50 protein-coding genes (1 of these 50 running past the window's edge) are annotated in these 57,671 nt (G+C 50.9%); 24 read left to right on the top strand and 26 right to left on the bottom strand.

Annotation, left to right across the window (positions count from 1 at the left end):
• The 3 genes from ACJHX7_RS13280 to ACJHX7_RS13270 all read right to left on the bottom strand — a co-directional run.
• Positions 1-3,862 carry the 5' portion of a YadA-like family protein gene (locus ACJHX7_RS13280; protein WP_410231629.1) on the bottom strand. The gene continues 926 nt to the left of window position 1, outside the view, so only the first 3,862 of its 4,788 coding nucleotides appear in the window; its start codon is at positions 3,860-3,862; its stop codon lies beyond the left edge, outside the window.
• A gap of 43 nt (positions 3,863-3,905) precedes the next feature.
• The gene (locus ACJHX7_RS13275; protein ID WP_410231628.1) at positions 3,906-4,589 is read right to left on the bottom strand and encodes a hypothetical protein; all 684 of its coding nucleotides are present in this window, start codon (positions 4,587-4,589) and stop codon (positions 3,906-3,908) included.
• 558 nt (positions 4,590-5,147) lie between these two features.
• Complete coding sequence (locus ACJHX7_RS13270) at positions 5,148-5,510, bottom strand: YibL family ribosome-associated protein (protein ID WP_000665680.1); 363 nt, start codon at positions 5,508-5,510, stop codon at positions 5,148-5,150.
• Positions 5,511-5,793: 283 nt separating this feature from the next.
• Between ACJHX7_RS13270 and yibT the strand changes: the two genes are divergently transcribed.
• Positions 5,794-6,003 carry a protein YibT gene (gene yibT / locus ACJHX7_RS13265; RefSeq protein WP_000517099.1) on the top strand — a complete coding sequence of 70 codons (210 nt, stop codon included), beginning with the start codon at positions 5,794-5,796 and terminating at the stop codon, positions 6,001-6,003.
• Positions 6,004-6,013: 10 nt separating this feature from the next.
• Here the strand turns inward: yibT and mtlR are convergent, their stop codons facing one another.
• The 3 genes from mtlR to mtlA form a co-directional block, all read right to left on the bottom strand.
• Complete coding sequence (mtlR, locus tag ACJHX7_RS13260; protein ID WP_000228269.1) at positions 6,014-6,601, bottom strand: mannitol operon repressor MtlR; 588 nt, start codon at positions 6,599-6,601, stop codon at positions 6,014-6,016.
• Positions 6,601-7,749 (bottom strand): mannitol-1-phosphate 5-dehydrogenase, encoded by a 1,149-nt coding sequence (gene mtlD / locus ACJHX7_RS13255; RefSeq protein ID WP_000645420.1) that lies wholly within the window; start codon positions 7,747-7,749, stop codon positions 6,601-6,603. Before mtlD ends, mtlR begins: the two co-directional genes overlap by 1 nt.
• A 94-nt stretch (positions 7,750-7,843) precedes the next feature.
• A complete protein-coding gene (gene mtlA, locus ACJHX7_RS13250) occupies positions 7,844-9,757 on the bottom strand; it encodes a PTS mannitol transporter subunit IICBA (protein WP_089583376.1) in 1,914 nt (637 codons plus the stop codon).
• 535 nt (positions 9,758-10,292) lie between these two features.
• On the opposite strand from mtlA, the gene ACJHX7_RS13245 reads away from it, so the two are divergent.
• The 8 genes from ACJHX7_RS13245 to aldB all read left to right on the top strand — a co-directional run bounded on the left by ACJHX7_RS13245 (position 10,293) and on the right by aldB (position 20,216).
• Positions 10,293-10,655 (top strand): DUF3302 domain-containing protein, encoded by a 363-nt coding sequence (locus tag ACJHX7_RS13245; protein WP_075861652.1) that lies wholly within the window; start codon positions 10,293-10,295, stop codon positions 10,653-10,655.
• 2 nt (positions 10,656-10,657) lie between these two features.
• Complete coding sequence (locus tag ACJHX7_RS13240) at positions 10,658-11,794, top strand: HlyD family secretion protein (protein WP_000364939.1); 1,137 nt, start codon at positions 10,658-10,660, stop codon at positions 11,792-11,794.
• A 70-nt stretch (positions 11,795-11,864) separates the two neighbouring features.
• Positions 11,865-12,473, top strand: coding sequence for a glutathione S-transferase (locus ACJHX7_RS13235; protein ID WP_000779792.1), 609 nt, complete (start codon positions 11,865-11,867; stop codon positions 12,471-12,473).
• 97 nt (positions 12,474-12,570) lie between these two features.
• Positions 12,571-13,962, top strand: coding sequence for an L-seryl-tRNA(Sec) selenium transferase (gene selA / locus ACJHX7_RS13230; protein ID WP_000206241.1), 1,392 nt, complete (start codon positions 12,571-12,573; stop codon positions 13,960-13,962).
• On the top strand, positions 13,959-15,803 hold the full coding sequence (gene selB, locus ACJHX7_RS13225) for a selenocysteine-specific translation elongation factor (RefSeq protein ID WP_032172505.1): 1,845 nt from the start codon (positions 13,959-13,961) through the stop codon (positions 15,801-15,803). Before selA ends, selB begins: the two co-directional genes overlap by 4 nt.
• A 190-nt stretch (positions 15,804-15,993) precedes the next feature.
• Entirely contained in the window at positions 15,994-17,145 is a 1,152-nt protein-coding gene (gene yiaY / locus ACJHX7_RS13220) for an L-threonine dehydrogenase (protein WP_000741501.1), read from the top strand.
• A gap of 129 nt (positions 17,146-17,274) precedes the next feature.
• Positions 17,275-18,570, top strand: a complete 1,296-nt coding sequence (locus tag ACJHX7_RS13215; RefSeq protein WP_094030396.1) for a Fic family protein — start codon at positions 17,275-17,277, stop codon at positions 18,568-18,570.
• Positions 18,571-18,677: 107 nt separating this feature from the next.
• A complete protein-coding gene (gene aldB, locus ACJHX7_RS13210; RefSeq protein WP_094030397.1) occupies positions 18,678-20,216 on the top strand; it encodes an aldehyde dehydrogenase AldB in 1,539 nt (512 codons plus the stop codon).
• A gap of 218 nt (positions 20,217-20,434) precedes the next feature.
• Here aldB and ACJHX7_RS13205 read toward each other — a convergent pair whose 3' ends face one another.
• Positions 20,435-20,578 carry a hypothetical protein gene (locus ACJHX7_RS13205; protein ID WP_001039208.1) on the bottom strand — a complete coding sequence of 48 codons (144 nt, stop codon included), beginning with the start codon at positions 20,576-20,578 and terminating at the stop codon, positions 20,435-20,437.
• A 181-nt stretch (positions 20,579-20,759) separates the two neighbouring features.
• Here ACJHX7_RS13205 and ACJHX7_RS13200 point away from each other — a divergent pair, with 181 nt between their 5' ends.
• Entirely contained in the window at positions 20,760-21,083 is a 324-nt protein-coding gene (locus ACJHX7_RS13200) for a DUF3302 domain-containing protein (protein ID WP_000478193.1), read from the top strand.
• Between the two features lie 5 nt (positions 21,084-21,088).
• A complete protein-coding gene (locus ACJHX7_RS13195; RefSeq protein ID WP_000364881.1) occupies positions 21,089-22,225 on the top strand; it encodes an HlyD family secretion protein in 1,137 nt (378 codons plus the stop codon).
• Here ACJHX7_RS13195 and ACJHX7_RS13190 read toward each other — a convergent pair.
• Entirely contained in the window at positions 22,222-23,196 is a 975-nt protein-coding gene (locus ACJHX7_RS13190) for a LysR family transcriptional regulator (protein WP_000164038.1), read from the bottom strand. The two genes, ACJHX7_RS13195 and ACJHX7_RS13190, sit on opposite strands and share 4 nt — an antisense overlap.
• A 123-nt stretch (positions 23,197-23,319) precedes the next feature.
• Between ACJHX7_RS13190 and ACJHX7_RS13185 the strand changes: the two genes are divergently transcribed.
• Positions 23,320-24,060, top strand: coding sequence for a MipA/OmpV family protein (locus ACJHX7_RS13185; protein ID WP_000906816.1), 741 nt, complete (start codon positions 23,320-23,322; stop codon positions 24,058-24,060).
• A gap of 120 nt (positions 24,061-24,180) precedes the next feature.
• Here ACJHX7_RS13185 and ACJHX7_RS13180 read toward each other — a convergent pair whose 3' ends face one another.
• Positions 24,181-26,160, bottom strand: a complete 1,980-nt coding sequence (locus tag ACJHX7_RS13180) for a glycoside hydrolase family 127 protein (RefSeq protein ID WP_094030398.1) — start codon at positions 26,158-26,160, stop codon at positions 24,181-24,183.
• 10 nt (positions 26,161-26,170) lie between these two features.
• Positions 26,171-27,571, bottom strand: coding sequence for an MFS transporter (locus tag ACJHX7_RS13175; RefSeq protein ID WP_000204819.1), 1,401 nt, complete (start codon positions 27,569-27,571; stop codon positions 26,171-26,173).
• A 225-nt stretch (positions 27,572-27,796) separates the two neighbouring features.
• Here ACJHX7_RS13175 and ACJHX7_RS13170 point away from each other — a divergent pair, with 225 nt between their 5' ends.
• On the top strand, positions 27,797-28,612 hold the full coding sequence (locus ACJHX7_RS13170) for an AraC family transcriptional regulator (RefSeq protein WP_000891820.1): 816 nt from the start codon (positions 27,797-27,799) through the stop codon (positions 28,610-28,612).
• 31 nt (positions 28,613-28,643) lie between these two features.
• Here the strand turns inward: ACJHX7_RS13170 and araD are convergent, their stop codons facing one another.
• The 9 genes from araD to yiaK form a co-directional block, all read right to left on the bottom strand.
• Positions 28,644-29,339: an L-ribulose-5-phosphate 4-epimerase gene (araD, locus tag ACJHX7_RS13165; protein WP_094030399.1), complete on the bottom strand. Its 696-nt coding sequence runs from the start codon at positions 29,337-29,339 to the stop codon at positions 28,644-28,646.
• Positions 29,333-30,193 carry an L-ribulose-5-phosphate 3-epimerase gene (locus ACJHX7_RS13160; RefSeq protein WP_094030400.1) on the bottom strand — a complete coding sequence of 287 codons (861 nt, stop codon included), beginning with the start codon at positions 30,191-30,193 and terminating at the stop codon, positions 29,333-29,335. Before ACJHX7_RS13160 ends, araD begins: the two co-directional genes overlap by 7 nt.
• Positions 30,186-30,848 carry a 3-keto-L-gulonate-6-phosphate decarboxylase UlaD gene (gene ulaD / locus ACJHX7_RS13155; protein WP_094030401.1) on the bottom strand — a complete coding sequence of 221 codons (663 nt, stop codon included), beginning with the start codon at positions 30,846-30,848 and terminating at the stop codon, positions 30,186-30,188. Before ulaD ends, ACJHX7_RS13160 begins: the two co-directional genes overlap by 8 nt.
• Complete coding sequence (lyxK, locus tag ACJHX7_RS13150) at positions 30,845-32,341, bottom strand: L-xylulokinase (protein WP_094030402.1); 1,497 nt, start codon at positions 32,339-32,341, stop codon at positions 30,845-30,847. Before lyxK ends, ulaD begins: the two co-directional genes overlap by 4 nt.
• A 3-nt stretch (positions 32,342-32,344) precedes the next feature.
• Positions 32,345-33,331 (bottom strand): 2,3-diketo-L-gulonate TRAP transporter substrate-binding protein YiaO, encoded by a 987-nt coding sequence (yiaO, locus tag ACJHX7_RS13145; RefSeq protein ID WP_094030403.1) that lies wholly within the window; start codon positions 33,329-33,331, stop codon positions 32,345-32,347.
• A gap of 12 nt (positions 33,332-33,343) precedes the next feature.
• A complete protein-coding gene (gene yiaN / locus ACJHX7_RS13140) occupies positions 33,344-34,621 on the bottom strand; it encodes a 2,3-diketo-L-gulonate TRAP transporter large permease YiaN (RefSeq protein WP_032172499.1) in 1,278 nt (425 codons plus the stop codon).
• Between the two features lie 2 nt (positions 34,622-34,623).
• Positions 34,624-35,097: a 2,3-diketo-L-gulonate TRAP transporter small permease YiaM gene (gene yiaM, locus ACJHX7_RS13135; RefSeq protein ID WP_000721664.1), complete on the bottom strand. Its 474-nt coding sequence runs from the start codon at positions 35,095-35,097 to the stop codon at positions 34,624-34,626.
• A 117-nt stretch (positions 35,098-35,214) separates the two neighbouring features.
• Entirely contained in the window at positions 35,215-35,682 is a 468-nt protein-coding gene (locus ACJHX7_RS13130) for a YhcH/YjgK/YiaL family protein (RefSeq protein ID WP_094030404.1), read from the bottom strand.
• Between the two features lie 11 nt (positions 35,683-35,693).
• Positions 35,694-36,692 (bottom strand): 3-dehydro-L-gulonate 2-dehydrogenase, encoded by a 999-nt coding sequence (gene yiaK, locus ACJHX7_RS13125; RefSeq protein WP_000869042.1) that lies wholly within the window; start codon positions 36,690-36,692, stop codon positions 35,694-35,696.
• A gap of 200 nt (positions 36,693-36,892) precedes the next feature.
• Between yiaK and yiaJ the strand changes: the two genes are divergently transcribed.
• Both yiaJ and ACJHX7_RS13115 read left to right on the top strand, forming a co-directional pair.
• Positions 36,893-37,741 (top strand): IclR family transcriptional regulator YiaJ, encoded by an 849-nt coding sequence (gene yiaJ / locus ACJHX7_RS13120; protein ID WP_000514241.1) that lies wholly within the window; start codon positions 36,893-36,895, stop codon positions 37,739-37,741.
• A gap of 101 nt (positions 37,742-37,842) precedes the next feature.
• Positions 37,843-38,316 carry a 4Fe-4S binding protein gene (locus tag ACJHX7_RS13115; protein ID WP_012311961.1) on the top strand — a complete coding sequence of 158 codons (474 nt, stop codon included), beginning with the start codon at positions 37,843-37,845 and terminating at the stop codon, positions 38,314-38,316.
• 151 nt (positions 38,317-38,467) lie between these two features.
• On the opposite strand, the gene avtA is transcribed toward ACJHX7_RS13115, so the two are convergent.
• The gene (avtA, locus tag ACJHX7_RS13110) at positions 38,468-39,721 is read right to left on the bottom strand and encodes a valine--pyruvate transaminase (RefSeq protein WP_094030405.1); all 1,254 of its coding nucleotides are present in this window, start codon (positions 39,719-39,721) and stop codon (positions 38,468-38,470) included.
• A gap of 177 nt (positions 39,722-39,898) precedes the next feature.
• On the bottom strand, positions 39,899-41,929 hold the full coding sequence (gene malS, locus ACJHX7_RS13105; protein ID WP_094030406.1) for an alpha-amylase: 2,031 nt from the start codon (positions 41,927-41,929) through the stop codon (positions 39,899-39,901).
• A gap of 319 nt (positions 41,930-42,248) precedes the next feature.
• Here malS and ACJHX7_RS13100 point away from each other — a divergent pair, with 319 nt between their 5' ends.
• A complete protein-coding gene (locus tag ACJHX7_RS13100; RefSeq protein WP_001297957.1) occupies positions 42,249-43,073 on the top strand; it encodes a protein bax in 825 nt (274 codons plus the stop codon).
• A 107-nt stretch (positions 43,074-43,180) separates the two neighbouring features.
• Here the strand turns inward: ACJHX7_RS13100 and xylR are convergent, their stop codons facing one another.
• The 4 genes from xylR to xylF form a co-directional block, all read right to left on the bottom strand.
• Positions 43,181-44,359, bottom strand: a complete 1,179-nt coding sequence (xylR, locus tag ACJHX7_RS13095) for a D-xylose utilization transcriptional activator XylR (RefSeq protein ID WP_000494484.1) — start codon at positions 44,357-44,359, stop codon at positions 43,181-43,183.
• A 77-nt stretch (positions 44,360-44,436) separates the two neighbouring features.
• The gene (gene xylH, locus ACJHX7_RS13090; protein ID WP_000045978.1) at positions 44,437-45,618 is read right to left on the bottom strand and encodes a xylose ABC transporter permease XylH; all 1,182 of its coding nucleotides are present in this window, start codon (positions 45,616-45,618) and stop codon (positions 44,437-44,439) included.
• Positions 45,596-47,137 carry a D-xylose ABC transporter ATP-binding protein gene (xylG, locus tag ACJHX7_RS13085; RefSeq protein ID WP_094030407.1) on the bottom strand — a complete coding sequence of 514 codons (1,542 nt, stop codon included), beginning with the start codon at positions 47,135-47,137 and terminating at the stop codon, positions 45,596-45,598. The genes xylH and xylG overlap by 23 nt, the downstream gene beginning before the upstream one ends.
• Before the next feature lie 77 nt (positions 47,138-47,214).
• Positions 47,215-48,207 carry a D-xylose ABC transporter substrate-binding protein gene (gene xylF / locus ACJHX7_RS13080; RefSeq protein WP_094029434.1) on the bottom strand — a complete coding sequence of 331 codons (993 nt, stop codon included), beginning with the start codon at positions 48,205-48,207 and terminating at the stop codon, positions 47,215-47,217.
• Positions 48,208-48,572: 365 nt separating this feature from the next.
• On the opposite strand from xylF, the gene xylA reads away from it, so the two are divergent.
• From xylA to yiaA, 4 genes are all read left to right on the top strand, one after another.
• Positions 48,573-49,895 carry a xylose isomerase gene (gene xylA, locus ACJHX7_RS13075; RefSeq protein ID WP_001149592.1) on the top strand — a complete coding sequence of 441 codons (1,323 nt, stop codon included), beginning with the start codon at positions 48,573-48,575 and terminating at the stop codon, positions 49,893-49,895.
• A 71-nt stretch (positions 49,896-49,966) separates the two neighbouring features.
• Positions 49,967-51,421 (top strand): xylulokinase, encoded by a 1,455-nt coding sequence (xylB, locus tag ACJHX7_RS13070; protein ID WP_094030408.1) that lies wholly within the window; start codon positions 49,967-49,969, stop codon positions 51,419-51,421.
• A 168-nt stretch (positions 51,422-51,589) separates the two neighbouring features.
• Positions 51,590-51,931, top strand: coding sequence for an inner membrane protein YiaB (gene yiaB / locus ACJHX7_RS13065; protein ID WP_012311650.1), 342 nt, complete (start codon positions 51,590-51,592; stop codon positions 51,929-51,931).
• A 45-nt stretch (positions 51,932-51,976) separates the two neighbouring features.
• Positions 51,977-52,414: an inner membrane protein YiaA gene (gene yiaA / locus ACJHX7_RS13060; RefSeq protein WP_001296808.1), complete on the top strand. Its 438-nt coding sequence runs from the start codon at positions 51,977-51,979 to the stop codon at positions 52,412-52,414.
• 41 nt (positions 52,415-52,455) lie between these two features.
• Here the strand turns inward: yiaA and wecH are convergent, their stop codons facing one another.
• A complete protein-coding gene (gene wecH / locus ACJHX7_RS13055) occupies positions 52,456-53,451 on the bottom strand; it encodes an O-acetyltransferase WecH (RefSeq protein ID WP_094030409.1) in 996 nt (331 codons plus the stop codon).
• 174 nt (positions 53,452-53,625) lie between these two features.
• On the opposite strand from wecH, the gene ACJHX7_RS13050 reads away from it, so the two are divergent.
• The 4 genes from ACJHX7_RS13050 to ACJHX7_RS13035 all read left to right on the top strand — a co-directional run.
• Positions 53,626-53,934 (top strand): YsaB family lipoprotein, encoded by a 309-nt coding sequence (locus ACJHX7_RS13050; protein ID WP_000980158.1) that lies wholly within the window; start codon positions 53,626-53,628, stop codon positions 53,932-53,934.
• Between the two features lie 94 nt (positions 53,935-54,028).
• Positions 54,029-54,940 (top strand): glycine--tRNA ligase subunit alpha, encoded by a 912-nt coding sequence (gene glyQ, locus ACJHX7_RS13045; protein WP_001168544.1) that lies wholly within the window; start codon positions 54,029-54,031, stop codon positions 54,938-54,940.
• Between the two features lie 9 nt (positions 54,941-54,949).
• Positions 54,950-57,019 (top strand): glycine--tRNA ligase subunit beta, encoded by a 2,070-nt coding sequence (gene glyS, locus ACJHX7_RS13040; RefSeq protein WP_001291786.1) that lies wholly within the window; start codon positions 54,950-54,952, stop codon positions 57,017-57,019.
• A gap of 298 nt (positions 57,020-57,317) precedes the next feature.
• The coding region (locus ACJHX7_RS13035) for an IS3 family transposase (RefSeq protein WP_024173476.1) at positions 57,318-57,671 on the top strand (354 nt) is incomplete at its 3' end.

Genomic DNA, 57,671 nt, shown 5'->3' with positions numbered 1-57,671 from the left:
CACCCACAGAGTTCTGCGGTGCGTCCATGTTGTAGGCGGTGTAGTTGGTCTGCGCACCACGGGTAGTCTGAGAACCATTCCCCATTGCAATGCTGTTTGCATGGTTTGCACTTGCGTTGCTACCGATAGCAATACCATTGATCGCATCAGCCAGAACCAGCGTGTTCAGGCCGATACCAATACCCGCATTACCATTAACGATGGTTTTCGCGCCCATTGCCAGCGAGTCTTCACCGACTGCCAGTGAGTCTTCAGCCGTTGAGTTGGCGTGATAGTATTTGGTTGGTGTGGTTGCTACTGCACCAATGGCGTTTTGCAACTGGCGAACAGTAACGGCGTCATGGGCTTCGGAACCATCCGCGACGTTGATGATTTGACGATATTTACCATCGTCACCGATCGACAATGCACCAAGCAGTTCGCCGTCCGTGGTGTCATAACCAATCACAACACCTTCTTCTGACACGCTGGTGTCACGAGACCCTTTAACTATTACACGGCTGGAAACGGAACTGCTACCCAGAGCGATACCCGTATCAACGTCGCTGTAGCTGCCCTGACCCATGGCCACGCTGCTATCGCCTTCGGCAAAAGAGTTATAACCCATGGCCACGCTGCTATCGCCTTTGGCAACAGAGTTATAACCCACTGCTGTAGCGCCAACACCCTGTGCGCTGGCATCGGTGAAGGTTAAACCGGTGTCATTGGTACGCACATAGTTAATACCTGCACCATTTTCTTCGATGTAGGTTTCACTGGTGTTACCGGCAAGCTGATTAATGACTTCGCTGTTCTGCTGGATCAGCATATTGGTGTTAAACAGCTGAGAACCGTTGATAGCATCGGTGCTACCTTCACCAATGTTACCATCAGCAACGTTTGTGATAATGCTGGCCTTGCCGTCATGACTGGCGTTGTAAGCCCCTTCGCCGTTATTGGCGGTCGCATCCCACAGCAGCGCGTTCTCATCAAGCGCATCCAGAGCTTCACCGACGTTGTTGTAATCGGTATTTGCAATGGTGTAAGTCGGCGCAGTGATAGTGCCGTCAGCGTTAACTTCTGCATCACCGCCCAGCGCATCAGTGATGTACTTATTGGTGGTATAGAGTTGTGAGCCGTTAATCGCGTCGCTGCTGGTGGCAGAGATTGCACCATTTGCGACGTGAGTAATCTTACTGGCGGTGTTATCTACCCCGCGACCGGCGCTGAATGCACCAGCACCGTCATTGACTGTCGCATCCCAGAGCAGGGCGTCATCCAGCGTGGTATCGATCGCTTCCAGTGCGTCACCAACGTTGTTGTAACTTCCACCCGCTATGGCATAAGTCGGTGTAGTGATACTGCCGTCCGCATTCACCACAGCGTTCCCGCCCAGAGCATCGGCAATGTAGTCACTAACGCCATAAAGTTGCGAACCGTTAATAGCGTCGCTACTGGTGGACGAGACTGCACCGTTTGCAACATCAGTGATTACACTGGGATCATTATTAATGCCGTGTTTGGCGCTGAATTTGCCTGCGGTTGTATCCCAGAGCAGAGCATCACCGAGAGAATCACTAAATGAAGTGTTAATCGCAGCCAGAGCATCCCCGACGTTAGTGTAGTCAGTGCCGCCAATACTATAGGTTGGCCCGGTTAATACACCTGTATCGCTAATATCAGCACCACCACCCAGATAGGACGTGAATGAATCAGCCAAACCGTAAAGTTGTGAGCCATTTATGGCGTCAGTGCTGTCAGAGGAGACTATGCCAGCTTGTACGTTGCTGATTTTGTTGGTGGCGTTAGTACCGTGTGCAGCGGTGAATGCGCCTGCGGCGTCGTCCCATTTCAGGGCGTCTTCACCGAGATTATTCACCGTATCAGTCAGGTTGGTGATACTGGTGGTGTTGCCAGCCACTTCGCCCGTCAGGTTAGTGATGTTGGTGGTGTTTGCCGCCACATCGTCCTTGGTCGCTTTCAGCTGAGAACCGTTGACGGCGTCGGTGCTGGTGTCAGAGAGCTCACCAGCGGTGACGTTAGTGATTTTGTTGGTGGCGTTAGTGCCGTGTGCAGCGGTGAATGCGCCTGCGGCGTCGTCCCATTTCAGGGCGTCTTCACCGAGGTTAGTCACCGTATCAGTCAGGTTAGTGATACTGGTGGTGTTGCCAGCCACTTCGCTCGTCAGGTTAGTGATGTTGGTGGTGTTTGCCGCCACATCGTCCTTGGTCGCTTTCAGCTGAGAACCGTTGACGGCGTCGGTGCTGGTATCAGAGAGTTCGCCAGCGGTGACATTGGTGATTTTGTTGGTGGCGTTAGTGCCGTGTGCAGCGGTGAATGCGCCTGCGGCGTCGTCCCATTTCAGGGCGTCTTCACCGAGATTATTCACCGTATCAGTCAGGTTGGTGATACTGGTGGTGTTGCCAGCCACTTCGCCCGTCAGGTTAGTGATGTTGGTGGTGTTTGCCGCCACATCGTCCTTGGTCGCTTTCAGCTGAGAACCGTTGACGGCGTCGGTGCTGGTGTCAGAGAGCTCACCAGCGGTGACATTGGTGATTTTGCTGGTGACGTCGGTGCCGTGTGCAGCGCTGAACGCGGTGCCGTTCCACAACAGAGCATCCTGCTGCAGGTCGTACAATTGAGAGCCGTTTACTACATCGGTGCTGGTTGCAGAAACCGTACCTTTAGCAACATTAGTGATTTTACTGGTGGTATTTGAGCCGTGTGCAGCGGTGAATGCCCCCGCGGTTCTATTCCATTGCAGAGTATTATTGTCGATTCCTGACAGAGCATCACCCACGTTATTATAGGTGCCGCTTTTCAACGCGTAGCTTAGTGCGGTTACGGTGCCGTCGCTGCCTACAGTAGCGCCTCCCCCGAGCCGTTTGGCGACTGAATCACTGATCGTATAAAGCTGTGAGCCGTTGATGGCATCGGTACTGGTGTTGCTTATGGCACCGGCAGCCATATTAACAATTTTGCGTTTTGTTGTGCTGTTGCCAACTGAAACTGTATTGCTTGCATCAGTGGTCGATCCTGCGCCGATAGCGACAGAATTGTCGGTCGCTGCTGTAGCCCCTACACCGAGGGCGACAGAATCATTGCCGCTTGCCCTGGATTGACTACCGAAAGCTAGACTGTTGCTGCCTCCCGCGGCACTGCCCTCTCCTAGCGCGATGGCATTCTCTCCTGCAGACGAACTGTTACTGCCCAACGCGATTGAGTTCACTTTGCTCGCAATGCTGCCTTGCCCCAGCGCAATCGCGTTTTGTTCGCTGGCTTCACTTGTGTTACCTAATGCAATACTGGATTCGCCAGATGCCTGACTTGCGTTTCCTAATGCAAGGCTGTATTTACCAAGTGCCTTGCTCTCATTGCCAAGGGCTACCGCGTACTCTGCATCGGTGAAAGCAAATACCCCCATCGCGATGGAGTAACCCGCATTTATGCTTGCACTCGACGAAGCGCCCATCGAAATAGAGCGGTCACCGTTAGATTGTGCTTTAACCCCAAGAGCCAGTGAAGCATTGCCATTCGATTCGCTATATGCACCTAACGCAGTACTCCACATACCTAACGCTTTGGAGTAGTAGCCCACGGCAGTTGCTGCGCCATTCGTTGTGGTATGAGTGCTTGCTTCAGCATCGGTACCAATAGCTATCCAACCTGTTCCATTATTATGACCAGCAGGGGTAACACCAGTACCTGTATCTAACCCTGCCTGAGCTAATGCCCCAGACGACGACAATAATCCACCCGCAACCAGTGCAGAAATTAACAGCTTACTGCGCCCGCTCTTCTTCCCACGACTTTTCGCCGTTTCGCTGGCAACGCTGTAACTGCCCGTCGCTGGATTCCAGATAACTTTAAAAATTTTGTTCATTATTGATGCTCTCTATTCCTTGATATAAGCGCAGAAGCTGCATTTATTTTTTGTTTTTTCGCTGCCGAGTTTCAGCAGATTGAACAGTGTCGAACTGGAGATTGGCCATATTGATGGACAACTTCAGATACTTCAGTTTATTAGGCGAAACGCCTTTTAATGTCAGATTAATGTCTTGCCATTGACCAGGCATTAATTGCAGAGTGGAATTCAGTGTGGTGTTGAAAAGTAATTGTTGCCACTTTGCCAGATCTTTGGCATCGGTGGGTCTTTCATTGCCCCATGTCGCATGAAAGCCAATATTTGATACGGGAACGCTTAATAAATTAACCAGCGAAATACGAATAACGCTGCCATTTTCAACTGCATCAATAGCCAGCACCCGGCCTGCCAAACCAACAGAGCCGTTATTTAAAATGAAGTATTGGGTTTGTGCCGGGTTAAATTCTGTAAAGACAAATTCGTCCTGTTTGTCTTTAACCGCCTTCACCACGCCAGCGAGCGTCTTGGTACTATTTATGATAGTAGTTTGTTGTTTTTCAAAATGTTCTATCTTTCGCTTATCGAGTTCCTGTTGTTTCTCAAGCGCCTCAATTTTGCTTTTTTGCAACTCTTGCTGTGTAACGAGGTCGTCGACCTTACTCGCTTTTTCAATATAGTCACACCCTGCCAATAAGCAGAGAGGCACTATTATTAACACGCTTAACAGTGTTTTCTTTAGGTTCATAGGATGAATTCCTTTTCATAATCCCGATACAGTTGATAATTACGGCACAATCATTTTTTTTATGAATGATTAGAGTGGAGCATATCCGGCAAATAAATTTGTTAGAGAATTTTTGTATTAATCGGTTGTGCGAATATGTTATTAAGTGTCAAACAATTTCGGTTTGTAGCCAATAATATTAATCGCGCGGATTTTAATGATCGGTGTCAATCAATGTCAAATTTTTCACCGGATAAAGGCCCAGGGCAGGGAAAGGTAAATATTCAGTTGAGTGATGTTTTATTGCGAAGTTTGCGATGCTGATAGAAAAATTTAAATAATTAATTATGTTTCAAGCATTGCTATGCGGTAATTCATTGTTGATATTGATACATCATTATTTAATTTGTACCTGCTTTTCAGAATTTAGCCTGCTCAGATCGCTCAGAAGTGTAGGTGGAGTTGAATATATAATGTTAAGAACGTTACAAATATTCGATCTCTGAAACAGGCTCCTGCATGTGCCAGCAGGAGCGAGTAAATCGTGAGTGGCTGTAATTACAGCGACGAGAAAGGAACTTAAAACGCGGTCTTAGAGAACCCTGTCATCTCTTGCAGGCCCATTTCACGGCCCAGCGCGGTCATTGGGTGCACAACCACCAGTCCGCGAACACTTTTTTTTAGCTTGCCCATATCAGCCTGCTCTTTTTTGGTGATTGCACGCTGGAACGGCATCTTCATCAGCTTCTGTGCTTCCTTACTGAGTTTCTGGCTGTGAACTTCGCGCAGGCGAGCAATTTCTGCTTCCAGAGTGGCTTTCTCTTTTTCCAGTTCGGCATATTTGTCTGCGGCTTCAACCAGCGACAGATCGGCCTGCTGGTGACGGATGGCATCCAGACGATCGCTGAGACGTTTGATTTCGTTTTTTTCGACTTCTTTCATGTGATGACTTCTGATAGAGATAAATTTATAGCCTCTAGTATGCGCGACCAGGTGCTTTGTTCACAACTGATGGCGTTGCAATAGTTCTATAACGTAAACATTAACATGCTTAAAAACTACGCAATTTATTGATTAATTAAGAAATTTAAAGAAAAAAGATAGTTAATAGAAACGGATGATTATTGAGGATTGAGCACGTTTTCCTTAATGTCATTTATACCGGGATCTAAACTAAAATTGGCGGCCGCGCATTCCCGGCGCGGGGTAATACGGAGATATCATCATGGGCAAATTAGGTGAAAACGTTCCGCTTCTTATCGATAAAGCCGTAGATTTCATGGCATCGAGCCAGGCGTTCCGGGAGTATCTGAAAAAACTACCTCCCCGTAACGCGATTCCGTCCGGAATACCTGATGAAAGCGTGCCGTTATATCTACAACGTCTGGAATATTATCGTCGGCTTTATCGGCCGAAACAGGTAGAGGAGAAGTAAGCGAAAGTACTTACTTTTGAAAGGCTTTTTTTAAGCTGATTTTGGAAATCAGCTCTGTCAGTGAAAGGACCATTGTTGATCGCACAGCCTGTTGGTAACGCTGAATTTGCATTGCATACAAACTGGAGTCTGCAGGTTCAAACTGTGGCGGCGGTGGTAACGCCGCCACGCAATGCAGTTCACCAAAGGGTCCAAGGATTTCGTCGTCGGTAAACGCGTACTCGTTGCCGTCGTGATTTAGCTCTTCACGCAATGCCATCAGCAGTTCCGCATCTTCGTATTCCTGGCGGTTAATGACGCCCAACCCGTAAATGAGTTTTAAACGCACAGAAAGATCGCCCAGCGGACCATCGCCGTCGAGTAACGGTTCTACAGCATACTTCACCGCGTAATCGTCTTTGCGGAATACCTGAAGCACCAGAAGATTTACCGCCTCGGTCAAAAGCTCGACGGCGGTGATCAGAAAGCTTCGCACGGTTTTGCCAGCATTCAGACGCTCAAGCACACGGTTTTCAAAGGCCTGGGTTTGTTCCATTGTTGCCTGCATATCTGACAATCTGTTATTCGGGCGCAGAGTGTCCTGCGCCTGGTCCACCATTATTGCATTGCTTTATAAGCGGTTACCGCCTCGGATACAACCTCGCTGTTGGCATCAAGACCGGAAATCTGTGCCAGCGCCGCCTGCGGACCTTTGTCAGCGATCAGTGCTGCCAGTTCCTGAGCCTGCGGATCATCTTCACTGCGGAAGTGCATTGCAGCGGCAATACCTTCAATCAGGTTTTTATGTGGCAGACCATATTCCAGTGTACCGAGCAGTGGCTTAATCAGACGGTCACCAGCGCTCAGTTTACGCAGCGGCTGACGGCCTACGCGCTCTACATCATCTTTCAGATACGGGTTCTCGAAACGACCGAGGATTTTCTGGATGTATGCCGCATGCTTGTCTGCGTCAAAGCCGTAGCGCTTGATCAGTACCGCACCGCTTTCTTCCATCGCACCTTTTACCACCGCGCGGATTTTCTCGTCGAGAATCGCATCACGAATGGTCTGATGACCCGCCAGTTTTCCGAGGTACGCGGTTATAGCATGACCCGTATTCAGGGTGAAGAGTTTACGTTCGACAAATGCCATCAGGTTGTCGGTTAACTCCATGCCTGGGATGTTCGGCAGCGCGCCTTTGAACTGGGTTTTATCAACAATCCATTCGCTGAATGTTTCTACCGTCACTTCCAGCGGATCGTTGGTTGCAGAAGCCGAAGGCGGCACGATGCGGTCAACGGCGGAATCAACAAAGCCAACGTGTTCTTCTACCCACGCTTTGGCATCTTCCGGCAGGGCGTTCATCACATGTCCTTTCAGCTGTGTGGTGCCGCGGACCATGTTTTCACAAGCGATGATGTTCAGCGGGGATTCATTACCTTGTTCTTTACGTTTCACCAGCCCTTTGGCGATTGCCGGGGCAATACGTTCCAGCACAACCGGGCCCACGGCGGTAGTGACTAAATCAACCTGAGCAATCAGATCAACGACATCATCACCAATGCTGCTGACAGCATTGACGCCGGAAACGGTATCTACCTGCTCGGTTTCACCAACCACATGAACCTGATAGCTATGACGGGCATTCAGGGCATCAAGTACCACCTGATTGACATCGGCAAACGTCAGTTGGATACCCGCGTCTGCCAGCAGTTTACCGATAAAGCCACGACCGATATTACCTGCGCCAAAATGTAATGCTTTCATAGTATTAACCTTCATCAATGTTTTTACCCGAGAGGGCTGGGGTGAGGCTTTTCCCTCACCCAAACCCTCTCCGTGAGGAGAGGGTAGGATTGGATTACTTACGACCTGCCAGCAATTCCAGCACTTCATCCACGCTGGTGGTGTGTGCCAGACGCTCGATGACAGTCTCATCATCCAGTGCATTGGTCAGGCTGGTGATAACCTGAATGTGCTCGTTGTTACGGGCAGCAATACCAATCACCAGACGGGCAATGTCATCTTCTTCTTCACCGAAGCGCACGCCTTCCGGGTACTGGCAGAACACCACGCCCGTTTTCAGTACGCGATCTTTTGCTTCAACCGTACCGTGTGGCACCGCGATAGACTCACCCAGATAAGTCGGGGTCAGTTTTTCACGATCCAGCATCGCCTGAACGTATTCCGGCTCAACGTAACCGCCTTTCACCAGCTGCTCGCCAGCAAAACGAATCGCTTCTTCTTTGGTGGCCGCTTTGCGACCGAGGAAGATGTTCTCCGCGCCTAGCTTGAACAGGTTAGCACTGGAATCGTCAAAGCTGTCTTTCAGACTGTCTTTCACTTTTACTTCGTTTTCAGTATGGCGCTGGGCAGCAACCAGACGTTCGGTCAGGCTGGTGTACAGGCCGCTGTCGAGGAAGTTGGTCAGCGAAATATGCTGTGCCTGCGGAACCTGGCGCATAGCGCGTTCGGTCAGGTCACGGTGAGTGATGACCAGGTCCACATCTGGCGGCAGGTTGTTGATCGCGCTGTTAGTAACAGAAATCTGCGACAGACCTGCATCCTGAATTTTCTTACGCAGCACACCTGCGCCCATCGCACTGGAACCCATACCGGCGTCACAGGCAACGATGATTTTACGTACGTGGCTCAGGTCGTTAGTCACATCGCCCGCAGACAGCGGAGATGCACCTTTAGACTCAGCTTTCATTTCCTGAACGCGACGCGCAGCAGCTTCAATATCATCTTCTTCTTTCACTTTGCTGGTTTTCAGCAAAATAGCAGAGACAACGAAGGAGACTGCCATCGCCGCACACACACCCGCGATGTTAGCGAAGTAAGCACCTTTTGGCGTCATCGCCAGTACAGCAAGGATAGAACCCGGAGATGCCGGAGAAACCAGCCCACCGCCCAGGATAGTCAGCGTGAATACGCCAGTCATACCGCCGAGGATAACGGCCAGAATCAGACGCGGATTCATCAGCACATACGGGAAGTAGATTTCGTGGATACCCCCCAGGAAGTGGATGATTGCCGCACCGCCCGCAGACTGTTTAGCGCTACCACGACCAAAGAACATGTACGCCAGCAGCACGCCCATACCTGGACCTGGGTTAGCTTCAATCAGGAAGAAGATGGATTTACCCAGTTCATGGGACTGCTGAATACCCAGCGGCGAGAAGATACCGTGGTTAATGGCGTTGTTGAGGAACAGGATTTTCGCCGGTTCAACAAAGATAGACGCCAGCGGCAGCATGTCATGGACAACCATGAAGTTAACGCCCGCAGCCAGCATTTTGGACAGGGCTTCAACAATTGGACCAATGCCGAGGAACGCCAGAATAGCGAGGATCATCCCGATGATGCCAGCGGAGAAGTTATTCACCAGCATCTCAAAACCGGATTTGATCTTACCGTCTACCCAGCGGTCGAAGTGCTTAATGCACCAGCCGCCCAGCGGACCTGCAATCATAGAACCGAGGAACATCGGCATGTCTGCGCCGACGATAACGCCCATGGTGGTAATGGCACCGACTACGCCGCCACGTTCGCCGCCTACCAGCTTACCACCGGTATAACCGATCAGCAGCGGCAGGAGATAAGTGATCATCGGCCCGACCAGCTTCGCCAGCGTTTCGTTCGGTAACCACCCTGTTGGAATAAATAACGCGGTGATGATACCCCACGCGATAAACGCGCCGATATTTGGCATCACCATGTTGCTGAGGAAACGACCAAAGCTTTGCACTTTGATCTTAATATCGGATGACATAAAAACACCCCTTCTTATGTTTGCTGTCGCGCAGGCTGGAAGCCCGAGGTTTTTTGTTAATGTGGCGGCAGAGGTAGCCGGACCTTGTAGATACTGCGAAATCTGGCACTGAATCGGTTAACTGTCCAGTCGGCGGCCTTTTGTGTGATATCAGTCACATAAATGTAGGGGGTAGAGAGGTAATTTACGTGATGCTCATCACAAAATGCTTGTGTAAAAAAGCAACAAGGCGGCGATTTTCGCTAAAAATGGCATTTAAATGTGAGTAATGTCACATTTTTGTTTTGTTAGTTTGTTGAATCTTTGTGATCTGAATCACAAGATATTTTCTTACGGCGTTCACCTGATGTGATCTGCAGCATGTTATGCCTTCGTCATAAAATCGTTATGTAACTAAGCAACTCATCACCTCTAAAAATTATTCTTCGGTGTTATGGCGAGAATCGCCAACCCGGATTATTGTCAAAATATCAGCCCGACTCCCATCTGGCTGCCAGCCAAAAACAACACTGATAAACGTGAATCCGAGGCAGATATGTTTCTAAACTATTTCGCGTTGGGAGTGCTGATCTTCGTCTTTCTGGTGATTTTTTATGGAATCATCGCGATACATGACATCCCTTATCTGATTGCCAAAAAGCGCAATCACCCCCATGCCGACGCTATTCATACGGCGGGCTGGGTGAGCCTGTTTACTCTGCATGTTATCTGGCCGTTTTTGTGGATCTGGGCGACGCTCTATCAACCGGAGCGCGGCTGGGGCATGCAGTCACATGTTGCGCCGCAAGGCGACGTGCCAGACCCGGAAATCGCCGCACTTTCTGACCGAATTTCCCGGCTGGAGCACCAACTCGCCGCCGAGAGAAAGACTGACTATTCCACGTTCCCGGAGATCTAATTATGGATCTATTGATTGTTTTAACTTACGTGGCACTGGCGTGGGCGGTCTTTAAAATCTTCCGCATTCCGGTGAATCAGTGGACGCTGGCGACGGCGGCGCTGGGAGGCGTGTTTCTGGTGAGTGGTTTGATTTTGTTGATGAACTACAACCACCCTTACACTTTTACCGCGCAAAAGGCAGTGATAGCGATCCCCATCACGCCACAGGTGACGGGAATTGTTACTGAAGTCACCGACAAAAATAATCAGCTTATTCAGAAGGGCGAGGTGCTTTTTAAGCTCGACCCGGTTCGTTACCAGGCGCGAGTTGACAGACTTCAGGCTGACCTGATGACGGCGACGCATAATATAAAGACGCTGCGCGCGCAGCTCACTGAAGCGCAGGCCAACACCACCCAGGTTTCAGCGGAGCGCGACCGTCTGTTTAAAAATTATCAACGTTACCTGAAAGGCAGCCAGGCGGCAGTGAATCCGTTCTCGGAACGTGACATCGACGATGCGCGGCAAAATTTCCTCGCGCAGGACGCGCTGGTGAAAGGCTCGGTGGCGGAGCAGGCGCAGATCCAGAGCCAGCTCGACAGTATGGTTAACGGCGAGCAGTCGCAGATTGTGAGCTTAAGAGCGCAACTTACTGAAGCAAAATATAACCTTGAGCAGACTGTCATTCGCGCACCGAGTAATGGCTACGTTACTCAGGTACTGATCCGCCCAGGTACATACGCAGCTGCCTTGCCGCTACGTCCGGTGATGGTTTTCATCCCCGAGCAAAAACGGCAAATTGTCGCCCAATTTCGGCAGAACTCGCTGTTACGTCTGAAACCCGGCGATGATGCGGAAGTGGTGTTTAACGCGCTACCTGGGCAGGTGTTTCACGGCAAACTGACCAGTATTTTACCTGTCGTGCCAGGCGGTTCTTATCAGGCGCAGGGGGTATTGCAATCATTAACGGTCGTGCCCGGCACGGACGGTGTGCTGGGAACCATTGAACTGGACCCTAACGATGATATCGATGCCTTACCCGACGGCATCTACGCCCAGGTGGCAGTTTACTCCGACCATTTCAGCCATGTTTCGGTGATGCGGAAAGTGCTACTAAGAATGACCAGTTGGATGCATTATCTTTATTTGGATCATTGAGACTTGTATCACCTGTGTTTTGCGCGAGCCTGAGCCATACTGATATTTTTCCTCGCACAAAGGACTCGGCATGAAACTCGTCGGTAGCTACACCAGCCCGTTTGTACGCAAACTTTCTATTCTGTTGTTAGAAAAGGGCATAACGTTCGAATTTATTAATGAACTGCCCTATAACGCGGATAACGGCGTGGCGCAATTTAACCCGTTAGGAAAAGTACCGGTACTGGTGACCGAAGAGGGCGAATGCTGGTTTGATTCACCGATCATCGCTGAATATATTGAATTAATGAATGTTGCTCCGGCGATGTTGCCGCGCGATCCGCTGGAGTCGTTGCGGGTGCGCAAAATTGAGGCACTGGCGGATGGCATTATGGATGCCGGGCTGGTATCGGTGCGTGAACAGGCGCGTCCGGCGGCGCAGCAGTCTGAAGATGAATTGTTACGTCAGCGTGAGAAAATCAACCGCAGTCTGGATGTGCTGGAAGGATATCTGGTCGATGGCACGCTCAAAACCGATACGGTCAATCTGGCGACTATCGCCATTGCCTGTGCCGTCGGATATCTCAATTTCCGCCGCGTTGCGCCAGGCTGGTGTGTCGACCGCCCACACTTAGTCAAACTGGTCGAAAACCTGTTTAGCCGCGAAAGTTTTGCTCGCACCGAACCGCCAAAGGCTTGATGCGCGATATGTCCTCCTGACCCATCTCACGTTACAATCCGTGGTTATGTTAAACGCCCTTCTCCGTGTGAGAGGGCCTTGATCAGCCAGGTTTCCTATGACAACCGAAACGCGTTCCCTCTATAGTCAACTTCCGGCTATTGATCGCTTATTGCGCGATAGCTCCTTCCTTTCTTTGCGTGATACTTATGGTCACACCCGCGTGGTGGAATTGCTGCGTCAGATGCTTGACGAAGCGCGAGAAGTGATTCGTGACAGCCAGACGCTGCCCGCGTGGTGTGAAAACTGGGCGCAAGAAGTCGATGCCCGGTTGACGAAAGAGGCGCAGAGCGCGCTGCGTCCGGTGATCAACCTGACGGGAACCGTGCTGCATACCAACCTTGGTCGAGCTTTACAGGCGGAAGCCGCGGTGGAAGCCGTTGCGCAGGCTATGCGTTCGCCAGTGACCCTCGAGTACGATCTGGACGACGCCGGACGCGGACATCGCGATCGTGCGCTGGCGCAGCTGCTGTGCCGTATTACGGGGGCGGAAGATGCCTGTATCGTCAATAACAATGCGGCGGCGGTATTGTTGATGTTGGCGGCCACTGCCAGTGGGAAAGAGGTGGTGGTATCTCGCGGCGAACTGGTGGAGATTGGCGGCGCGTTTCGTATTCCCGATGTTATGCGTCAGGCAGGCTGCACCCTACACGAAGTAGGGACCACCAACCGCACGCACGCGAATGATTATCGTCAGGCGGTGAATGAAAATACCGCACTGTTGATGAAAGTACATACCAGTAACTACAGCATTCAGGGGTTCACCAAAGCGATAGACGAAGCTGAACTGGTGGCGCTTGGCAAAGAGCTGGATATTCCCGTGGTGACTGATTTAGGCAGTGGCTCGCTGGTCGATCTTAGCCAGTACGGTTTGCCGAAAGAGCCAATGCCGCAGGAGTTGATTGCGGCGGGCGTCAGTCTGGTGAGTTTCTCCGGCGACAAGTTGTTAGGCGGGCCGCAGGCAGGGATTATCGTTGGTAAAAAAGAGATGATCGCCCGCCTGCAAAGCCACCCGCTGAAGCGTGCATTACGCGCGGATAAAATGACCCTTGCGGCGCTGGAAGCCACGTTGCGTCTTTATTTACACCCTGAAGCTCTGAGTAAAAAATTACCGACCCTGCGCCTGCTTACCCGCAGCGCAGAGGTCATTCAAATCCAGGCACAACGTTTACAGGCTCCCCTTGCCGCACATTACGGCGCGGAGTTTGCGGTACAGGTTATGCCATGTCTTTCGCAGATTGGCAGTGGTTCGCTGCCGGTTGATCGCCTGCCGAGCGCGGCATTAACGTTTACACCCCATGATGGACGCGGTAGCCACCTTGAGTCATTAGCCGCCCGCTGGCGTGAATTGCCAGTGCCGGTGATTGGTCGTATTTATGACGGACGATTGTGGCTGGATTTACGCTGCCTTGAAGATGAGCAACGGTTTTTGGAGATGTTGTTGAAATGATTATTGCGACTGCCGGACACGTTGACCACGGCAAAACAACCTTATTGCAGGCGATTACTGGCGTAAATGCCGACCGTCTGCCTGAAGAAAAAAAGCGTGGCATGACCATCGATCTCGGCTATGCCTACTGGCCGCAGCCGGATGGTCGCGTGCCTGGTTTTATCGACGTACCCGGTCATGAAAAGTTTCTTTCCAACATGCTGGCGGGCGTTGGTGGTATCGATCACGCGCTGTTGGTGGTGGCGTGCGATGACGGCGTGATGGCACAGACCCGTGAGCATCTGGCGATTTTGCAGCTGACCGGTAACCCGATGCTGACAGTGGCGCTGACCAAAGCCGATCGCGTGGACGAAGCGCGTGTTGATGAGGTTGAACGCCAGGTAAAGGAGGTGCTGCGGGAATACGGTTTTGCTGAGGCAAAACTGTTTATCACCGCAGCAACCGAAGGTCGGGGAATTGATGCCCTGCGCGAGCATCTGCTTCAGTTACCAGAACGCGAACACGCCAGCCAACATAGTTTCCGCCTCGCGATCGACCGTGCATTTACCGTAAAAGGTGCCGGGCTGGTCGTCACCGGTACGGCGTTAAGCGGGGAAGTGAAGGTAGGCGATTCAATCTGGCTGACTGGTGTAAATAAACCGATGCGCGTGCGTGCGCTACATGCGCAAAATCAGCCAACAGAAACTGCCCATGCCGGGCAGCGTATCGCGCTTAACATCGCGGGTGATGCGGAAAAAGAGCAGATTAACCGTGGCGACTGGCTGCTTGCCGATGCGCCGCCGGAGCCGTTCACACGGGTGATTGTCGAGCTTCAAACCCATACACCGCTGACCCAGTGGCAGCCGCTGCATATTCACCACGCCGCCAGCCACGTTACGGGACGCGTTTCGCTGCTGGAAGATAACCTTGCCGAGCTGGTGTTCGACACGCCGCTGTGGCTGGCGGATAACGATCGCATAGTGCTGCGCGATATCTCGGCCCGCAACACGCTGGCGGGGGCGCGTGTGGTGATGCTTAACCCGCCGCGTCGCGGTAAGCGTAAGCCGGAATATCTGCAATGGCTGGCGTCTCTTGCACGGGCGCAGAGCGATGCCGATGCGTTATCTGTTCATCTGGAACGCGGCGCGGTTAACCTTGCGGATTTCGCCTGGGCACGGCAGCTCAACGGCGAAGGGATGCGCGAACTGCTGCAACAGCCTGGCTATATTCAGGCTGGTTACAGCTTGTTGAATGCGCCAGTTGCCGCCCGCTGGCAGCGGAAAATTATCGACACATTAGCGACTTATCATGAGCAACATCGCGATGAGCCTGGTCCTGGGCGCGAACGTCTGCGACGTATGGCGTTGCCAATGGAAGATGAAGCGCTGGTACTGTTGCTGATTGAAAAGATGCGCGAAAGCGGCGACATCCTCAGTCATCACGGCTGGCTGCATCTGCCGGATCACAAAGCGGGCTTCAGCGAAGAGCAGCAGGCCATCTGGCAAAAAGCAGAGCCGCTGTTTGGTGACGAACCGTGGTGGGTGCGTGATCTGGCAAAAGAGACGGGAACCGACGAGCAGGCAATGCGCCTGACTCTACGCCAGGCGGCGCAGCAGGGGATAATTACCGCGATCGTTAAAGATCGTTATTACCGTAACGATCGGATTGTCGAATTTGCCAATATGATCCGCGATCTCGATCAGGAGTGTGGTTCAACCTGCGCGGCGGATTTCCGCGATCGCTTAGGCGTAGGCCGCAAGCTGGCAATTCAGATTCTGGAATATTTTGACCGCATTGGCTTTACGCGGCGTCGTGGAAATGATCATTTATTGCGCGACGCATTATTATTTCCGGAAAAATAAGGAAATGATTAATTCATAATAAATATGAATTAATACAAAATTTCTTATTAATGTTAAGAAGGCACGTTATTTGATGAATGTAACGTGCTTTTTATTAAAAATATTTTAATAAACGGTAATGTTGATCATATTTTCAAATGAAAATCCTCAGTAAGCTGCCCGCCCTTTTTTACACTTTCAGGAGTGTGTTATGGCAGCTTCAACCTTTTTTATTCCTTCCGTGAATGTTATTGGTGCTGATTCATTGAATGATGCAATGAATATGATGGCAGATTATGGATTTACCCGTACCTTAATTGTCACCGACAATATGTTAACGAAATTGGGTATGGCGGGTGATGTGCAAAAAGCACTGGAAGAACGCAATATTTTTAGCGTTATTTATGATGGCACCCAACCTAACCCCACCACGGAAAACGTCGCCGCAGGTTTGAAATTACTTAAAGAAAATAATTGCGATAGCGTGATCTCCTTAGGCGGTGGTTCTCCGCACGACTGCGCAAAAGGTATTGCGCTGGTGGCAGCCAATGGCGGCGATATTCGCGATTACGAAGGCGTTGACCGCTCTGCAAAACCGCAGCTGCCGATGATCGCCATCAATACCACGGCGGGTACGGCCTCTGAAATGACCCGTTTCTGCATCATCACTGACGAAGCGCGTCATATCAAAATGGCGATTGTGGATAAACATGTAACTCCGTTGCTTTCTGTCAATGACTCCTCTCTGATGATCGGTATGCCGAAGTCACTGACCGCCGCAACGGGTATGGATGCCTTAACGCACGCTATCGAAGCGTATGTTTCTATTGCCGCCACGCCGATCACTGACGCTTGCGCACTGAAAGCGGTGACCATGATTGCCGAAAATCTGCCGTTAGCCGTTGAAGATGGCAGTAATGCTAAAGCGCGTGAAGCAATGGCTTATGCTCAGTTCCTCGCCGGTATGGCGTTCAATAATGCTTCTCTGGGTTATGTTCATGCGATGGCGCACCAGCTGGGCGGTTTCTACAACCTGCCACACGGTGTATGTAACGCCGTTTTGCTGCCGCATGTTCAGGTGTTCAACAGCAAAGTCGCTGCTGCGCGTCTGCGTGACTGTGCTGCTGCCATGGGCGTTAACGTGACAGGCAAAAATGACGCGGAAGGCGCAGAAGCGTGCATCAATGCCATCCGTGAACTGGCGAAGAAAGTGAATATCCCGGCAGGCCTGCGTGACCTGAACGTGAAAGAAGAAGATTTCGCGGTACTGGCCACCAATGCCCTGAAAGATGCGTGTGGGTTTACTAACCCGATTCAGGCAACTCACGAAGAAATTGTGGCGATTTATCGCGCCGCAATGTAATCATCATTCCCACAACGGCTGGCGAGTTGTCAGCCGCTTTTTCAACTATCTCAAAACTTGCTTTTTTTGAGATAGTTTCTCTTTCCTGCTATACACTATCTCAATATTGCGCTTTTTTGAGATAAGCACATGGCTATCAAATCACCTCCCGGACTTATTCCTTTATCACACTTATCGGGTGAGGAACTCCTGGCCCACCTGCGCTTTAACCGGGTTACCGATGAAAAAGGACGTTATCTGCCTTTTGATGAGTTGCAGTACCGCATCAAAAAAGGAGAAAACGTCGATGTGGCGTGGACGCTTACCCGTCTGGCGCGCAACGCGGCGATCCAACGAATTAATTATTGCAATGAAGCGGGTGAACAGGCCGGATTCAACATTACCCCGGTGATTGCAGAAGCGTGCGAGCTTGTCGACAAACGTGCTACCGCGCTGGCGCTGAAAGATCAGACTGAACGGTTACGCGGGGCCGGAGCCGAGTTAAGCCAGTTACGCCTGGAAGAGCCGATCATCAGCTCCCAGCTGGAAGGTGCGAATACTACAACGCTGGTGGCGAGAAAAATGCTGGAAACAGGGCGGTCGCCACGCACTGAAGACGAGCATATGATTGCGGGAAATGCCCGGCTGATGGCGGAAATTCCGCACTTACTCGCAGAACCGCTGACACCTGCGCTTATTCGCCAGTTACATGCCATTGGTATGGGTGGAATCAATGACGCGAAATATCGTCCGGGAGAATTTCGTGAAACAGATGATGTTGTGATCGCCGACTATGATGGCAATATAGTGCATCAACCGCCCGCTGCGGCATTGTTACCGGAACGGCTGGAAAAAGTTTGCCAGTGGTTAAACAGCCATGAAGGGTATATTCATCCGTTGGTCCGTGCCTGCATTCTGCATTTTATGCTGGCCCATGAACATCCGTTTCGGGATGGCAACGGGCGCACCAGTCGGGCGCTGTTTTACTGGTATATGCTGAAATCGGGCTACGATGTCTTTAAATATATTTCCATCAGCCGTTTGCTTCATGCTGCACCGGTCAAATATGTCGCCAGCTACCAGTACACTGAATCAGATGGTATGGATCTGACTTATTTCCTTGAATATCAGGCGGGTGTCATTAAACGTGCTCTGCAAAACTGGCAGCAGCATATCGATGAAATTACACAACGAAGCGCAAAACTCGATAGTGTGCTGTTTAGCTCTGGTGTGCTTAAACGCCTGAATCCGCGCCAGGTAACGCTCCTGAATGTGATGCTCGCCAATCCGGGGAAAGAGTACACAGTTGCTGAAATTAGCGCGAGCCTGGGCGTCTCTGATAATACGGCTCGAGCTGATTTACGGACAATTGTTAAAGAAGGGTTTGCGCAAGAGAAGAAAATTAATGACCAGCAAGCCGTGTACTTCGCGCATTATCCGCTGTAACCCTTGCCCGTAAATTCGTGATAGCCGTCGTAAAGCTGTTATCGACTGGCGAAGATTTCGCCAGTCACGTCTACCCTTGTTATACCTCACACCGCAAGGAGACGATCATGACCAATAATCCCCCTTCAGCACAGATTAAGCCCGGCGAGTATGGTTTTCCTCTTAAGTTAAAAGCCCGTTATGACAACTTTATCGGCGGCGAGTGGGTAGCCCCTGCCGACGGCGAGTATTACCAGAACCTGACTCCGGTGACCGGGCAGCTGCTGTGCGAAGTGGCGTCTTCGGGCAAACGAGACATCGATCTGGCGCTGGATGCTGCGCACAAAGTGAAAGATAAATGGGCGCATACTTCGGTGCAGGATCGCGCGGCGATTCTGTTTAAGATTGCCGATCGGATGGAGCAGAACCTCGAACTGTTAGCGACCGCTGAAACCTGGGATAACGGCAAACCCATTCGCGAAACCAGTGCTGCTGATGTGCCGCTGGCGATTGACCATTTTCGCTATTTTGCCTCGTGTATTCGGGCGCAGGAAGGCGGTATTAGTGAAGTGGATAGCGAAACTGTGGCTTATCACTTCCACGAACCGTTAGGCGTGGTGGGGCAGATTATTCCGTGGAACTTCCCGCTGCTGATGGCGAGCTGGAAAATGGCTCCCGCGCTGGCGGCGGGCAACTGTGTGGTGCTGAAACCCGCACGTCTTACCCCGCTCTCAGTACTGCTGCTAATGGAAATCGTCGGTGATTTACTGCCGCCGGGCGTGGTGAACGTGGTCAACGGTGCGGGCGGAGAAATTGGCGAATATCTGGCGACCTCGAAACGCATCGCCAAAGTGGCGTTTACCGGCTCAACGGAAGTGGGCCAACAAATTATGCAGTACGCCACGCAAAACATTATTCCGGTGACGCTGGAACTGGGCGGCAAGTCGCCAAATATCTTCTTTGCTGATGTGATGGATGAAGAAGATGCCTTTTTCGATAAAGCGCTGGAAGGCTTTGCACTGTTTGCCTTTAACCAGGGCGAAGTTTGCACCTGTCCAAGCCGTGCTTTAGTGCAGGAGTCTATCTACGAACGCTTTATGGAACGCGCCATCCGCCGTGTCGAAAGCATTCGTAGCGGTAACCCGCTCGACAGCGTGACGCAAATGGGGGCGCAGGTTTCGCACGGGCAATTGGAAACCATCCTCAACTACATTGATATTGGTAAAAAAGAGGGCGCAGACGTGCTCACCGGCGGGCGGCGCAAGCTGCTGGAAGGCGAACTGAAAGACGGCTACTACCTCGAACCGACGATTCTGTTTGGTCAGAATAATATGCGCGTGTTCCAGGAAGAAATTTTTGGTCCGGTGCTGGCGGTGACCACCTTCAAAACGATGGAAGAAGCGCTGGTGCTGGCGAACGACACGCAATATGGCCTGGGCGCGGGTGTCTGGAGCCGCAACGGTAATCTGGCCTATAAGATGGGGCGCGGCATTCAGGCCGGGCGCGTGTGGACCAACTGTTATCACGCTTACCCGGCACATGCGGCGTTTGGCGGCTACAAACAATCAGGTATCGGCCGTGAAACCCACAAGATGATGCTGGAGCATTACCAGCAAACCAAGTGCCTGCTGGTGAGCTACTCGGATAAACCGTTGGGGCTGTTCTGATATAAGAAGCTGGTCGCATTGGGTATTCATTGCCTGATGCGACGCTTACGCGTCTTATCATGCCTACGGGGACCTGACCGTAGGCCGGATAAGGCGTACACGCCGCATCCGGCATAAACAAAGCGCACGTTGTTACAATTTACGTTTTAAATCTACGTGCGCAATAACCCAGACTACGCCAACAGAAGTGCGTTTCTGGGGCGTGTTTTGCCAGGAGTTTAATCTCGCGTTTCGATGGTGAGCGGGCGAACCAGGCCATAAATCACCATTGGCGTTCCGAGGCCAATCAGCAATAAACGGTAGATAATTGAAGGTTTAATACGCTTAATCTGCATTGTGGATGTTTTACGGTTTTTATTCATAAATTTGGTCAATAGTTACATTATTTCAATATGATAAGCTTCGACCTGTTGAAAAGCCAGGCACACACTTCAGAAAGTATATAAAAAACCATATGTCGTTATATAAATAAGGAAATTGCACCGCATTATGGTATTTCATAATATGCGTTAATTGTTCTTTTTTATATTCTCTGAGGGAAATATGTTCCTGGATTATTTTGCACTGGGAGTACTTATTTTTGTATTTCTGGTGATCTTCTATGGGATTATTATTTTACATGATATTCCCTACCTGATTGCTAAAAAACGTAATCATCCACATGCCGACGCCATTCATGTTGCTGGTTGGGTAAGTCTTTTTACGTTACATGTTATCTGGCCATTTTTGTGGATTTGGGCCACGCTTTACCGCCCGGAGCGTGGATGGGGAATGCAAAACCATGACTCCTCCGTTGTGCAACTACAACAGCGTATTGCCGGGCTGGAGAAACAGCTCGCTGACATCAAATCCTCTTCTGCCGAGTAATACTTATGGATTTACTGATTATTTTAACCTATGTGGCTTTCGCATGGGCAATGTTTAAGATCTTTAAAATTCCTGTAAATAAATGGACCATTCCCACAGCGGCCCTGGGAGGCATATTTATTGTCAGCGGTCTAATTCTGTTAATGAACTATAACCATCCGTATACCTTTAAAGCGCAAAAAGCGGTTATTTCTATTCCTGTTGTCCCACAGGTGACAGGCGTGGTGATCGAAGTGACGGACAAGAAAAATACGCTGATTAAAAAAGGTGAGGTGCTATTTCGACTGGACCCGACGCGTTATCAGGCGCGGGTGGATCGGCTGATGGCGGATATCGTTACCGCAGAACATAAACAGCGGGCGTTGGGCGCAGAGTTAGATGAGATGGCGGCGAATACTCAGCAGGCAAAGGCCACGCGGGATAAATTCGCTAAAGAGTATCAGCGTTACGCACGCGGCAGTCAGGCGAAAGTAAACCCGTTTTCAGAACGCGATATCGATGTGGCGCGGCAAAATTATCTGGCGCAGGAAGCCTCCGTGAAGTCATCGGCGGCGGAACAAAAACAGATCCTGAGCCAGCTGGATAGCCTGGTGTTGGGTGAACATTCTCAAATCGCCAGCCTGAAAGCGCAGCTCGCGGAAGCAAAATATAACCTTGAGCAGACGATAGTGCGTGCGCCGAGCGATGGTTATGTGACCCAGGTGCTGATTCGTCCGGGTACCTATGCCGCGTCGCTGCCGCTACGTCCGGTGATGGTGTTTATACCCGATCAGAAACGACAAATCGTGGCGCAGTTCCGTCAGAACTCCTTGCTGCGCCTGGCTCCTGGCGACGATGCGGAAGTGGTGTTTAATGCTCTGCCAGGTAAGGTATTCAGCGGTAAGCTGGCAGCCATTAGTCCAGCTGTTCCCGGTGGAGCTTATCAGTCGACCGGCACCTTACAGACGTTAAACACAGCGCCGGGTTCAGATGGCGTTATCGCGACCATTGAACTGGATGAGCATACTGATTTGAGCGCTTTACCAGACGGTATTTACGCCCAGGTGGCGGTCTACTCTGATCATTTCAGCCATGTCTCGGTGATGCGCAAAGTGCTATTACGCATGACCAGCTGGGTGCATTACCTTTATCTCGATCATTAATCTTCGCTTTCCGCCGCTTGTTCAGGCCGCAGTTGCTGCGACTGAGCAAGCTGGTGGCGAATTTCACGCAGCATTTCATCCAGCACATACTGGACCCGCCAGGGCTGGTATTCCCGTTTACGGAAGATAGCCACCAGATCCAGCCACCATTCATACGGGTGCTGAAAGCAGGGCACCAGCGTGCCGTCTTGCAGATCGCTCTGCACACTTTTGTCTGGCGCAAACACAATCCCCAGGTGATTTCGTGCCAGCTCCAGCGCAGATTGCGTGTTGTCGCAAACGTAATTTCCCTTCACGCGATAATCCCGCACCTCTTTACTCCCGGCGACGTTGAAGCGCCAGATATTCGCGTCGTCGATCATCATCGAGTCGATCAAAATACAGGAGTGATGTTCGAGTTCGTCAGGACGGCTAATGGGATGTTTCTCAAGATAGCGCTGGCTGGCATAAGCGGTTACGGCATATTGGGTAATAAAACTGGCAACCAGCGATTCATCTTTTGGTTGGGCGTAGCTGATTAAAACATCACAATCATCGGGAAATTCGACGCCTTCATAAAAGGCATTACGCTCAAGATTGCAGGTTTTTAGCGATAAGGTGATATCACCGATATCTTTAATTTTATCGATTACATGTTTGGATAAATAGGTAATTATGCCGGTTGGTGCATAGATAGTGACCCGACCACGTTTCTCATGCTTATAATCTGCAATAAAATTATTAAGCTGCTCGTTTCTGTCCAGCATGTCGTTGATGTACGGTAACAGCACGGTGCCAAAAGGTGTGAGCATCAGCTGTCGGGTGGTTCGGTCAAAGACTTTTAAACCCACTTTTGATTCAAAATCAGCAAGATATTTGCTGACGTTGGCCTGTGCGATGCCAAGTACAGTCGCGGCATGGCTGATATTTTCACTGGCAGCGATTACCGAGATAATTTTTAACTCCCGGTACTTAAGTTGTAATTTTGTCATCGCAACAGCCCAATTATATATAATTTTATATATTACTATATAAATATGAATCTTGCACCGGAGAAATTGTAAGCATTACTATGCCGACTCTTTTTTATCTTATTTTAAAATGGAATACCGGACATGTTAATTAACCGCAATATTGTGGCGTTATTTGCGTTGCCTTTTATGGCAAGCGCAACTGCTTCTGAATTATCCATTGGTGCTGGTGCGGCTTATAATGAATCGCCTTATCGCGGTTATAATGAAAATACAAAGGCAATTCCGCTGATTAGTTATGAAGGTGATACTTTTTATGTTCGTCAGACCACGTTAGGTTTTATTCTGTCGCAAAGTGAAAAAAATGAACTTAGCCTGACCGCATCCTGGATGCCGCTGGAATTTGACCCTGCCGATAATGACGATTATGCCATGCAACAGCTTGATAAGCGTGATAGTACGGCTATGGCGGGGGTTGCCTGGTATCACCACGAGCGTTGGGGAACCGTGAAAGCCTCTGCGGCTGCGGACGTTCTGGATAACAGCAACGGCTGGGTGGGGGAGCTATCGGTATTCCACAAAATGCAGATAGGTCGCCTGTCGCTGACACCTGCGCTGGGCGTTCTCTATTATGACGAGAATTTCAGTGACTATTACTATGGCATTTCAGAGAGTGAGTCCCGTCGTAGCGGTCTGGCAAGTTATTCCGCGCAGGATGCCTGGGTGCCCTATGTCAGCCTGACGGCAAAATACCCGATAGGAGAGCACGTCGTATTGATGGCGAGCGCCGGATACAGCGAGCTGCCGGAAGAGATTACCGACAGCCCGATGGTTGATCGTAATGAGAGTTTTACCTTTGTCACCGGCGTGAGCTGGCGTTTTTAATTCACCGGTGGATGTCGGTGCGGCTGGCCTACGCTCTCGCACCGACTCGTGGGCCTGATAAGACGCGTTAAGCGTCGCATCAGGCAATGTGCTCCCTACGTTGGATGCGGCGCGAGCGCCTTATCCAACCTCCGGATGGCAATGCTTTTCCTCATTCACCCAGATCCGCATTTCGCCTTCACCCCGGTTAGCCCAGCTAAACCACGGAATAAACGTCAGAGTTTGCGGCTGGCGTTTGGCTGGCGCACTGTCGTAATGCCACAGCGGTTGCTGCTCTGGATTGCTCTGTTCATACCGGTAACCCGGTGCCTGGATTAAGATCTTATGGCGGAACAATCCCTTGCCTTCAAATGTCGTAAATGGCGCATCGGCGGGCAGCCACAGGTTATGCAGCGACTCGCTGTTGTCGGCCTGTTCCAGGCAATACACCAGCGGGCCGCGCTGAATCGCCACTTTTCCGGCGACGTGACGCACCAGCGGGTTACCGTAAACGCGACGTACCGGCATTGGCAACGTCAGATTCAGCGTGTCGCCCTCCTGCCATTCGCGGGTAATGTGCAAATACCCTTTACGAATATCCTGCTCGACCTCTTCCCCATTCAATGTAATCTGCGGCTGTGTGCACCAGTCCGGCAGACGTAAAGCCAGCGTATGACGCACCGGCTGGGGCGATTCAACCGCAATTGTCACCTGTTCCTGCCACGGATAGTTCCCGCTAACCCGCAGGCGCAACGTGCCATTTTCTACCGGCACTTCCATGCTGTTTCCTGCGTATATGTTGATATACAACGCATCTTCACGCGGCGTGTAGAGATAATGACCAATCGAGGTTAGCACGCGGGCGATATTTGGCGGACAACAAGCGCAACCAAACCAACGCTGGCGGATCGGCTTAACGTGATCGTAGATATGGTTGAATTTCAGCGATTTTGGATGTACTTCCAGCGGATTCACATAGAAGAAATGTTTGCCATCCAGCGCCATACCGCCGAGCACGGTGTTGTACAGTGCGCGCTCCATCACATCGGCATATTGACTGTCGCCTTCCATTTCCAGCATTCGTCGGGCGAACATCATCAGGCCGATGGAAGCACAACTTTCGGCGTAAACCGTGTCATTCGGCAGATCGTAATCGCTGCTGAACGCTTCGCCGCTGCTTTGTGAGCCAATGCCGCCGGTAATATATAACTGACGCTGGGCCATATTGTTCCACAGCCGCAGGCAATCCTGACGCTTGCTTTCATCGTGACTTAAACGCGCCAGATGTGCGACGCCAGTCATCAGATATACAAAGCGTACTGCATGTCCGATGGCGGTTTGTTGCTGTGCGATGGGCAAATGCGCCTGGCTGTAGGCTTTATCTTTCACCATCCACGCCGGGCCGTAGGTGTGCCAGTGCGAGGTCTGCCCGCGCTTTTCATATTCCTGGTCGTAATAGTGCGGTTGCGCACCACGCTGTTCGACAAAATAGTTCGTCAGCGCCAGGTAGCGCGGCTCTTCGGTCACTTCATACAGGCGCATTAGTGCCAGTTCAATTTCCGGGTGACCAGGATAACCGTGTAACTTACTTTCACCGGGACCAAATACGCTGTCGATATGATCGGCCAGACGGCAAACCACTTCCAGCAAGCGCCGCTTGCCCGTGGCCTGGAAGAAGGCGACTCCGGCTTCAATCAGATGACCGGCGCAGTAAAGTTCATGACACTCCGCCAGATTGCTCCAGCGTTCTTCGGGCGCTTTTACCGTAAAGTAAGTATTGAGATAGCCATCTTCGCACTGGGCGGAGGCGATCAGTTCAATCACCTCGTCGGCGGTTTTTTCCAGTTCGGCGTCCGGCTTCTGGCACAGCGACCAGGCTACCGCTTCCAGCCATTTGGCGACGTCGCTGTCCTGAAACACCATCCCGTAAAATTCACCGTCTTGCAGTCCTGCGGCAATGCGAAAGTTTTCAATCGCATGGCTGGGTTCCGCTTCTGGGATACGATCGTTCAAGGCGTCCCACTGATAAGGAATCACCACATCGCGGACCAGTTGTTGGTACTGACCGAGGAACGGATCGCTGACCGTCAGTTTATGCAGATCGACTTCCGAAATGTTCATCTTGTGCTCCTTAAGGCTGTACATGACGCTGACGCAGGTCGCTAGCAATGCGTGACATCATAGGGTTATTGAGTTTGCAAAAGCGGATCGCCATCGCCAGCAGTAGGTGGAACAGCGCAGGCAGCAATGTTTCCATCGCCGCGATCCCGCCAAGCGAACTGGCGGTCTGGTTTTCCACGCCTGGCTGGTAGGCGACAAAAATAAACAGCAGGCTGATGATCCCGGCGCTGGAGGCCCAGGCCAGCTTGATGAAAAACAGATTGAAGGCGAAGTTCATGCCGGAAGAACGTACGCGGGTTTTCCACTCGCCGTAGTCATCGGCAAAGGCCATCAATGAGAAGTGCAGTGGCAATGTGAAGCCAAGAATCACGCCATTACCGAGGATCACCGCCAGCCACAGCGTTTGATAAGCCGGGCCGGAGGGCAGGAACCACATCAACACCGCCAGTGAAGCGAGGAGCAGGTTGGTGTAGTAATAAATTTTGACGGTATCGAAACGCCGCGTTAACGGGCTGACAATCACCGAGCCGATAATGGAGGCGAAGGTGACCATGGTGAAGAACAGCGACGTGTAGCCCGTACTGCCTTGTAAGACGTAGGTAATGAAGTACATATACCCACCGCCGCGAATATTAAAGACGTTAATCAGCAGGAAAGACATGACCAGCATCAGCAGCAGTTGGTCGTTGTTTCGCAGCCCGGCAAGATGTTCGCGCAGGGTAAATTTCCCCATTGTGGAGAGTGGCACCCGTTCACGAACCCAGAAGAAACAGCACAGGAACATCACCACAGCGATGGCGCACAGCACGCCGACGCCCAGTTGATAGCCGCGCGCGGCATTACCCTGACCGAAGAGATCTACCATCCACGGTAAGCCTACCGAAACCAGAAATCCCGCTACGCCGCAGAGAACGAATCGCCAGGACTGGCAGGAGATCACTTCATTGTGGCGGGTGGTCATGGTGTTGATCAGCGCGCAGTACGGTACGTTGATGGCGGTATAACCGACTGAAAGGAGCAGGTAAGTACCGAACGCCCAGGCGATTTTTACTCCCATGCTGGCATCTGGCACGGTGAACGTCAGGATGCCGATAATGCCGATGGGAATGGCAATCCATAACTGCCACGGACGAAAGCGCCCCCAGCGACTTTGCGTCCGGTCGGCAATGACGCCCATCACCGGGTCGGAGATGGCATCAAACACGCGCAGTGCAATAAACAGCGTGCCGACCAGCGCCGGAGTTAAGCCAAAAACGTCGGTGTAGAAAAAGGTGAGAAAGTTCATGATCAGGCAAGTTATTACGGTGCCGCCTGCGTCACCCAGGCCGTAGCCTATTTTTTCCCGTACAGATAACGCATCGTCAATTTTACCTTTAGCGATATCAGCGGTAGTAATCGGTGTAGAGGTCATAGATATTCCTCGTGAATAGGGAGCAATTTTTAGTTTTATTGCAATGACATGATTAATTCTGCCGTGAACGGGAATATCAACAAGGCGAGAAAAGAGTAAAAAAAGGTGACGATTCCGACCTGAATTTAAAAGTGTGAATTGGATCAGGTGAAATTAATGTTTTTGATTAATAATCAAAAGGTAATGTGTTTAATCATTAATGAATAAGCGGGAAATTACATATCAATGCTCGAATTATCCATGACGCTACCGATTAAAGTGCAAAATGGTGGATTATTTATTTCCCGTGGCGTTGGGAGGCATCCGGCAAGGCGGCTGGAGTCATGGGAAATTATCTTTGTCGAAAAAGGTCGATTAGCGATTCAGGAAGAAGAGCGGATATTTCTGGTCGATGCGGGAGAGAGTTTATTACTCTGGCCGAACCGACAGCATGTTGGGGTGGAGGATTTTCCCGCCGATCTCAAATTTTACTGGCTGCATTTTGAGGTTAAAGCGCCGGACAACGATCCGCGCTGGCTCACTCATCTTAGCGTGCCGCAACAAACTAAGGTTGCCGATCCGCAGGTGCTGGTGGCCTTGTTTCGCCAGTTCTTAAGCGAACAGGAAAAGCATCAACGCACTCCGGCGCTGGAGTTTATTGTGCTGCTGATTTTGCAGCAGCTCACCCGTGACGCGCGTCTTGATGAACAGGCCGATGGTGCAGGCACCACCCTTGCCTGGAAAGCGCAGAAACTGATTCGCACGCAATATCACCGCCCGCTTTCCACGGCGCTTTTAGCCCGCGAGCTGTACTGCAATGCCGATTATCTTGGGCGCGTCTATCGGCGGGTGTTTCATCTGACGTTAACAGAAGCAATCCACCGCCAGCGAGTGCGCGAAGCCGAAAAGCTGTTAATTAGCGAAGCGCGATCGCTCACGGAAGTGGCGGCGTTGTGCGGGTTTAATGACGTCGGCTATTTCCGGCAGATTTTTCGCAAACACACCGGCTTAACGCCAGCTGCGTGGAAGCGACGTTACAGCAAGGAACATATCAATTCGTAGTGCCGGGGCAATGAAGCCCCGGCGTGAGGGATTACTGCCCGTAATAGGCATTGGCCCCATGTTTACGCAGGTAGTGCTTATCCAGCAGTTCGTTTTGCATCGCAGGGAGCTGCGGCGCAAGCTGGCGCGAGAACAGGCCCATATAGGCACACTCTTCCAGCACCACGGCGTTATGCACCGCATCGGCGGCATTTTTTCCCCAGGCGAACGGGCCGTGAGAATGTACCAGTACCGCCGGGATTTGTGCCGGACTCCTGCCGCGTTCTTCGAAAGTTTCAATGATCACTTCGCCGGTCTGATATTCATATTCGCCGTTAATCTCCTCTACGGTCATCTGTCGCGTGCAGGGGATGGCACCATAGAAATAATCGGCGTGCGTGGTACCCCACGCGGGGAGATCCTTCCCGGCCTGCGACCAGATGGTGGCGTGGCGCGAGTGGGTATGCACAATACCGCCAATTTCGGCATAGCGACGGTAAAGCGCCAGATGCGTTGGCGTGTCGGACGAGGGTTTTTTGCTGCCTTCCACCACCTTACCGGTGGCTATCTCAACCACTACCATATCGTCGACGGTCATCACGTTGTACTCGACGCCGGAAGGTTTGATTACCATCCATTGCCGCGTTTCGTCTACCGCGCTGACATTGCCCCAGGTGAACGTCACCAGATGATGAACGGGAAGCGCCAGATTCGCCGCCAGCACGTCGGCTTTTAGTTGCTCTAACATATAAATCCGGCCTCCTGCATACGCGCTTCAATCCAGCGCCGCGCCTGAATAATCTCCAGCACCGGCTCTTTGGCTTTTTCGGTCCACATCTCAATCAGAAATGATCCGCGATAGTTCAGTTTATGCAGCGTTTTGAAGATGCCAACGAAATCGACGCAGCCTTCGCCAAACGGCACATCACGGAACTGTCCGGGGCTTTGCTCGGTGACTGGTTGAGTATCTTTCAGGTGGATCGCGGCGATACGGTCAATGCCCAGTTTCAGTTCGGCGAGAACATCATTGCCCCAGGCGCTGAGGTTGCCGACGTCCGGGTAGACGGTGAACCACGGCGAGGCGAGCATCTCGTCCCACTTTTTCCATTTGCTGATGGAGTTCATAAACGCGGTGTCCATAATCTCCACCGCCAGCATGACTTGTGATGCCGCCGCCTGTTCGACCGCCCACGCCAGCCCTTCAGCAAAACGTTGCTGGGTGCCTTCGTCGTGGTCTTCGTAATAGACGTCATAACCCGCCAGTTGAATGGTGCGAATGCCGAGATCGCGCGCCAGGCGAATCGCTTTACTCATGATTTCCCGCGCCCGTTCGCGCACTGCCTCGTCACGGCTACCAAAAGGAAAGCGACGATGTGCGGACAGGCACATCGACGGGATCCCAACACCCGTTTCGATCATCGCAGTGACCAGCGAAGCACGTTGTGCGGCGCTCCAGTCAAGACGTGAGAGCCGTTCGTCGGTTTCATCCACCGACATTTCGACAAAATCAAAGCCACAGCTTTTTGCCAGCACCAGCCGCTCCGGCCAGGAGAGATCTTTCGCCAGTGCTTTTTCATAAATCCCTAACGGATGATTACGCACGCGCACCTCCCCAGATGGCATCAATTTGTGCATGGAAATCGCCAGCCACCTGCACCGGATTTGCCGCGCCTGCCAGCGCCCGTCCGGCAATAAACGCCTTTACGCGGATATCTTTAAACAGTGGCAGATCAGCAGGAGTAATACCGCCGGTAATGGAAAGCTCAAGGCCGATATCGGAAAGCGCCTTCATGCGTGCCAGATCGGCCTCGCCCCACTGTTGCCCGCTGGCCTGCGCGTCGCGACCGCGATGATAAATGGCCTGCCGCACGCCAATACGATGCCAGTCGCGGGCGTCGTCCAGCGTCCAGTTACCGAACAGCTCGATCTGGATTTCACCACCGCAGCGTTGCGCCATTGCGTGACCTTTTTCTACCGTCGCGAGCGGTGCGGCGCAGATGATGGTCATCCAGTTAGCGCCTGCGCCAAATGCCTGTTGCGCGAGCGTTTCACCGGCATCGGCGACCTTCCAGTCAGCGACGATGATTTTGTCCGGGCACTGTTCGCGCAAGGCTTTTACCGCGCCAAGCCCTTCGTTTAAACAGAGAATGGTGCCTGCTTCGACAATATCGACGCTGTCTTTTAACAGCGTCACGTCGCGCTGCGCGGCTTCAAGTGATGAGTGGTCGAGGGCCAGTTGCAGAAGTGGTCGACTCATAATGTGTGCTCCTTGATGCGGGCGTGATAACCCTGAAGTGCGGCAATGAGATGTTGATAGCGTTGGTATTTTTGTTGGTAAAGCTGATGCGCGGCCATATCCGGCAGCAGGGTGCGTACCGGGTGCTGTAAGTCACGTTGGGCTTCGCTGAAATCGCGATAAACTCCGGTGCCGACGCGGGCGGCAAGCGCCGCGCCAAAACAGCCGGTTTCTTCCACCTGCGGCAGTTCGATACGCAGCCCGCTGACGTCCGCCAGCATTTGCATCCAGACATCGGAGTGCGCCGGGCCGCCAGTGACGCGCAGGGTGTGCACATCAGTAAAACGTTCGCGCATTCGGTTGAGATGGGTCATATGGCTGAATACCACGCCTTCATAAATGGCCTGCAACAGGTGTGCGCGGGTGTGAATGGCCTGCATCCCGTAGAAACCGCTGGTCATCTCGAGTCCGGCGTTGCTGCCGTACAGGAACGGCAGGAAAAAGAGATCGCCCCCGGCCTTCGGCAAGCTGGCAACGGCCTGGTTAATCTCATCAAACGAGATTTCTCCCCACTGTGCGGTAAACCATTCGAGGTTGCCGGAAGAGGTGGGGCTGGCTTCGTGAACGATAAATTGACCATCGTTAACGTAGCGACCATAGACATACGGATGCGCTTCACCGTCACGCAAACCGCAGGTTATGCCGCTGGTCACCGCCCAGGTGCCCATCACCGCATTGAGGGTAAATTCGTCTTCGATCCCGGCGCAGAGTGCGGTGGAAACCACATCAAACAGGCCGCCGACAACGGGCGTGCCCGCTTTCAGACCGGTCAGTGCGGCTGTCTGAGCGGTGATTTCCCCGCAAATTTCGGCAGATCCGACAACAGGCGGCAGGGCGTGGTTGATTTCAGCGATCCCCAGCCAGTCGGTGAGGCACGGGTCATATTCCTCAAGACTCATGTTGTAGAGGTTGGACTCGGAAATATTGCTCTCTTCGCAACCTTTGACGCCGGTTAAACACCAGCGCAGATAGTCGTGCGTCATCATTACGCAGCCAATTTGCGCGTAGCGTTCCGGTTCGTGCTCTTTCAGCCAGCGTAACAGCGACACCGGATGCCCGGTCCACAAGGTTTGTCGGGTCAGCGGGTAGAGTTTTTCCGGGATGCCATCTTCCTGCCAGCGACGAACGATTTCCATCGCCCGGCGGTCCGAGGACAAAATAGCATTCCCGAGCGGCTTGTCGTTTTTATCCAGCAAAAACAAGCCCTTTCCCTGTGCGGAGATACCGATACCCACTATTTGCTCCCCGCTGACACCAGAATGAGTAAGCAGGGTGCGAATGACAGCCATGCAGCATTGCCACAGTTCTGCCATATCGCGCTCTGCCCAGCCTGGCTGCGGGCTTAATGCGCACAGCGGCAGGCGCTGCACGCCTGCCTCCCGGCCTTCGCGGTCATACAGCCCGGCTTTCAGCCAGCTACCGCCACAATCTAACCCCAGCCAGTATTGCGTCATGGTTTATTGCACCTCATCCACGGCTTTCAGCAGATCAGCACCCTGCGGAACATCTTTAACAAACATGTCGCGAACCTGATTACCCAGCGCGTCGCTAAAGGCTTTGCGGTCGAGATCGGTGATGACTTCCACGCCCGCTTCTTTCATGCCATCGATGATTTTTTGCTGATCTTCAGCAACCAGTTTGCGCTGGTAGTTACCCGCTTCCTGCGCAGATGAGATCAGCGCCTGCTGGAATTCCGGGCTTAAGCCATCAAACTTCGCTTTGTTGATCACCACCAAAAGTGGCGAATAGGCGTGGTGCGTCAGAGAAAGGTACTTCTGTACTTCATAAAATTTTGCTGACCAGACGACGTTGATCGGGTGTTCCTGAGCGTCGATAGTGCGCGTTTCCAGCCCGGTATAGACTTCGGCAAACGGCATCGGGATCGGGTTAGCGCCAAAGACTTTGAATGCTGCGATATTCATCGGACTATTGTTGGTGCGGATTTTCAGCCCTTTCAGGTCGGCGGGGGTTTTAACCGGTGCGCGCGAGTTGGTGACATCGCGCCAGCCGTTTTCCCAGTAGGCCAGTACTTTCAGTCCTTTACCTTCAAGTGAGGCTTTCAGATCATCACCGACTTTGCCGTCGAGCGTTTTATGCGCGTGAGCGGTATCGCGGAACAGGAAAGGGACATCAAGCAAGTTCATCACTGGTGATAACCCGGCAAAGTTATTCGAGCCGGACATTTCCATATCGATGGTGCCGCCACGTACGCCGCTGATCATCGCCTGCGCGTTACCGAGAGTGCTGTCCGGGAACAGTTTTAATTTCAGCTCGCCTTTGGTTCTCTCCTGCAATAAATCATTGAATTTTTTCGCCGCAATATGTTGCGAGTCGGTTTGTGAGGTTTCATAACCGAAACGTAAAGATTGCGCCGCCATTGAAGATGTACTAAATGCAGCCAGGCCAGCAATGAATAATGCGTAGGTTACAGAGCGTAATTTCATAATATTTTCCTTTTAATTAATCCATTTCAAAGGGAGGATGATGAGATCGGGAATAAAAACAAATACGACTAATAATGAATATAAAACCAGGACGTAAGGGAAAACGCCTCTGACTGCATCATCGAATTTGAGTTTTGCCACCCCTGAAATAACGTTAAGCACATTACCGATAGGCGGTGTAATTAAGCCGATTGAGCAGTTAATGATAAACATGACACCGAAATAAATCGGATCGATTCCTGCCTCTTTAACTAAAGGCATTAATACCGGGGTAAGAATTAATACCGTCGGCGTTAAATCCATGACCATGCCGACAATCAGGATAGCCACCATAATGACGATAAACAGCAGACGCGGTGAATCGACCAGCGGTTGTAGTAAATCAGAAACCATCATCGGTAGTTCAGCAATGGTGATCAGCCAGGCGGAAACTTGTGCCGAGGCCACCAGAAACATCACCACTGAGGTCGTTTTCGCTGCGCCAATGAGCACATGCCAAAGTGTGGCGAAGGTCATTTCACGGTAAATAACTGTGGCGACAAACAGCGCATAGAAAGCAGCAACGGCCCCGGCTTCGGTAGGGGTAAACAGACCGGAGCGAAACCCGCCAATAATGATGACTGGAAGAAACAGCGCCCAGATACCGGAGACAAAAGAGTGCCAGATTTCCTGCATCGTTGCTTTTTGCTGGCGGGGTAAATTAAGGCGACTGGCCTGCCACCACCAGGTAAGCATCAGCGTTGCGCCCATCATCATGCCAGGGGCAATGCCCGCCATAAACAGCTTACTGATGGATAATCCGCTGGAAACGCCGAAAATAATAAACGGAATGGAAGGGGGAATAATTGGCGCGATAATGCCGCCAGAGGCAATCAGCCCCGCCGCCCGGTTGACCGGGTAGTTGGCGCTGCGCATCATCGGCACCAGTAGAGCGGCAACGGCGGCGGTATCCGCAACGGCAGAACCAGAAAGGCTTGCCATAATCATAGCCGCCAGCACGCCGACGTAGCCCAGCCCGCCTGGTTTATGCCCCACCAGTTTCATCGGCAGGTCAACAATGCGTTTTGACAAGCCGCCCGCATTCATGATTTCACCCGCCAGCACAAAGAACGGAATCGCCAGCAGGGAGAAGCTGTCGGCTCCGTTCACCAGCGTTTGTGCCATGATCTGGACATCAAACATGCCCAGCCAGAACATTAACGCCGCCCCGCACAACAACAGTGCCCAGGCAATAGGCAAACCGATAGCAATACCACCCAACAGACAGCCCAGAAAAATCAGCACAGCCATGATTAAGCTCCTTGCGGTGGTGACGTTAGAGAATTGCTACGCGTGATGAGTTGATATAAATGACGCAGTTCAAAGAATGCGATAACGAGGCTGGTGGGCAGACAAGCGGCATACATCAGGCCGATGGGCAAACCGAGGATCGGTGAATAATCGCTCCAGTCCTGAATTGTTTTTAGCGTTGCGCCCCAGGCCAGTGCGCCACAAATAAATAAGATTAAGGAATGGGTAACCAGAGCGACTCGTCGCTGCCATGCGGGGGAGAGTTTCTCCACCAGAAAGGTGACCTGAACGTGGGCGTTATCCATAAAAGCCACAATCGCGCCAATAAATGTTAACCAGACAAATAAATAACGTGACAATTCATCTACAGATAAAATGCTTGTCTGAAAACCATATCTTAAAATAATGTTTATAAACACAATACAGGAAAGTACGGCGAGATTAATCGCCAGTATTGCTTCAAGTATTTTTTTCATAGCTATTCCTTGAGGCTATGTCTGTCATAATTCAAGTTGCATGTGCAGCAACCTAAATTATTAATATAGTTAGAGCAATAACATTACCCGGGCGTTCTGGCGTAGACGATTATTCGATTAATTCAGCGCTGTTAATGCGACTTTAACCACAATTTTTCGTATCTCAGAGGCTGTTTGCAGAATACAACCTGGTCGATGAACATCCTGCGGGAAGAAAATAGCGTAGCTGCCCGGTATCATTTCTATAAATGATTCATGTTCACTATCGTGATAAAAAATAATATCGCGCTGCTCTAATAGTGATTCGCTGACTTTATTATTTCCCGTATCAATAGCAATGCCGATTTTCTCTTCACCCCACGCCAGAAACTGAATATCGATATACCGACGATGCACTTCCGGACGGTTTTCCGCCGCTTCGCGTGTGGTTAAATCGATAATTTGCGCATAAATATTCTTGCCGTCGATTTCGACAACACCCGGCTCCAGGGCGTTGAAATCGGTAGCGCGCAGAAAATCGAGCGCCTTTTCAATGGCGGCAGGCAAACGGCACGGGTCAGGCTGCGCGATATGTCCAAAAATCATGACTTATCTCCTCATAACGCCTGGATTTTGGCCCACACGCTGTCATCAACGGTGATGCCGTTACGGCGGTTTTCGGCCAGCAGGGTAGTAAATTCGTGGCCGGGTAAGCGGATGGCCTGGTTTTCGTCAGCGCGTTCAGCGGTAGTAACGTAATCCATGATGCGTTGCAGCTTGGCATCGCGGGTGGGGCCGTCGATCAATTTATCCACTTCGATGGCGATAAAGATTTGCGAAACGCCGTATTCGTCGCTGTTGTCCTGGGTGACTTCGGCAACCGATGCGCCGTCGGAAAGGAGAGTGGCGATCATATCCAGCACAATCGACATGCCAGAACCTTTCCAGTAGCCCATCGGCAAAATGCGGCGATTCTTCTCGATAACGCCAGGTTCTTTGGTCAAATTGCCCTCATCATCAAAGCCACCATCGACCGGGAGCTGACGGCCTGCCAGACGGTTAACTTCTAACATGCCGTAAGAGAACATCGACATCGACATATCGACCATGGTGATTGGGGTAGAAGGAATGGCGACGATCAGCGGGTTGGTGCCGATGCGACACTCTTTTGCGCCCCACGGCGGCATTACGGCGATGGAGTTGGTCCAGCAAATGCCAATATAGCCTTTTTCCGCCGCCTGCCAGCCGTAGCTGCCGCCGCGCATCCAGTGGTTGGCATTACGTAGTGCCACCAGACCAATACCGTGATCGGCAGCCAGTTCAATGGCGCGATCCATCATCTTTTTCGCTGTCAGGTTACCGATCGAACGCTGGGCGTCCCACTGTTCAATTGCGCCGAGGCTGGTTATACGTTTGGGTTGGGCATCAGGAATGATATCGCCGTTTTCCAGTTGTTGAATGAAACGAGGGAAACGGTTAACGCCGTGAGAATAAACGCCGGATTCGGTGGTGCGGGCGAACATCTCTGCACAGGCGTCAGCCGTTTCGCTGTCAACGCCGCGTGAAATTAAGACCCGATTAAAGGCTGCTTTTAACTGCTCAAATGTCACTTTCATCCCAGGCTTCCTTGTTTTTTTGATCGCTTTTTTGGCTTAAAATTTCAATATGCGAAATCTGATTTCAAATATATCGATCGCTTTTTAACAAAGCAATCTCATTGATGAATTTCAAAAAACTTAAAAATCAAGTGGTTATAAATTATCTGTCGAGATCGTGAACTACGACACACTTTGCGCTACCATCAGGACGCGACAAAATGGGGAAAGAAGTGATGGGAAAAAAAGAGAACGAGATGGCGCAGGAAAAAGAGCGTCCAGCCGGAAGCCAGAGTCTGTTTCGCGGGTTGATGCTGATTGAGATTTTGAGCAACTATCCAAACGGTTGTCCGTTGGCGCATCTTTCGGAACTGGCTGGTTTAAATAAGAGTACCGTCCATCGCTTATTGCAGGGATTACAATCCTGCGGCTATGTGACCACCGCGCCCGCCGCAGGGAGTTATCGCCTGACCACCAAATTTATTGCCGTCGGGCAGAAGGCGCTATCTTCGCTGAATATCATTCATATCGCCGCTCCGCATCTTGAGGCACTGAACATCGCCACTGGTGAAACTATTAACTTCTCCAGCCGCGAAGACGATCACGCTATTTTGATTTATAAGCTGGAACCCACAACCGGGATGCTGCGAACCCGTGCCTATATTGGCCAGCATATGCCGCTCTACTGTTCCGCAATGGGCAAGATCTACATGGCGTTTGGTCACCCGGACTACGTGAAGTCATACTGGGAAAGCCATCAGCATGAGATCCAGCCGTTAACCCGCAATACCATTACCGAGCTGCCCGCGATGTTCGACGAACTGGCGCACATTCGTGAAAGCGGAGCGGCGATGGACAGAGAAGAAAACGAACTCGGCGTCTCCTGTATTGCTGTTCCGGTGTTTGATATTCATGGGCGGGTGCCGTACGCCGTGTCGATTTCTCTTTCGACATCACGTCTGAAACAGGTGGGGGAGAAAAATCTCCTGAAACCACTGCGTGAAACCGCGCAGGCTATTTCTAATGAACTGGGATTTACTGTCAGGGACGACCAGGGCGCGATCACATAACGCTCTGGACAAGTGCCAAAACTTTAACATTTCCTTCGTTGGATCAAAGCAGTAGAGACGCGCTCTCTGGCACTCTGCTGTTTTAGTGCAAAGGAGTGATCATGAACCGGTTTATTATTGCGGATGCGACGAAATGTATCGGTTGCCGTACCTGTGAAGTGGCTTGCGCAGTGTCGCATCAGGAGAATCAGGATTGCGCTGCGTTGTCACCAGACGAGTTTATTTCCCGTATTCGTGTCATTAAAGACCACAGCTGGACCACGGCAGTAGCCTGTCATCAGTGCGAAGATGCACCATGCGCGAATGTTTGCCCTGTTGACGCGATAAGCCGCGAACATGGGCATATTTTCGTTGAACAATCACGTTGCATTGGCTGTAAAAGCTGTATGCTGGCTTGCCCGTTTGGTGCGATGGAGGTCGTTTCTTCGCGCAAAAAGGCGAGGGCGATTAAGTGCGATCTGTGCTGGCATCGGGCGACGGGACCGGCCTGTGTTGAAGCCTGCCCGACAAAGGCGTTGCAGTGCATGGATGTCGAGAAAGTGCAGCGGCATCGGCTACGACAGCAGTCTGTTTGAAACGTTTTTCCGGCGTTTTTTAACGCAGGAGTAGTGCGCTTTGTTTATGCCGGATGCGGCTTAAACGCCTTATCCGGCCTACAAATTATTCCAAATTCAATATATTGCAGAAATGATGTAGGCCTGATAAGCGTAGCGCATCAGGCAATTTTTAATGACTTTCAGCCCAGGCGCGTTCAATCTCTTCCGCCAGAATCTTCACCCCCGCTTCAATTTTATCCGGCTCCGGCACGTAGTTCATACGCATACATTGATGTGTATGTGGCCACGGTTTATCCAGCCCTGGGAAGAAGTTGTGCCCCGGCACCATCAGCACGCCCCGTGCTTTCAGGCGCTGGTAGAGCTGCTCGGTCGTAATTGGCAAATCCTTAAACCATAGCCAGAGGAAAATGGCTCCTTCCGGTTTATGAATCAGGCAGCGATCTTCCGGTAAATAGCGGCGAATGATGGCGATAGTTTCCTGAACACGCTGGTAGTAAAACGGTTTGATGACTGTTTCAGACAGGCGCAGCAGATCGTTACGCTTAATCATTTCACTCATCATCGCCGGACCAATACCGCCAGGTGCCAGGCTGATAATGCCGTTCATATTGGTGATGGCGGTGATGATTTTTTCATTGGCGATGATAATGCCGCAGCGCGAACCCGGTAGTCCCAGCTTGGAAAGACTCATGCACAGTACAATATTCGGATTCCACAGCGGGCGCGCTTCGCTGAAGATGATACCCGGGAACGGGACGCCATAAGCGTTATCAATCACCAGAGGAATGCCGTGTTGATTCGCCAGCGCGTCAAGCTTCAGCAACTCTTCGTCAGTAATCACATTGCCTGTTGGATTCGTCGGCCGGGAGACGCAAATCATCCCGGTTTCTTCGCCAATATGCAGATGCTCAAAATCGACGTGGTATTTAAACTGGCCTTCCGGCAGCAGTTCAATATTCGGACGCGCAGAGACAAACAGATCTTCTTCCAGTCCGGCGTCAGCGTAGCCAATATATTCAGGTGCCAGCGGGAACAGCACTTTTTTGACCCGACCATCGGCACGGCGTCCGGCAAACAGATTAAATAAGTAGAAAAACGCGCTCTGGCTGCCGTTTGTTAGTGCAATATTCTGTGGTTCGATATCCCAACCCAACTTCTCGCGTAGCATTCCGGCAAGCAGTGTGAGTAGCTCCGTTTTCCCCTGTGGACCGTCGTAATTGCACAGTGCATCAGTCGCTTTGCCACTTTCCAGCATGTCGGTCAGTAGCGTCTGGAAGTAGTCCTGCATTTCTGGGATCTGCGCCGGATTACCGCCGCCGAGCATAATCGCGCCGGGCGTGCGTAAACCGTCGTTCAGATCTTCCATCAGCAGCGTAATGCCGGAGTGGCGGGTAAATTTGTCACCAAAAAGGGAGAATGTCATAGCGGGATATCTGTCGAACTCTGTAGCAAGGAAGGTAACAATAACGCTACATTTGCTGGGGTGCAAATCGCTCTGTTGAAGAGGGAGCGGTGCTTTATCCTGCAACGCTGATTAGAACTGACATTTTATCCTGGTTGGCGGCTTCCCGAGGTACTGACGAACGGGAAGCCGGAAAAGTCACTGTTGCCCAGCCCAGATGACCAGCACTTTATCGTCGCCATGCTCACGAACAAAGCCGTAGCCCTGCTTCAGCGAAAGTGTCGTTTGTTTGCCCGCGCCAATTGCGGGATGGCGGGCGCGGAACTGGCTGATTTTCTGCCAGTGCGCGACGCTGGCGGCAGATTTACCGCTAACATCCTGCCAGTTCATATCCGAACGCGTACCTTGCAGCGGATCCGAACCGGTGGGGCCGAACGGACGCGAGGATTCATCACCATAAAAGATTTGTACCGCGCCTGGCGCTAATAACAATAACTCTGCTGCTTTATTACCACCTTCGCGGAACAGGCGGGTATCATGCGATGAGAGGTAGCTCAACACGTTGAAATCCTGCAATTTCTCCGCCATTTGCTGCCAGGTCGTATCCATCTGCGCAAAACAATCGACTGCTTTCGCCGCCTGCTCCTGATAATCGAAATTGATCATCGCATCGAAGCCGTGGCGATAGTAGTCACTTTGCATCACGCCGTGGCCCCAGGCTTCACCGGTCATCCAGAAAGGTTTGTCATCTAATGCTTTGTCGGAGTTAGCTTTTTTCCATTCGCGAAGCGCGGCGCTGGCTTCGGTTTTCAGTTGCTGCCAGGCGGGCAACTCAACATGTTTGGCGGTGTCGACCCGAAAACCATCAATCCCATAGTCGCGAACCCACTGACTTAACCAGTGGGTTAAGTAATCGCGAGGGGTAAAGCCGTCGATGACTTTAGCGTGGGTATCCGTTTTGTTTTTATAGAACACCGGCAGACCAGAAGCGGTAGTTGATTCGGTTTTGATATCCGGCAAAAAGGCCAGCGACATAGTGAGATCGTCGAATCCAGGATTGTCGTAATCGCCGATATCGGTTCTGATCCAGTTTTTTCCCCACCATTTATCCCAGCCTGTTTTGTCGCTGAAATTAATGTAATCGTTAAAGCTATGCCAGGTTTGCCCGGCGGCAGGTTTCCAGTCGCTCCAGCGTTCACCCAACGTTTTTTTCACTTCGTCACCAGAAAGATATAACGCGCCAAACTGAAACTCCTGCATATCCGCCAGTGTGGCATAACCGGTGTGGTTCATCACGACATCAAAGAGAATACGAATACCGCGCTGATGCGCGCTATCAACCAGCGTCCGTAGATCGGCTTCGCGGCCCATATTGGCATCAAGATTCGTCCAGTCCTGTGTGTAATAACCGTGGTAGGCATAATGCGGGAAATCGCCTTTTGTACCGCCGCCGACCCAGCCGTGAATTTGCTCAAATGGGGCACTTATCCATAAAGCATTGACGCCCAGCTGCTGGAGGTAATCCAGTTTGTTGGTCAGGCCGCGTAAATCGCCGCCGTGAAAAGTGCCAATTTCTGCCATACCGTCTTTATGACGTCCGTAACTCTGGTCATTACTGGGATCGCCGTTTTCGAAACGATCTGTCAGCACAAAGTAAACCGTGGCGTTATGCCAGTCGAAAGGGGCAGAGGCGTCAGTTTCTGCCCGTTCCAGCAGGAGTAAACCGTTGCTGGTGGCAGCGGGTTGTAACGTTATTTGACCGTTCTTCACTATCGCAATTTGCTGGCTGTAATAATCCCGGACTGCGGCTCCCTCCGGAAAAGTGGCGCTGACATCCAGTGTGAGCGGTAATCCATCCCATTTCGGGCATTCACGGACCAGGCTTGCTACCGGTTCGACGGCGTTCTGGATGGAAATCATCAATGTTGGTGTACCGGAGCGGGTGTCTAGTTGCAGCGTATATTCGCCGTCCCTGAACAATCGCCATTGAGGCGGCGTGTTGCTACAAGGTTGCAGGGAAAGCATCTGATTGAGTTTTATCGCATCCGCAGGCTGCCAGCACTGTTGGTCAAAATTTAGCGTTAGTGGACGCGTACCTTTGGGCAACTGTGCGTGGCTGACAAATGTTCCCGTCCCCTGTTCGCTAAAGGCGGGAAACCCCGGAGAAGTCCAGCTGGCGGCAACGGCGAAGCCAGGAAGGAGTGTCAGAAAACAGGCGGCGAGTTTCATGGCGGATGAGTCCTTATTGCTGCGATTTCAGACAGTTTGCCAGCGATAAGCCAGACAAAACTCATCCCTGAGCGGTAAGTCCACAGGATGAGAAGCAAGGGTGAGCGATCGCGCGCAAAAAACGGCTGAATTTTGCGATAAACCCCACATTTTCTGCGATTTAGCGCCAATCTGAATCGTTAACTCGTGACATAGTTTCAGATTTGGACTATTCCTTGGGGTGCTCTTGACAGCTATTTTTGATATGATTTGGGATTCAACTCTCAAATTTGTGAAAAATATAAGGTGTTGGAATGATTAAATCCGACCAGGAGACCTGATGATTTTGACTCCCATACGACGATATGGGGCGATGATTCTTATGTTACTCACTCTGGTGTTTTCGAGTGAGGTGTTAGCGAAGACGCACACAACAACAGCGAGTCAAAAGTCCCACTTAACTAAAGCTAGTAATAAACAGGTAAGCAGTAAACAAGAGTATTCTCGCAATAGTGCAAAGAGTAGTTCACTTCCTGATTTGCGAAAATACCCTTCCGGAACACCAAGGAAAAAGGCGTTTCTCCGGACCGTAATGCCTTACATTACCAGCCAAAATGCGGCCATTACTGCGGAACGTAACTGGCTGATTTCAAAACAGTATCAGGGCCAATGGTCACCTGCTGAGCGTGCGCGTCTGAAAGACATCGCCAAACGCTACAAGGTGAAGTGGTCTGGTAATACGCGAAAAATCCCGTGGAATACTTTGCTTGAACGCGTAGACATTATCCCTACCAGTATGGTGGCGACGATGGCTGCAGCAGAAAGCGGTTGGGGAACGTCGAAGCTGGCGCGCAACAACAACAACCTGTTCGGCATGAAATGCATGAAAGGACGTTGTACCAATGCGCCGGGTAAAGTGAAAGGGTACTCACAGTTTAGTTCTGTCAAAGAATCGGTGAGCGCCTATGTTACTAACCTGAATACGCATCCGGCTTACTCTTCGTTCCGTAAATCGCGTGCACAGCTGCGTAAAGCGGATCAGGAAGTGACTGCCACAGCGATGATTCACAAGCTGAAGGGCTACTCGACCAAAGGGAAGAGTTATAACAACTACCTGTTCGCAATGTACCAGGATAACCAACGGTTAATCGCGGCACATATGTAATTGCATTTCCTCGAGCCTTATCCGACTTGTCGGTCGGATAAGGCTTTTGCTCGCATCAGGTGATTGTACTGAGTTACCTGATGTGACGCCGACAATTCTCATCATCGCTACAACATGACCTCGCTATTTACATCGCGATACTCTTTTGGCGTCGTGTCATATGCTTTTTTAAAAACAGAGTAGAAATATTGCAGCGATGGATAACCGCACATTTGCGATATCTCATTGATCGACAAGGTGGTTGAAATCAGCAGACTGCGCGCTTTCTCCAGCTTCTCGGCATGAATCATGGCATGGATGGTTTCACCCACCTCTTCTTTAAAACGCTTCTCAAGATTGGAGCGTGATATGCCCACCGCATCCAGTACCTGATCCACTTTAATCCCTTTACAGGCGTGATTACGAATGTAATGCATGGCCTGAATAACGGCGGGATCGGTCAGCGAGCGGTAATCTGTTGAGCGCCGTTCAATGACGCGAACTGGTGGGACCAAAATCCGCTGTAGCGGCATTTCTTCTTTATCTAATAATCGATGCAACAGTTTTGCCGCCTGATAGCCCATTTGCCGCGCGCCCTGAGCGACCGAAGAAAGGGCGACACGCGACAGATAGCGGGTCAGTTCTTCGTTATCGATGCCAATCACGCATAATTTTTCCGGTACGGGAATGTGTAGATGTTCACATACTTGCAGAATATGCCGCGCCCGGGCGTCAGTAACGGCAATAATCCCGGTTTGCGGTGGCAGCGTTTGTAGCCAGTCTGCCAGCCGATTTTGCGCGTGTTGCCAGTTCTCTGGCGCGGTTTCTAATCCCTGATAAACCACTCCGCGATACTTTTCTTCGGCGACAAGCTGACGAAATGCATATTCGCGTTCAGTGGCCCAACGTTTACCGCTTGATTCCGGAAGACCATAAAAAGCAAAGCGGTTAACGCCTTTCTCTTTTAAATGCAAAAATGCGCTTTCAACCAGCGCATAGTTATCGGTGGCAATGTAATGAACGGGTGGGTAACTTTCGGCAAGGTGATACGAGCCACCAACCCCAACAATGGGGACGTCGACATCAGCTAGCGCTTGCTCGATTTGTTTGTCGTCGAAGTCGGCAATGACGCCATCTCCTAACCAGTCCTTGATTTTATCAATGCGGGCGCGGAAATCTTCTTCAATGAAAATATCCCATTCCGATTGTGACGCCTGTAAATATTCCCCTACGCCTTCTACTACCTGCCGGTCATAGGCTTTATTGGCATTGAACAGTAATGTGATGCGGTGACGTTTAGTAAACATGGTTCTTTTCCTGCTGAATCATGCAAAAACTCAAAACCGGTAATACGTTACCGGCTTTGAGAAAATTTTTATCAAAATCAAGAACGGCGTTTGGTTGCGGAGTCCATCCATACTGCCAGCAACAGAATCGCACCTTTAACGATATACTGCCAGAAGGTCGGTACATCCATCATACTCATGCCGTTATCCAGTGAAGCCATGATGAATGCCCCCATAACCGCTCCGGCCACGCTCCCGACGCCGCCTGCCAGACTGGTGCCGCCAATCACACATGCGGCAATTGCGTCCAGTTCGGCGATATTTCCCGCAGAAGGTGAACCAGCGCCAAGTCGAGAACTGAGGATTAATCCGGCGATGGCTACCATTAATCCGTTAATAGCGAACACGGCAAGTTTGGTGCGTTCAACGTTAATCCCGGAGAGCCGTGCTGCTTCCAGATTGCCGCCGATGGCATAAATGCGTCGTCCAAATGCCGTCCGCGTTGCCATAAACATTCCGCCGAGTAACAGCAACGTCAGCAGCAGAACAGGAGTGGGAACGCCACGGTAATCATTCAACAGCCAGATTGCGCCTAATACGATGATAGCGGTTAAAGCCTGGCGACCGACTACTGCGGTAGAGGCCGGAGACTGCAAACCCAAAGCCTGACGGCGCATTCTTCCGCGCCATTGCCAGCCAACAAAAGCCATTAAGCCAAGCGCGCCAATGATGAAGCCGGTGCTGGCAGGTAGATAGCTTTGCCCAATTTGTGACATCGCGGCGCTGGTGGGGGATACAGTCGTGCCGTTGGTGATGCCAATGAGTATGCCGCGAAATGCCAACATGCCCGCGAGGGTGACAATAAATGAAGGGACTTTACGGTACGCGACCCACCATCCGTTCCAGGCACCGAGAAGCAGTCCCAGAACCAAAGTCACAATGATGGTCAGTGGCAAAGGCCAGCCTAACCAGACGTCACAAATCGCCGCGACGCCACCTAACAGCCCCATCATTGAGCCGACGGAAAGGTCGATTTCAGCAGAAATTATGACGAACACCATTCCTACCGCGAGGATGCCGGTAATCGCGGTTTGGCGTAACAGGTTGGAGACGTTACGGGCGCTTAAGTAGGCACCATCGGTGGTCCAGGTAAAGAACAGCATGATTGCGATGATAGCTGCAATCATCACGAAGACCTGCAAATTCAGTGATTTCAGCCCGGAAAAGCCACCGGATGTCGGTACGGCTAATTTCACTTCAGACGGATTGCTTTTCGACATGATGTTCGCTCCTCAATGCGGCTTCCATCACCTGCTCCTGAGTCAGGTTATGATTTATCAGGTTGGCTTTTAGTTTCCCTTCATGCATCACCAGTACACGATCGCTAAGGCCGAGCACTTCAGGTAATTCGGAAGAGATGACAATAACGGCAATACCCTGCTGGACGAGTTGGTTAATTAATTTGTAGATCTCGTATTTCGCGCCAATATCGATACCCCTGGTAGGTTCATCAAGAATGAGAATGCGCGGGTTGAGTAACAGACAGCGAGCGAGGATCGCTTTTTGCTGATTGCCGCCGCTCAAACGTCCAATAGCAAGGTCGGGGGACGACGTTTTAACTTTGAGTTGCTGGATTGATTCCAGAATATATTTTTGCTCTGCCGCGTCATCAAGCAGGCTAATACCGCCGGTAAATTTATTGAGTGCGGCGAGGGTAATATTTTTACCAACCGCCATTACCGGAACGATGCCGTCGCGCTTTCTGTCTTCGGGTACCATCGCAATCCCCTGGGCGATGGCTTGCTGACAGTTACGAATATCTACCTGTTTGCCATCAATATAAATTTTTCCTTCCCATTGTCCGGGCCACACGCCAAACAGGCACTGAATGGTCTCGGTACGTCCGGCACCAACGAGTCCGGCAATACCCAGTATTTCGCCACGTTTCAGGGAAAACGAGACATCATTAACTCGTTTAATATGACGATTAACCGGATGCCATGCCGTCAGATGTTCAATACGTAATATTTCATCTCCGGTGGTATGTGGTTCATTAGGGTAAAGCGCGGTTAACTCTCGCCCGACCATCATGGTGATAATATCGTCTTCACTCATTCCAGCAGCATCACGCGTGCCAATGTGCTGACCGTCGCGAATAACGCAAATCGTATCGGAAATCGCTTTGACTTCGTTGAGTTTGTGCGAAATATAAATACAGGCGATACCGTGCTGTTGTAGATCGCGAATAATATCCAGTAAAACCGACGTTTCCTGCTCAGTTAATGAGGCTGTCGGCTCATCGAGAATTAACAAACGCACCTGTTTATTAAGTGCCTTGGCAATTTCAACCAGTTGTTGTTGCCCAAGTCCTAAATCGCCAACGCGGGTATCAGGTGAAATGGATAAACTGACCTGTGCGAGCAGCTTCTGACAGCGTAGCGTCATCAGGTCATAATCCATAATGCCATTATGGGTTATTTCGTTACCCAGGAAGATATTTTCCAGCACGGTCAGTTCTTTCACCAGCGCCAATTCCTGGTGAATAATGGCGATACCTTTGCGTTCGGTATCGCGGATGTGACTCGCCTGAATCTCTTCTCCCGCAAAAATAATTTCGCCTTCGTAGGAACCATGGGGATAAATACCACACAGCACTTTCATCAGCGTTGATTTACCTGACCCATTTTCCCCACAGAGTGAGACGATTTCGCCAGCATTCAACCGCAAGCTGACGTTATCAATCGCCTTCACACTGCCGAAGGTTTTGGTAATATTTTTCATTTCAAGTAGATAAGGCATAACGACTCCACCTAAGCCAATTCATTCACGCGGCATGGAGAGAAATCACGCCCCCGCTCCGCGCCGGGGCGTAACGCTTACAGCTCGCTCTCTTTGTGGAATCCGTCTTTAACTACCGTATCTTTGATGTTGTTTTTATTCACATCGATCGGTGTCAGCAGGCGGGAGGGAACATCTTTCAGGCCATTATTCAGTGTGGTATCCGCTTTTGGCTCCTGACCATTGCCCAACTCAACGGCAATTTCTGCGGCAGTATTTGCCAACAATGTAATAGGTTTATACACCGTCATAGTTTGCGTACCGGCAGCAATACGTTTAATACCTGCGAGATCCGCATCCTGGCCGGAAATTGCTACTTTCCCTGATAAACCTTGCGCGCTTAATGCCTGAATTGCCCCACCTGCGGTGGCATCGTTTGAGGCAACTACAGCATCAATTTTGTTATTATTGGCGGTTAGCGCGTTTTCCATAATTTTCAATGCGTTTTCCGGTAACCAGCCATCAACCCATTGGTCACCAACGACTTTAATTTTTACGGAATCAACATAAGGTTTTAATACTTTCATTTGCCCGGCGCGGAACAGCTTAGCGTTGTTATCTACCGGCGAGCCGCCCATCAGGAAGTAATTACCTTGCGGAACAATATCGACCAGGGCTTTTGCCTGCAGTTCACCGACTTTTTCGTTATCGAAAGAAATATAAAAATCGATATCCGCATCGTTAATCATACGGTCGTAAGCTAATACTTTAATACCTTCTTGTTTGGCTTCTTTTACAACGTTACTTAATACCTGACCGTTATACGGAATAATGACAAGAACATCGACGCCCCGGTTAATCATGTTTTCAATCTGCGACATTTGTGTTTCTTCATTGCCATTTGCAGACTGTACAAATACTTTCGCGCCGAGAGATTCTGCCTTTTTCACAAAAATATCTCGATCTTTTTGCCAGCGTTCAAGACGGAGATCATCAATCGCCATACCTATTTTGACTTCTTTGGCGTGAGCCGCAACGTTGGTAAGCAGAAGTGAGGTGCAAAGGGTGAGTAGAATGTTCTTTATTTTCATGGTGTAGGGCCTTCTGTAGTTAGAGGACAGCTTTAATAAGTAACAATCACCGCGATAAACGTAACCAATTTTTAGCAACTAAACAGGGGAAAACAATTACAGATTTTTATCTTTCGATTACGATTTTTGGTTTATTTCTTGATTTATGACAGAGATCTTACTTTTGTTGCGAAATTGTACTTATTGCATTTTTCTCTTCGAGGAATTACCCAGTTTCATCATTCCATTTTATTTTGCGAGCGAGCGCACACTTGTGAATTATCTCAATAGCAGTGTGAAATAACATAATTGAGCAACTGAAAGGGAGTGCCCAATATTACGACATCATCCATCACCCGCGGCATTACCTGATTATGGAGTTCAATATGCAAGCCTATTTTGACCAGCTCGATCGCGTTCGTTATGAAGGCTCAAAATCCTCAAACCCGTTAGCATTCCGTCACTACAATCCCGACGAACTGGTGTTGGGCAAGCGTATGGAAGAGCATTTGCGTTTTGCCGCCTGCTACTGGCACACCTTCTGCTGGAACGGGGCGGATATGTTTGGTGTGGGGGCGTTTAATCGTCCGTGGCAGCAGCCTGGTGAGGCACTGGCGTTGGCGAAGCGTAAAGCAGATGTCGCATTTGAGTTTTTCCACAAGTTACATGTGCCATTTTATTGCTTCCACGATGTAGATGTTTCCCCTGAGGGCGCGTCGTTAAAAGAGTACATCAATAATTTTGCGCAAATGGTTGATGTCCTGGCAGGCAAGCAAGAAGAGAGCGGCGTGAAGCTGCTGTGGGGAACTGCTAACTGCTTTACAAACCCTCGCTATGGCGCGGGTGCGGCGACGAACCCAGATCCTGAAGTCTTCAGTTGGGCGGCAACGCAAGTTGTTACAGCGATGGAAGCAACCCATAAATTGGGCGGTGAAAACTATGTCCTGTGGGGTGGTCGTGAAGGTTACGAAACGCTGTTAAATACCGACTTGCGCCAGGAGCGTGAACAGCTGGGCCGCTTTATGCAGATGGTGGTTGAGCATAAACATAAAATCGGTTTCCAGGGCACGTTGCTTATCGAACCGAAACCGCAAGAACCGACCAAACATCAATATGATTACGATGCTGCGACGGTCTATGGCTTCCTGAAACAGTTTGGTCTGGAAAAAGAGATTAAACTGAATATTGAAGCTAACCACGCGACGCTGGCAGGTCACTCTTTCCATCATGAAATAGCCACCGCCATTGCGCTTGGCCTGTTCGGTTCTGTCGACGCCAACCGTGGCGATGCGCAACTGGGCTGGGACACCGACCAGTTCCCGAACAGTGTGGAAGAGAATGCGCTGGTGATGTATGAAATTCTCAAAGCAGGCGGTTTCACCACCGGTGGTCTGAACTTCGATGCCAAAGTACGTCGTCAAAGTACTGATAAATATGATCTGTTTTACGGTCATATTGGCGCGATGGATACGATGGCGTTGGCGCTGAAAATTGCAGCGCGCATGATTGAAGATGGCGAGCTGGATAAACGCATCGCGCAGCGTTATTCCGGCTGGAATAGCGAATTAGGCCAGCAAATCCTGAAAGGCCAAATGTCACTGGCAGATTTAGCCAAATATGCTCAGGAACATAATTTGTCTCCGGTGCATCAGAGTGGTCGCCAGGAGCAACTGGAAAATCTGGTAAATCATTATCTGTTCGACAAATAACGGCTAACTGTGCAGTCCGTTGGCCCGGTTATCAGTAGCGATACCGGGCATTTTTTTAAGGAACGATCGATATGTATATCGGGATAGATCTTGGCACCTCGGGCGTAAAAGTTATTTTGCTCAACGAGCAGGGTGAGGTGGTTGCTGCGCAAACGGAAAAGCTGACCGTTTCGCGCCCGCATCCACTCTGGTCGGAACAAGACCCGGAACAGTGGTGGCAGGCAACTGATCGCGCAATGAAAGCTCTGGGCGTTCAGCATTCTCTGCAAGACGTTAAAGCATTAGGTATTGCCGGACAGATGCACGGTGCAACCTTACTGGATGCTCAGCAACGGGTGTTACGCCCTGCCATTTTGTGGAACGACGGGCGCTGTGCGCAAGAGTGCACTTTGCTGGAAGTGCGAGTTCCGCAATCGCGGGTGATTACCGGCAACCTGATGATGCCCGGATTTACTGCGCCTAAATTGCTATGGGTTCATCGGCATGAGCCGGAGATATTCCGTCAAATCGATAAAGTATTATTACCGAAAGATTACTTGCGTCTGCGTATGACGGGGGAGTTTGCCAGCGATATGTCTGACGCAGCTGGCACTATGTGGCTGGATGTCGCAAAGCGTGACTGGAGTGACGTCATGCTGCAGGCTTGCCACTTATCTCGTGACCAGATGCCCGCATTATACGAAGGCAGCGAAATTACTGGTGCTTTGTTACCTGAAGTTGCGAAAGCGTGGGGTATGGCGACGGTGCCAGTTGTCGCAGGCGGTGGCGATAATGCAGCTGGTGCGGTTGGTGTGGGAATGGTTGATGCTAATCAGGCAATGTTATCGCTGGGGACGTCGGGGGTCTATTTTGCTGTCAGCGAAGGATTCTTAAGCAAGCCAGAAAGCGCCGTACACAGCTTTTGCCATGCGCTCCCGCAGCGTTGGCATTTAATGTCTGTGATGCTGAGTGCGGCTTCTTGCCTGGATTGGGCCGCAAAATTAACCGGTCTGAGCAATGTTCCAGCTTTAATCGCGGCTGCTCAACAGGCTGATGAAAGTACCGAGCCTGTCTGGTTTCTGCCTTATCTTTCCGGTGAACGTACGCCACACAACAATCCCCAGGCGAAGGGGGTTTTCTTTGGTTTGACCCATCAACATGGTGCTAATGAACTGGCGCGAGCAGTGCTGGAAGGCGTGGGTTATGCGCTGGCAGATGGCATGGATGTCGTACATGCCTGCGGCATTAAACCGCAAAGTGTTACGCTGATTGGTGGCGGGGCTCGTAGTGAGTACTGGCGTCAGATGCTGGCGGATATCAGCGGTCAGCAGCTCGATTACCGTACGGGGGGGGATGTGGGGCCAGCACTGGGCGCAGCAAGGCTGGCGCAGATTGCGGCGAATCCAGAGAAATCGCTCATTGAGTTGTTGCCGCAGCTACCGTTAGAACAGTCGCATCTACCAGATGCGCAGCGTTATGCCGCTTATCAGCCACGACGAGAAACGTTCCGTCGCCTCTATCAGCAACTTCTGCCATTAATGGCGTAAACGTTATCCCCTGCCTGACCGGGTGGGGGATAATTCACATCTATATATCTCAGTAATTAATTAATATTTAGTATGAATTTATTCTGAAAATCATTTGTTAATGGCATTTTTCAGTTTTGTCTTTCGTTGGTTACTCGTAATGTATCGCTGGTAGATATGGAGATCGTTATGAAAACCTCAAAGACTGTGGCAAAACTATTATTTGTTGTCGGGGCGCTGGTTTATCTGGTTGGGCTATGGATCTCATGCCCATTGTTAAGTGGCAAAGGCTATTTTCTTGGCGTGTTAATGACAGCAACTTTTGGCAATTATGCATATCTCCGCGCAGAAAAACTCGGGCAACTGGATGATTTTTTTATCCGCGTCTGCCAGTTGCTGGCGTTAATCACTATCGGTCTCTTGTTTATCGGTGTTTTAAACGCACCTATCAATGCTTATGAAATGGTGATTTATCCCATCGCCTTTTTTGTCTGCTTGTTTGGTCAAATGCGTTTGTTTCGCTCGGCATGAGCAACATAAACCTCTTACACATTCAGGAATGAAAGGAATACTGTGATGGACAACAAAATATCAACCTATTCACCGGCATTTAGTATTGTGTCATGGATAGCTCTCGTTGGTGGTATCGTTACCTATCTGTTAGGGCTATGGAATGCAGAGATGCAGTTAAATGAAAAAGGATATTATTTTGCCGTACTGGTATTAGGACTGTTTTCTGCGGCGTCTTATCAAAAGACCGTTCGGGACAAGTATGAAGGCATACCGACCACCTCCATTTATTATATGACCTGCCTGACTGTCTTTATTATCTCTGTTGCGTTACTGATGGTAGGTCTGTGGAATGCGACGTTATTACTCAGCGAGAAAGGTTTTTATGGACTGGCTTTCTTCTTAAGCTTGTTTGGTGCAGTAGCGGTGCAGAAGAATATTCGTGATGCCGGAATAAACCCACCAAAAGAAACACAGGTTACCCAGGAAGAATACAGCGAATAATTCACATAAGCCCGGTCAGTCCAATGTGACCGGGCTTTTATTTAACTCACTAGTCTGTTTCTGTCGATTCGTTGTACCAGCATAGAAAGTAACAAACTCGCTGCCAACGTCGCGCAAAAGATCCAAATAATATCGAGTATTGGCCAGTTTTTAAGCTCAATCCCCCGGGTACGCAGCGCATGGATAATCAATGCATGGAACCCGTATATACCTAAAGAATGGCGTGATATCAGCCCAAGCCCGGGAACAGTGTGTGTATCCAGCGTGTTTTTAACCAGAGTCAATAGCGTGATTGCGCAGATAAAAACCATCGGCCCACAGTAAAGATACCAGGTATCGGCAAAATTTCCGCGCCACTGCAATTCATATAATGTCCCGCGAGAGATAATAAATACCCCCATCGCAAACAGTGCGGCGCACACCCACGACAGTGCTTTATGCTGTGTGTCCATCATCCCTATAGCGCGGCCCAACATGCCATACAGGATGTAGTAAAAAGTATCGCCATTGATATATAAGTTAATTGGCAGCCATTCAAAACCGTCAATTTTCTGCGGCACTGTGTTTGGGTTAGCGATAATGCCAATCACCACCATTAGCACCAGCAACATTTTTCCGCCGACGTTCTTCACCTGAATCAGCGGTGAAACCAGATAAATCACCGCAATCGCGAAGAAAAACCACAAGTGGTAAAACACTGGCTTTTGCAGCAGGTTTTTCAGCGCTAACTCCATATTGATGGAGGTAAACAGCGCAATGTAGAGCAGTGCGATTGCGCTATAAAAAAGCAGACATAAGCCGATACGCAAGAAATGGCGCGACTGGGCGCTGCGTTCGCCAAAAAAGAGATAGCCGGAAATCATGAAAAATAGCGGCACGCTGACACGAGAGGCAGAATTCAGAACATTGGCGATATCCCATGTGACGGGGCTAACACTATGAGCATTGGTCACATACCAGGTAGTGGTGTGAATCATCACCACCATTAAACACGCTATCCCTCGCAGGTTATCAATCCAGTAAATTTTGGGCTGCATCTGTGTCTCTGTATCTGGTTAAAAAAAGTCTGACCGATAAATCATTCGGTTGGCGCACTGGAATAATCTGAGTTTTATCACTACAGCTTATAGAGGCTTAAGGAAATTCGTAAGATATCAGCCACTATACCGATATAAATAATAAGACTCACCTGCAAACCAGACGGTAATTTAATGATGATGAACTCTTTCTTTCCGGCAATGGCGCTTATGGTGCTTATGGCGCTAGTGGGTTGTTCTACACCGCCACCCGTGCAGAAAGCACAACGGGTAAAGGTTGATCCTCTGCGTTCGTTGAATATGGAAGGGCTATGCAAAGATCAGGCGGCAAAACGCTATAATACAGGTGCGCAAAAAATCGACGTCACCGCATTTGAACAGTTTCAGGGGAGCTACGAAATGCGCGGTTATACCTTCCGTAAAGAGCAGTTTGTCTGTTCTTTTGACGCAGATGGCCATTTTTTGCATCTTTCCATGCGTTAAGCCCTGCTTTTTCCCGTTTCGTACTGTATATCTTCCATCCAGCGGGTATACTGATCCCTTCCTTTAAATCCACACGTATCCAGCACGAAATAATATGCAAAAGTTTGATACCAGGACCTTCCAGGGCTTGATCCTGACCTTACAGGATTACTGGGCTCGCCAGGGCTGCACCATTGTTCAACCATTGGACATGGAAGTCGGCGCGGGAACCTCTCACCCAATGACCTGTCTGCGCGCGCTGGGGCCAGAACCGATGGCGGCTGCTTATGTTCAGCCTTCTCGTCGCCCGACCGATGGTCGCTACGGCGAAAACCCCAACCGTTTACAGCACTACTATCAGTTCCAGGTGGTCATTAAGCCATCGCCGGACAATATTCAGGAGCTGTACCTTGGTTCTCTGAAAGAGCTGGGCATGGACCCGACTATCCACGATATCCGTTTCGTGGAAGATAACTGGGAAAACCCGACTTTGGGTGCCTGGGGGCTGGGCTGGGAAGTGTGGCTGAACGGCATGGAAGTGACGCAGTTCACTTACTTCCAGCAGGTTGGTGGTCTGGAGTGTAAACCGGTTACCGGCGAGATCACCTACGGTCTGGAACGTCTGGCCATGTACATTCAGGGCGTAGACAGCGTTTACGACCTGGTCTGGAGCGACGGTCCGCTGGGTAAAACCACCTACGGCGACGTGTTCCATCAGAACGAAGTGGAGCAGTCCACTTACAACTTCGAATACGCGGATGTGGACTTCCTGTTCACCTGCTTCGAGCAATACGAGAAAGAAGCGCAGCAGCTGCTGGCGCTGGAAAATCCGCTGCCGTTGCCAGCCTACGAGCGTATTCTGAAAGCCGCCCACAGCTTCAACCTGCTGGATGCGCGTAAAGCCATCTCCGTCACTGAGCGTCAGCGCTATATTCTACGCATTCGCACCCTGACCAAAGCAGTGGCAGAAGCATACTACGCTTCCCGTGAAGCCCTCGGCTTCCCGATGTGCAACAAAGATAAGTAAGAGGCGGCTATGTCTGAGAAAACTTTTCTGGTGGAAATCGGCACTGAAGAGCTGCCACCAAAAGCACTGCGCAGCCTGGCTGAGTCCTTTGCTGCGAACTTTACTGCGGAGCTGGATAACGCTGGCCTCGCACACGGCACCGTTCAATGGTTTGCTGCTCCGCGTCGTCTGGCGCTGAAAGTAGCTAACCTGGCGGAAGCGCAACCGGATCGTGAAATCGAAAAACGCGGCCCGGCGATTGCCCAGGCGTTCGATGCTGAAGGCAAACCGAGCAAAGCGGCAGAAGGCTGGGCGCGTGGTTGCGGTATTACCGTTGACCAGGCTGAGCGTCTGACTACCGATAAAGGCGAATGGCTGCTGTATCGCGCCCACGTGAAGGGCGAAAGCACTGAAGCACTGTTGCCGAATATGGTTGCGACTTCGCTGGCGAAACTGCCGATCCCGAAACTGATGCGTTGGGGTGCAAGCGACGTGCACTTCGTGCGTCCGGTGCACACCGTGACCCTGCTGCTGGGCGACAAAGTCATTCCGGCAACCATTCTGGGCATTCAGTCCGATCGCGTGATTCGCGGCCACCGCTTTATGGGCGAGCCGGAGTTCACTATCGACAATGCTGATCAGTATCCGGAAATTCTGCGTGAGCGCGGGAAAGTCATCGCCGATTACGAAGAACGTAAGGCGAAGATTAAAGCCGATGCCGAAGAAGCGGCGCGTAAGATTGGCGGTAACGCTGACTTAAGCGAAAGCCTGTTGGAAGAAGTCGCTTCGCTGGTGGAATGGCCGGTTGTGCTGACCGCAAAATTCGAAGAGAAATTCCTCGCGGTGCCGTCTGAAGCGCTGGTTTACACCATGAAAGGTGACCAGAAATACTTCCCGGTGTATGCGAACGACGGCAAACTGCTGCCGAACTTTATCTTCGTTGCCAATATCGAATCGAAAGATCCGCAGCAAATTATCTCTGGTAACGAGAAAGTCGTTCGTCCACGTCTGGCGGATGCCGAGTTCTTCTTCAACACCGACCGTAAAAAACGTCTGGAAGATAACCTGCCGCGCCTGCAAACCGTGTTGTTCCAGCAACAGCTGGGTACACTGCGCGACAAAACTGACCGCATCCAGGCGCTGGCTGGCTGGATTGCTGAACAGATTGGCGCTGACGTTAACCACGCAACCCGTGCGGGCCTGCTGTCCAAGTGCGACCTGATGACCAACATGGTCTTCGAGTTCACCGACACCCAGGGCGTTATGGGGATGCACTACGCGCGTCACGATGGCGAAGCGGAAGATGTTGCCGTGGCGCTGAACGAGCAGTATCAGCCGCGCTTTGCCGGTGATGACCTGCCGTCTAACCCGGTAGCCTGTGCGCTGGCGATTGCTGACAAGATGGATACTCTGGCGGGTATCTTCGGTATCGGCCAGCATCCGAAAGGCGACAAAGACCCGTTTGCGCTGCGTCGTGCCGCACTTGGCGTGCTGCGTATTATCGTTGAGAAGAACCTCAATCTTGACCTGCAAACCCTGACCGAAGAAGCAGTGCGTCTGTATGGCGATAAGCTGACTAATGCCAACGTGGTTGATGATGTTATCGACTTTATGCTCGGTCGCTTCCGCGCCTGGTATCAGGACGAAGGTTACACCGTTGACACCATCCAGGCGGTACTGGCGCGTCGTCCGACTCGTCCGGCTGATTTCGATGCCCGAATGAAAGCGGTATCGCACTTCCGTACCCTGGATGCAGCTGCAGCACTGGCGGCGGCGAACAAGCGTGTATCTAACATTCTGGCGAAATCTGACGAAGTGCTGAGCGACCGCGTGAATGCCTCTACTCTGAAAGAGCCGGAAGAAATTAAACTGGCGATGCAGGTTGTGGTGCTACGTGACAAGCTAGAGCCGTACTTTGCTGAAGGGCGTTACCAGGATGCGCTGGTCGAACTGGCTGAGCTGCGTGAACCGGTTGATGCCTTCTTCGATAAAGTGATGGTCATGGTTGATGACAAAGAATTGCGAATCAACCGTCTTACCATGCTGGAGAAACTGCGCGAATTATTCCTGCGAGTTGCGGATATTTCGCTGTTGCAGTAATAACGTCGTTATTAAAAAGCCTGCCATCTGGCAGGCTTTTTTATCGCTAAATAATAGAGCAACCTTTAATAATCTTCTGCTGAATAAAGATTGTCTCATATATTAATTTTATGAGATTTTTTTAGGATTATATCAAGGAGAAGAAAAGAACTTATTAAGCTAGAATAGCCACGGGTGCTTGAGACTGTTTGTCTCAGGTATTCACCGAAAGGCAGACAGAGAAAAGCCCCACCTGAATATAAATCAAAGTGTGTACTGCACCCATTTTGTTGGACGATGAAATGGAATAGCCCCTGATATGTCAAAGCCAAAATACCCTTTTGAAAAGCGCCTTGAAGTCGTGAATCACTACTTCACTACTGATGATGGTTACAGGATCATCTCGGCACGTTTTGGTGTCCCCCGAACCCAGGTCAGGACATGGGTTGCCCTCTATGAAAAACATGGAGAAAAAGGTTTAATTCCCAAACCTAAAGGTGTTAGTGCTGATCCTGAGTTGCGTATTAAGGTCGTGAAAGCTGTGATCGAGCAGCACATGTCTCTTAATCAGGCTGCTGCTCACTTTATGCTTGCTGGTAGTGGTTCTGTAGCCAGGTGGCTGAAGGTTTATGAAGAGCGCGGAGAAGCTGGTTTACGCGCGCTCAAGATTGGC

This window comes from Escherichia sp. WS1451, assembly GCF_046487365.1.
In the GTDB taxonomy this organism is placed as follows: domain Bacteria; phylum Pseudomonadota; class Gammaproteobacteria; order Enterobacterales; family Enterobacteriaceae; genus Escherichia; species Escherichia coli.
Note: the sequence above shows the minus strand (reverse complement) of the source record. Positions and strands in the feature narration are given on the sequence as shown.

Excerpts from the sequence above, each read along its gene's own strand:
- xylR (WP_000494484.1), bottom strand. The coding sequence starts at position 44,359 with ATGTTTACTAAACGTCACCGCATCACATTACTGTTCAATGCCAATAAA.
- ACJHX7_RS13235 (WP_000779792.1), top strand. The coding sequence starts at position 11,865 with ATGAAACTCGTCGGTAGCTACACCAGCCCGTTTGTACGCAAACTTTCT.
- ACJHX7_RS13205 (WP_001039208.1), bottom strand. The coding sequence starts at position 20,578 with ATGAATAAAAACCGTAAAACATCCACAATGCAGATTAAGCGTATTAAA.
- avtA (WP_094030405.1), bottom strand. The coding sequence starts at position 39,721 with ATGACATTCTCCCTTTTTGGTGACAAATTTACCCGCCACTCCGGCATT.
- yibT (WP_000517099.1), top strand. The coding sequence starts at position 5,794 with ATGGGCAAATTAGGTGAAAACGTTCCGCTTCTTATCGATAAAGCCGTA.
- ACJHX7_RS13275 (WP_410231628.1), bottom strand. The coding sequence starts at position 4,589 with ATGAACCTAAAGAAAACACTGTTAAGCGTGTTAATAATAGTGCCTCTC.
- ACJHX7_RS13100 (WP_001297957.1), top strand. The coding sequence starts at position 42,249 with ATGATTTTGACTCCCATACGACGATATGGGGCGATGATTCTTATGTTA.
- ACJHX7_RS13215 (WP_094030396.1), top strand. The coding sequence starts at position 17,275 with ATGGCTATCAAATCACCTCCCGGACTTATTCCTTTATCACACTTATCG.
- wecH (WP_094030409.1), bottom strand. The coding sequence starts at position 53,451 with ATGCAGCCCAAAATTTACTGGATTGATAACCTGCGAGGGATAGCGTGT.
- yiaN (WP_032172499.1), bottom strand. The coding sequence starts at position 34,621 with ATGGCTGTGCTGATTTTTCTGGGCTGTCTGTTGGGTGGTATTGCTATC.
- araD (WP_094030399.1), bottom strand. The coding sequence starts at position 29,339 with ATGTTAGAGCAACTAAAAGCCGACGTGCTGGCGGCGAATCTGGCGCTT.
- yiaO (WP_094030403.1), bottom strand. The coding sequence starts at position 33,331 with ATGAAATTACGCTCTGTAACCTACGCATTATTCATTGCTGGCCTGGCT.
- ACJHX7_RS13130 (WP_094030404.1), bottom strand. The coding sequence starts at position 35,682 with ATGATTTTTGGACATATCGCGCAGCCTGACCCGTGCCGTTTGCCTGCC.
- ACJHX7_RS13175 (WP_000204819.1), bottom strand. The coding sequence starts at position 27,571 with ATGACCTCTACACCGATTACTACCGCTGATATCGCTAAAGGTAAAATT.
- ACJHX7_RS13170 (WP_000891820.1), top strand. The coding sequence starts at position 27,797 with ATGCTCGAATTATCCATGACGCTACCGATTAAAGTGCAAAATGGTGGA.
- glyQ (WP_001168544.1), top strand. The coding sequence starts at position 54,029 with ATGCAAAAGTTTGATACCAGGACCTTCCAGGGCTTGATCCTGACCTTA.
- ACJHX7_RS13270 (WP_000665680.1), bottom strand. The coding sequence starts at position 5,510 with ATGAAAGAAGTCGAAAAAAACGAAATCAAACGTCTCAGCGATCGTCTG.
- ACJHX7_RS13200 (WP_000478193.1), top strand. The coding sequence starts at position 20,760 with ATGTTCCTGGATTATTTTGCACTGGGAGTACTTATTTTTGTATTTCTG.
- ACJHX7_RS13050 (WP_000980158.1), top strand. The coding sequence starts at position 53,626 with ATGATGATGAACTCTTTCTTTCCGGCAATGGCGCTTATGGTGCTTATG.
- glyS (WP_001291786.1), top strand. The coding sequence starts at position 54,950 with ATGTCTGAGAAAACTTTTCTGGTGGAAATCGGCACTGAAGAGCTGCCA.
- mtlA (WP_089583376.1), bottom strand. The coding sequence starts at position 9,757 with ATGTCATCCGATATTAAGATCAAAGTGCAAAGCTTTGGTCGTTTCCTC.
- mtlR (WP_000228269.1), bottom strand. The coding sequence starts at position 6,601 with ATGGTGGACCAGGCGCAGGACACTCTGCGCCCGAATAACAGATTGTCA.
- ulaD (WP_094030401.1), bottom strand. The coding sequence starts at position 30,848 with ATGAGTCGACCACTTCTGCAACTGGCCCTCGACCACTCATCACTTGAA.
- yiaY (WP_000741501.1), top strand. The coding sequence starts at position 15,994 with ATGGCAGCTTCAACCTTTTTTATTCCTTCCGTGAATGTTATTGGTGCT.
- xylF (WP_094029434.1), bottom strand. The coding sequence starts at position 48,207 with ATGAAAATAAAGAACATTCTACTCACCCTTTGCACCTCACTTCTGCTT.
- xylH (WP_000045978.1), bottom strand. The coding sequence starts at position 45,618 with ATGTCGAAAAGCAATCCGTCTGAAGTGAAATTAGCCGTACCGACATCC.
- ACJHX7_RS13195 (WP_000364881.1), top strand. The coding sequence starts at position 21,089 with ATGGATTTACTGATTATTTTAACCTATGTGGCTTTCGCATGGGCAATG.
- yiaA (WP_001296808.1), top strand. The coding sequence starts at position 51,977 with ATGGACAACAAAATATCAACCTATTCACCGGCATTTAGTATTGTGTCA.
- xylA (WP_001149592.1), top strand. The coding sequence starts at position 48,573 with ATGCAAGCCTATTTTGACCAGCTCGATCGCGTTCGTTATGAAGGCTCA.
- aldB (WP_094030397.1), top strand. The coding sequence starts at position 18,678 with ATGACCAATAATCCCCCTTCAGCACAGATTAAGCCCGGCGAGTATGGT.
- malS (WP_094030406.1), bottom strand. The coding sequence starts at position 41,929 with ATGAAACTCGCCGCCTGTTTTCTGACACTCCTTCCTGGCTTCGCCGTT.
- ACJHX7_RS13190 (WP_000164038.1), bottom strand. The coding sequence starts at position 23,196 with ATGACAAAATTACAACTTAAGTACCGGGAGTTAAAAATTATCTCGGTA.
- ACJHX7_RS13245 (WP_075861652.1), top strand. The coding sequence starts at position 10,293 with ATGTTTCTAAACTATTTCGCGTTGGGAGTGCTGATCTTCGTCTTTCTG.
- mtlD (WP_000645420.1), bottom strand. The coding sequence starts at position 7,749 with ATGAAAGCATTACATTTTGGCGCAGGTAATATCGGTCGTGGCTTTATC.
- yiaM (WP_000721664.1), bottom strand. The coding sequence starts at position 35,097 with ATGAAAAAAATACTTGAAGCAATACTGGCGATTAATCTCGCCGTACTT.
- ACJHX7_RS13185 (WP_000906816.1), top strand. The coding sequence starts at position 23,320 with ATGTTAATTAACCGCAATATTGTGGCGTTATTTGCGTTGCCTTTTATG.
- lyxK (WP_094030402.1), bottom strand. The coding sequence starts at position 32,341 with ATGACGCAATACTGGCTGGGGTTAGATTGTGGCGGTAGCTGGCTGAAA.
- yiaB (WP_012311650.1), top strand. The coding sequence starts at position 51,590 with ATGAAAACCTCAAAGACTGTGGCAAAACTATTATTTGTTGTCGGGGCG.
- ACJHX7_RS13115 (WP_012311961.1), top strand. The coding sequence starts at position 37,843 with ATGAACCGGTTTATTATTGCGGATGCGACGAAATGTATCGGTTGCCGT.
- selB (WP_032172505.1), top strand. The coding sequence starts at position 13,959 with ATGATTATTGCGACTGCCGGACACGTTGACCACGGCAAAACAACCTTA.
- xylB (WP_094030408.1), top strand. The coding sequence starts at position 49,967 with ATGTATATCGGGATAGATCTTGGCACCTCGGGCGTAAAAGTTATTTTG.
- yiaK (WP_000869042.1), bottom strand. The coding sequence starts at position 36,692 with ATGAAAGTGACATTTGAGCAGTTAAAAGCAGCCTTTAATCGGGTCTTA.
- ACJHX7_RS13240 (WP_000364939.1), top strand. The coding sequence starts at position 10,658 with ATGGATCTATTGATTGTTTTAACTTACGTGGCACTGGCGTGGGCGGTC.
- yiaJ (WP_000514241.1), top strand. The coding sequence starts at position 36,893 with ATGGGGAAAGAAGTGATGGGAAAAAAAGAGAACGAGATGGCGCAGGAA.
- selA (WP_000206241.1), top strand. The coding sequence starts at position 12,571 with ATGACAACCGAAACGCGTTCCCTCTATAGTCAACTTCCGGCTATTGAT.
- ACJHX7_RS13180 (WP_094030398.1), bottom strand. The coding sequence starts at position 26,160 with ATGAACATTTCGGAAGTCGATCTGCATAAACTGACGGTCAGCGATCCG.
- xylG (WP_094030407.1), bottom strand. The coding sequence starts at position 47,137 with ATGCCTTATCTACTTGAAATGAAAAATATTACCAAAACCTTCGGCAGT.